Origin of the sequence: Pseudomonas sp. 21, from assembly GCF_000955805.1 — a bacterium.
GTDB lineage: Bacteria > Pseudomonadota > Gammaproteobacteria > Pseudomonadales > Pseudomonadaceae > Pseudomonas.
The window spans coordinates 1-47,569 of sequence record NZ_JYOA01000001.1 but is presented as its reverse complement, the minus strand read 5'-3'; the positions used below and the strand labels follow the sequence as shown (position 1 = coordinate 47,569).

Sequence of the window (47,569 nt, the reverse complement as noted above, 5' to 3'; positions counted from 1 at the left end):
TCGCTCCTACAGGTAAAGCTGGATCAGGCGCGCGCCTCGGCCTTTTCGAACAGCGCCAGCAGGTCGCGCAGCGTGCTCCCCAGGTACTCGCCCGCGCGGTAGGCCGGCTTCGCCGCATCACCGCCAGGGCCAATTTCCCTCGGTGCATCCCGCGGCTCCACGCTGTTCTTGTAGGAGCGAGCNTGCTCGCGAACCGCCTGAAAACGGCGTAGTCCATGACTCTGTTCGCGAGCAAGCTCGCTCCTACAGGCAAAGCTGGATCAGCTGCGCGCCTCGGCCTTTTCGAACAGCGCCAGCAGGTCGCGCAGCGTGCTCTCCAGGTACTCGCCCGCGCGGTACGCCGGCTTCAGTGCGTCGCCACCCGATACCACGTCCTGTGGCCGCTCGATGAAACGCCCCACCGGCTGGAAATCGCTATCCAGCACCAGGACGACAGGAATCAGGATCCGGTCCAGCGCCATGCGTTCGCGCAGATCGTCCTCGGCGCGCCCCTTGGTGATCACGGCCAGCTCCACGCGCGGTTGCAGGTGCTGCAGATGGTCCATCACGGTGACGTTGATCTGGCAGTCCGGGCACCACATCTCGCCGGCGATCAGCAGGCGGTAGCGGCCTTCGATGGCCTGGATGCGGCGCAGGGTGTCGGCGCTTAGGGTGCCGGGCTCGGCCAGCAACTGCTGGACCTTGCGCACGCCGGCGATTTCGCCGGGCAGGCCGTGGGCGACGAAGGCGTCGAAGCCCTCGCCGATGGAGAAGAGTTCCTCGTAGGAGGCCATGGGGATTTCCTTGAAGCGGGTGATGGCTCATCCCAGCAGAAATCCCCCTGGCGGGCAATCAGCTCTTGGCAGTCTGCGCCTTGGCTGCGGCCAGGTAGGGCGCCAGGCGGCGACCCATTTCCTCGCCCAGGGCCTGCAGGCCGCTGAGCGGACGGACCATCACCTCGAACTCGACGATCTTGCCGTCTTCGTCGAAGCGGATCATGTCGATGCCCTTGAGGTCCTTGCCGTTGACCGTGGCACTGAACTCCAGGACCACGTTCAGGCCGTCGCCGGTGGCCAGTTCGCGGTGGTAGGTGAAGTTCTCGAACACCTGCAGCACGGTGTTGAGGATGGTCGAGACGACTGGCGCGCCGGGGTAGGGCGAGTGCGCCATGGGCGAGCGGAACACCGCGTTGGGCGCCAGCAGTTGCGGCAGGTTGGACAGGTTCTTGGCAGCCACCATCTGGTGCCAGCTGGCCAGCGAAGCGGCGGCCTGGGGATGCAGGTTCAGTGCAGTCACGGGAGTTCCTCCTGAGCGTTCTTGTTGTTCACTCAGGACGATACGGCCGGTCCGGCAGCTGGCTCAATGATCGGAAATGACAGAAGACTGATCCTGGCGTACAGCGCTCTCAGTGCGTCGCTGGGCTGATCAGGTAACTCACCAGCTGCGGATCGTCCCCCGGCTCGATGCTTTGCACCGGGCGCGGCAGGTCGGCGAACACGGCTTTCCAGAAGGCCGCCGCCACCTCGTCCTGGGCGTAGAAACGCACCAGCCAAGGACCGGGATTGCCCAGCAGCACCTGGTTGGCCAGCGCGCGGCCGATGCCCATGCGGCGGTACTTCTTCAGCACGAACAGGTCCGACAGCTCCAGCGCGTCGATGCCCGGCAGCTCGCTGCCTTCCACCAGCAGGAAGCCGGCGATGAAGCCGTCGGCGAGGATCAGGTTGGCGCTCCACTCCGGCTCGCTCCAGTAGCGCGCCAGGTGCTCCTCGTGGATGTAGAAGCGGCCGTCGACCTCCACGTCCTCGTCTTCCCAGTCCGACGACTCGTAGGCGTAGTACTGGTAGAGGTTGCGGATCAGGTCCTGGTGTTCAGGGCCGGTCTGCACCAGCTGGATGGAAAGATCGTTCATGGTCAGGGCTCGCGGAAGGCGGAAGAGGGCGCGTGACCGCCATTGTCGCCCATTCCCATGGCAATTCCAGTGGCGCACGGGTTTGAACCACGCAGTGGCGGGGTGCGATGATGCTGTCGCATTTCCCTTCGAGATTCCCCAGTGAGAACCGACAGCCGCCTCTCGCGCATGCTCCACGTGCTGCTGCACATGGCCCGCGACGACCAGCCCGTGACCTCCGAGCGCATCGCCCGGATGCTCGGCACCAACCCGGCCGTGGTGCGGCGGACCATGGGCGGCCTGCGCGAGGCCGGCTACGTGCGTTCGGAGAAGGGCCACGGCGGCGGCTGGACGCTGGACTGCGACCTCGGGCAGGTGACGCTGCTGGACGTCTACCGCGCAGTGGGCAGCGAGCGCCTGTTCGCCATGGGCTTCGACAACGTGCACCCGGACTGCCTGGTGGAAAAGGTGGTCAACGACGCGCTGCAGGACGCCATGGAGCAGGCCACGGCCATCCTCCTGGAGCGCCTGGGCGCCGTGTCCCTGGCCGATCTGGCCGAACGCTTCACCGCGCTCTACCCGAAAGGCCGCTGAGAGTGGCCGGCTGAAATAGCGGTTGATGACTGACGTTGACCCTGTGCGCTCACTCAAGTTACTTTAAAAGTAACGAAAGATTCGAAGCCTTGTTCATCATCCCCAGGACCGCTCCCATGCTCGATCTCTTGAACTCGCCGCTAGCCGGCGCGCTGTGGACCTGCCTTGCCCTGGCCATCGCCTCCGCGGCCCTGTCCATGACCGTTACCCAGACCGAACTTTTCGCACCCCTGCGCGCGCTGGCCTGGAAAGTCCACCCGCAGGCCGGCCACCTGTTCCAGTGCTTCTACTGCTTCAGCCACTGGGTGGTGATCGCCGGCACCCTGGTCTACCGTCCGGTAGTGATCGCCAGCGGCTGGGCGCCGATCGACTGGCTGGTGGCGACCTTCTTCACCATCGCCCTCACGGCGATGTTCTGCGGGCTGCTGTTCAAGGTATTCCTCACCGCCATGGCCAAGGCCGTGAGCGAGCGGGAGCTGAAGAAGCTGTTCGCCAGCGAGTGAAACGCAAGGGAATCTGCATGAACCACTCCGAACTGATGGCACCATTCCACGACCCCGAGGCCGCCGCGCGCTACGCGGAAAATCCGCCGCGCTTCGTCCCCGGCCTGTTCGACCTGCACCGCATGGCGGCCATCCTGCTGGCAGAGCAGGCACCGCACGACAGCCACGTGCTGGTGCTTGGCGCGGGCGGCGGCATGGAGCTGCGGGCCTTTGCCGAGGCCCAGCCAGCCTGGCGCTTCACCGGCGTCGACCCCTCCGCCGAGATGCTCGCGGTGGCGGCGCAGATGCTGGGGCCGAATGCTCCACGCGCGGACCTGCTGCAGGGCTACATCGAAGACGCACCGCCGGGTCCGTTCGACGGCGGGGCCTGTCTGCTGACCCTGCACTTCCTGCCCGAGGCAGAACGCCTGCGCGTGCTGCGCGAGATCCACACCCGCCTGAGGCCCGGCGCGGTCTTCGTCATGGCGCACCTCTGCGTGCCGCAGGGGGCCGGTGAACGGGCGCGCTGGCTGTCGCGCTATGCCGAGTTCGCCGTCAGCGCGGGCATGCAGGCGGCCAGCGCGCAGCAGGCTCGCAGCGCCGTGGACGCGCACCTGAACATCCTCACTCCCGAGCAGGACGAAGCGCTGCTCTGGGAAGCCGGTTTCAGCCGCATCGAAGCCTTCTACGTCGGCTTCGCCTTCCGCGGCTGGGTCGCGCTCGCCTGAAGGCCCCTGCATGGGCGATCTCCAGGGGGCAGTCTGCTAGGCTGGCGTCCCGTTTTGCGCTGGACGCCAGTCGATGCAGATTCCTGCCACCCACATCATCCACCAGACCGAGCACTGGCTGCTCAACCACCATCTGGCGTCCGCCCTGCCGGGTTACCTGATGCTCGGCTCGAAGCAGCCGGTGGCATCCCTGGCCGACCTGCCGGAAGCCGCGCTGGCGGAAATGGGCGTGTTGATGGCGAAAGTCCAGCGCATCCTCGAACAGACGCTGCAACCCAAATGGCTGTACATCGGCCGCTTCGGCCATTCGCCGGGCCTCCCGATCCACTTCCATTTCATCCCGGTGTACGCCTGGGTGGAGGAAGCGTTCTGGGCCGATGCGCGTTACCGTTCGCTCACCCAGTTCGCCCATGTCGAGGACGCCGCCACCCAGACCGACGGCGCCGAGTTGACCCTGTTCGTCTGGCGCGAGTTCGGCGAAGCGCCCGTACCACCCGTGGTGAAGGGGCCTTCGATCGAGCAGGTGATCGCGCGATTGCGGGAGGTCTTGTACTAGCAGCATCGCGGTCGGGTTGGAGCTTTCCCCGTGGCTAACTACGCTCTTCCGAGGGGCCGGCAGCGGTCATCGACAGGTCGCAAATCGCGGGGAGAACGACATGCGTGCTGGGCTCATATCGCTGGCCCTGATACTTCTGCTGGGCTGTACGCATACGCCTGAGTCTCAGGGGCTGTACGTCTCCAGGGACACGGGACTGGCGGAACCGAAACTGCAGTATCTGGGGGTGGGCGGCTGGCTGATGCATTGGCGTGGCGAGGGCTTCGTGATCGGACCTTCGTTCAGCAATCCCGCCACGCTGGGCCTGCTCGGCCTGCCGCCGATCACTGTGCGGCCGAATGAGCCCAGGATCGATCGCTACATGCCTCTGGCTCCGGACGTGACCATGTTGCTGGTGGGGCATGCGCATTACGACCATCTGCTTGACGTGCCCCGCGTCATGCAGATCCAGACGCCCAATGCCAAGGTCTATGGCTCCGAGACGGTCGGGCACATTCTGCGAGCCTCGCGCAGTGATCGGGATCCCCGCCCGCTGGTGGATCCCAGACGTATTGTCGTACCGGCCGACGACCAGATAGCGCCGGTCGGAGTGCCGGATTACCGTGGCACCTGGTTCTATTCGTCCGGCGAACGGTTACAGGACGGCGATGATCCGGCGAGGCTGCCCAACGGACGTCCGAAAGGCACCATTCGCGCCATGCCCGTCGCGAGCATGCACGCGGGGCACATACTGCGGCACAACTTTCTGCCGGGCGCCTATGACAATGACCTGGAAGAGGCGCCGACCTATATCCGGGGCTGGAAACTCGGGCACCACACGCTGGCATGGATCATTGACCTGCTGGGGCCGGACGGCCTGCCGGTCTACCGGATCCACTTCCAGGACAGCGCCGCGCGGCCGCCGTTCGGCTTTCCGCCGGTACTCGCCGATCGCAAGGGCTTTGACCTGGAAATTCTCTGTGCTGCCAGCTGGAACCAGGTGGACTACTACCCTGGAGGCCTGTTGCGTGTTACACGGCCGCGTCTGGTAGTGCTTGGGCACTGGGAAAACTTTTTCGGCAACGATCCCGGCCAGCACGCGCGGACCATACCCTTGCTGCGGTACGACGGGCTCATCGAGAACATCAGGCGCGCTGGTTATGGAAGTCGCTACAAGGTGCTCGAACCGTTGACGGAAATTGCCCTGCCGGGTGTCGAGTGAGCGGCCGGTGACTCGGCAGGCGCGCTACCGAGTCACCGGGTTCGTCAGAACTTCAGTTGGATTTTCTTCTTGTTCAGCCGACTGCCTCTGCGATCGTAGTAATTGACTTCGACTTCGGTTGGCGAGACGGAGATCCGCGCGTAGTTGTCGTCGGAGTAGATGTCATCCGAGAGCAGCCTGGGGATGTACTGTTGCCCTGGCGTACCTTCGAGATCCACGTCGAAGGCGAAGTCATGATCCTGCATGCGGAAGAGCGGCCAGAAGAACGACGAGGACACGATGTAGTGCACGCCGAATGCCTTCTGTCCCCGCAGCTCCAGCTTGCCGGCGAATGAGCAGTGCACATCGCCGGAAACGAAGACCACCTTGTTGATGGCATTGGTGCGGATGTGCTCCAGGATGATGTGGCGCTGCTGCTGAAATGCGCCCCACTTGTCGTCGTTGTCTGAGCGCAGATCGGGAAAGATCGGTACCGAGGTCACCACCATCTTGACCTGGGGCGTAGGTGCGGACAGCCAGTCGAGCAGTGCCTGGAGCTGGCGCTCGCTGATAATGCGGGGAGGGCCGCTCCTGGGGGCGATGACCCTCTCGGTGCGGGTGTCCATGACGAACCAGGCGGCACAGCCGTCGCTGAAGGTATACCAGTAGCGATCGGGTATCCCGTCTATGCGACCATCCGGCGTCGCTCGCAACAGCGGGCCGTGGCTGCACTGGTAGATCTGGTAGGCGTACATGGCGTGGGTGAACAAGGTGGTGGCGGAGCCTTTCCCTGCATGCTTCGGCCAGTTGTCCTCGATCTCGTGGTCATCGAGGATCATGTAGGTGGGTAGATTGGCCATCAGCTGGCGGAGGTACGGCTGGCTGAAGACGGAGCGATACCGCAGCAGAAATTCATCGATGGTGGTGTCGGGAGCGATCAGATTCAGATCGTCCGCATAGATTTGATCACCGATCATCACCAGGCCATCGAGCGGCTGTTTGGCTCGTTGATCCAGGATGCTTTTGAACAGCTTGTCGCCGCGTTCCTCGCCGAACTGCTTTTCGAACAAGCGCAACAGGTAGCGACACGAACCGACCGCATAGTGGCGCTGGGTGACCTGGTCACTGGGCCCGGTGGTGAAGCTGTCGTACGGTCCGTCGGTCGATGTCGGCCATTCGAAAATGTTGGGGTCGAACAGGGCGAGCCGGTCGAGTCCGGTGTCGGCGAAGAACCAGCAGGCCTGGTACTCATAGGTGGTGTTGGGTACAAGGCCCTGGAGGGCTATGACGCCGGTGAAGTCGAAGTTGAACGTCAGTTTGTTGAATAGCGGGGCGCTCCAGGTCGGGCTGCCGGCAATTCGGCAACGGACTATGGCGAAGCAGCGGCGAAAGCCGTCGCCATCGCGCTGATCAAGTCCACGCAGAAATATTCTGGCCTGGTTGTCTGTGGTGAAGCCCACGATCGGGCCCACTGTAGGCAAATTGAGTTTCATGAAGGATTCTCCGCTCCGTCGGTGGGAGTCCTGAATTTCCTGCTCCAGGAAAGCGTCATGCCTCGACAGGCACCGCTCGCAAAGCTCCGATATCGCGCACGACCTGGAGGCCGCTGGTGCGCGCGAAAAGGGCGCGCAACAGATGGCATAGCCGGTTTTTTCCTAATTTTCCTGGCAATTCGCCATTAGGCAGGAAAGTTTGCTTCAGCGGCGGGCCGCTGCTCCCCGGCAAGCGTGACCGACTCCAGCAACCAGTCATGGAACAGCTGCGCCGCGGGTGACAGCTGGCGGTGGCGCAGGGACACCAGGTACTCGCCGCGCTCGGTGACCATGGCCAGGTCCGTCACCCGCTGCATCTCGCCGTTGGCCACCGCTTCGTCGGCCATGAAGCCCCAGGCCAGGCCAATGCCCATGCCCTGCTGCACGGCGCGGTAGGCGAGGGTGAGCTGGTTGAACACCGGGTCGCTCTCCGCCGGCTGGTAATCCTTGCCGAAGTGGCCGAACCAGTCGTGCCAGTCCAGGCAGCTCCAGGCCGAGGTGTCCAGTTGCACCAGTGGCGCGGTGGCGAGCTGGTCGAGGCTGGTGATGCGCGAGGCGTCGAAGTCCGGGCGGGCGACCGGGTAGACCACTTCGGGCAGCACGAAGCGGCTGTTCAGCGTGGTCCAGTCGCCGGCGCCCTAGAGGATGCCCAGGTCGAAATCCACCAGGCTGGCTTCGTCGATCTCGTTGATCGCATGGACATGCACGGCGATGCCGGGGTGCGCCTTGTTGAACTCGATCAGCTTGGGGAACAGCCAGAACTGCGCCAGCGCGTGGGTCGCCAGCACCGACACGGCGTTGCTCTGGTGCACATTGCGGATGCGCCGCACGCTGTGTTGCAGGCGTTCGAGCAGCATATCCACGGTGGTCAGCAACTCCGCGCCGGCGGCGGTGAGGGTGACGCCGCGCGGTTTGCGCTCGAACAGCGGCACCTTGAGGCTGTCTTCCAGTGCGCGCATCTGCTTGCTCACCGCGCTCTGGGTGAGGAACAGCTCGGTGGCAGCCTGGGTGAAGCTGCCATAGCGGCCCACGGCCTCGAAGGTGATGAGGGTTTCCAGGGGCGGCAGGGTGCGCAGGTAACGGCTGATGGCGGCTCTCCGGTGAAAGGCTTCAGGCATTCCTGGCGGGAATGTCTCGGTGCGGATTTATCCTTGGTCAGAACCTACCACAACCGCTACCGTGGCGGCTCTTTTGGCGCTGTATCGAGGGTGTGGGAAATGAAACGCGGGGTGGTCTACGCCGGCATGGCAGGCGCAATCTGGGGCGGAGTGATCCTCGCGCCGTCGCTGGTGCCGGAATTCAACCCGCTGCTGATCAGTTCCGTGCGTTTCGCGCTGTATGGCGCCATCTCGCTGCTGATCGCCTTGCCGGTGGCCCTCGGCCTGCTGCGCCGGGTCAGCCGCGAGGACCTGTCGATGCTGATTCGCCTGTCCCTGGCCGGCAACCTGCTGTACTTCGCGCTGCTCTCGGCGGCGGTGCAGTTCGCCGGAGTGGCGGCGGCCTCGCTGATCAACGGCATCATGCCGCTGGCGATCAGCTATCGCAGCCGTTCGGAGCGGGACTCGCTGCCGCTGTCGCGGATGAAAATGCCGCTGGCGCTGGTCGCCCTCGGCATCCTCTGCATCAACTTCGATCCGTCGGCGCTGATGGCCGCCGGCAGCACGCCAGGTGAGCGCATCCTCGGCATCGTCTGCGGTTTCTCGGCGGTGGTCTGCTGGTCCTGGTACGCCACCGCCAACGCGCGCTACCTGAAGGCCAGCCATTTCAACAGCCACGAGTGGTCGACCTTGATTGGCGTGGTCACCGGCGTCATGGCCGTGGTGCTCGCCGGCGTGGGCGTGCTGATCGCGCCGCAGGCGGTGCCGAGCGGCATTTCCGCGGAGCGCTGGATGGTGTTCCTCTGGGTCTCGCTGTTCCTCGCCATCTTCGGCTCCTGGGTCGCCAATGGCCTGTGGAACGCCGCAACGCGCCGCCTGCCAATGAGCCTCGGCGGCCAGTTGATCGTCTTTGAAACACTGTTCGCCTGCGCCTATGCCTACCTCAACGAGCAGCGGTTGCCCGGCCCGGTGGAGGCGCTGGCGATTGTCCTGCTGACCGTCGGCGTACTCTGGGCCATCGGCCTGCACCGGGCGCCGGCAGAGGTTCCGGCGCGAGCCGTGGAGTCCTGAGTCAGGCCTTCGGCGTGCCTTCCAGGCGCGGCGCCCAGTCTTCAACCGCGCCGTTTTCCAGGCGCCGCGACAGGGTGCGGCGCCAGTTCGGCGGCAACGGCAGTTGCAGGCATTCGCGCAGCACATCGGCGTTCACACGCTTGTCGAACAGCACGGCAGAGAGCCGTTCCAGCGACCATTCGGCATAGGGCCGCTCGACCAGTTCGAGTGTCGCTCCGGCGGCCACCGAGCCTTCCTCCAGCACCCGGTAATACCAGCCGGTGCGCCCCGATTCCTGGACCCGTAGGGCCATCTGCGCCACGTCGAAGCGGTCGTTGAGCTTCCAGCAGGGCATGCGCCCCTGCGACACCTCCAGCAGTGCCGTGCCGGCGCGGATGCGGTCGCCCAGGCAGAGGTCCGCTTCGGTCCAGCCGGTGGTGCTGAAGTTCTCGCCGAAGGCGCCGGGCTGGCCCAGCAGCGGGTGTTCACCCAGTTCGGCGGACCAGTCCGCATAGTGCTCGCGAGGGTAGTGGTGGATGGCTTTTTCGATGCCGCCGTGGACGCGCAGGTCGCCTTGCTCGTCGCTCTCCAGTCCCAGCACGCTAACCCTCAGATTGTCCTTGCGCGGTTGCTTGGCGATGGCGCTGCGCGAACCGGGGCGGGTGAAGGGCACGGCGCGGCCGGTGAGGAGGGCGTCGAGGGAAACGGCGGGCAGGCTCATGACGGGATTCTCGGGTTCGGAAATGGTATCGACCAAAAACTACCTGGACAAAATCCGCCAGGACGGTAGGCTCTGTCAAGGTTTCGATTCGATACCAAATCAATCCCCGTTCGATTTTCGCGAGAGTTCGCCATGCCGAAGTACCGCCTGATCATCCAGCGCCACGGCCAGTTGCTCGGCCATTTCGATTCCGACCTGCCCTGGGCGAAGGAGGCCGTGAGCAGCATTGCCTGTTGTCTGGGCGAGCTGGGTTATGGCCTGGAACTGCTGGTGACCGAGAGCGAGCGTCGCCTGTTGGAGAGTTCTCCCGAAGGCATCAAGGTGCTGAGTAGCGAGCCGCTGTATCGCCCCCTTGCGCTGGACAAACTGTAGGAGCGAGCTTGCTCGCGAACAGTTTTCCCGACGACTCGGGCGTCAAGTGGTTCGCGAGCAAGCTCGCTCCTACAAGAGCGGAAGGCCCCGTCAGCCGAGCTTCTGCCCCAGTTCGCCAATGAACTGCCGCAGCCACTCGTGGTGCGGCTTGTTGTGGCGGGCGATGTCCCAGACCATGAAGCAGCGGAAGGATGGCACCGGGAACGGCACCGGGCTGACGCTCAGGTCGGTCATCGCCGCGTAGCTCTCGGCGGCGAAGGTCGGGATGGTGGCGATCACTTCGCTGCTCATCAGCGTCGTCAGCGCGCCGCTGAAGTGGGTGAAGGAGGCGGTGACGCGCCGCGCGTAGCCGGCGGCCTCGAACATGTCGTCGATGAAGCCGCGCCGGCCGTCGTAGGACACCCGCACATGGTTCGCGGCGAAATACTCCTCCAGCGCGATGGGCTGGTTCGCCGCACGGCCGCGCGGGCGGAACAGGCAGGAGTAGGACGAGGAGAACAGCACTTGGGACGAGTAACTGGTGCCGAAGTCCTTGGGCTCGCTGCAGATCACCAGGTCCATGTCCGGGTCCTGCAGGGACTGTTTCCACAGCGAGCTGTTGCTCTGGTGGAAGGCGAAGCTCACGCCCAGTCCTTCGGCCGCAGCGGTGTTGACGATGCGTGGCGCGAGGTACGCCTCGATGTCGTCGGAGAGGCCGATGTTGAACACGTAGCTGGAGTCGTGGGCGGAGAATTGCGGCTCGCTGCCCAGTACGCCGGAGATCGATGTGAGCGCCTCGGCGATCTTCGGCGCCAGCTCCATGGCCTTGCGCGTGGGCTGCATGCCCGAAGCGGTACGGATGAACAGTTCGTCAGCGAATTGTTCGCGCAACCTGCGCAGCGCCGCGCTCACCGCGCCCTGGGTCACGTGCAGCACCGCTGAGGCGCGGGTGGCACTGCGCTCGGTCATCAGGCAGTGGAAGGTGAGCAGCAGGTTCAGGTCGATCCGCGAGATATTACGTACGTTAATCCGGCTCATATTTCCTAATCGTTTGCCCTGCGGTCGTGGGGCTTCCTAGTCTGGCGTCCACACAACCATAACAAGGGATGGAGAATCCTGTGGACGCGATTTCGCAAAGCTTGGGTGCTAGCAGTATCCATACCAGGGGTGGGCAGTCGGACATCCGCAAGCGGGCCATGGCGGTCGGCATCGGCAACTTCATGGAGTGGTTCGACTTCGCCATCTACGGTTACTTCGCCGCGGTGATCGGCATGCTGTTCTTCCCCTCCAGCGCGCCGGGCGTGTCGCTGCTGTCGTCGCTGGCGGTGTTCGCCGTCGGCTTCCTCTCGCGGCCTTTCGGCGCACTGATCCTCGGTCCGGTCGGCGACCGTTTCGGCCGCCGCGCAGTGCTGATCATCACGGTGTTCGGCATGGGCGTGTGCACCACCATCATCGGCCTGTTGCCCTCCTATGAGGCAATCGGCATCGCCGCGCCGATCCTGCTGATCGCCATGCGCTTCATCCAGGGCATGATGGTCGGCGGCGAGTGGTCCAGCGCCGGCATCTACATCGTCGAGAGCGCGCCGTCGAACCGCCGCGCCACCGCCGCCAGCGTGATCACCGGCACCGCCGGGCTGGCCTTCCTGTTCGGCACCTTCACCGCCGCGAGCATTTCCTCGGCGCTGGACGATGCGCAACTGGCCGCCTGGGGTTGGCGCCTGCCGTTCGTGGCGTCCATCGTGATGACCGGCATCGCCGTGTTCATCCGCCGCAAGCTGGGCGATACGCCGGTCTACGAAGAGATGGTGCGCCAGCGTGATTCGCATCAGGTCCATGCACCGAGCAAGGCCGTGCGCCGCCGCGCCTTCGTCACTACCTTCGCCTTCTCCGCGCTGTTCGGCGTCTCGCTGTACTACTTCATCACCTACGCCAACAACCACCTGGTCAGCACCGTCGGCCTGCCGCGCAGCAGTGCGCTGTGGCTGTGCAGCATCGCGCTGGTGGTCTACGTGATCGTCAACCCGCTGATCGGCCGCCTCAGCGACAGCATCGGCCGACGCAAGCTGCTGCTCGGCGCGGCTGCCGCGCTGACGGTTCTCGCCTATCCGATCTTCCTGCTGCTCAACACCGGCAACCCGCTGGCGATCCTCGTCGGCCTGACGGTGATGGGCGTGCTGGTGGCGATCACCGCGGTGATGGACGTGGTGCTGCTGGTGGAAGTCTTCCCGGCTTCGATCCGCTCCACCGGCGCGGCGCTCGGCCACAACCTGGCGCTGGCCATCCTCGCCGGCCCCGGCCCCTTCATCGCCGCCGCGCTGATCCGCCAGACCGGCGACGCGAACCTGCCGGCGGCCTATCTCGCGGTGGTTTCCCTGGTGTGCCTGGTGGTGCTGTGGAAGACCCTGCCGGAAACCCGCGACAACGACATCAGCCGCTTCTAGTCCCTTTTCACCAGCAGTCAGGAGTTCCCATGACCCGTGTAGCAATCATCCAGGCCGCCGCCGTTCCCTACGAGCCGATGGCCAGCGTCGAGAAGGCCGGCGGCATCCTGCGCCGCGTGGCGGAGCAGGGCGCCAGGCTGGCGGTCTTCCCCGAGGCGTACATCGGCGGCTATCCCAAAGGCGCCAGCTTCGGCAGCGTGATCGGCAACCGCAGCGGCGCCGGGCGCGAGTTGTACCAGCGCTACGTGGAAGGCGCCGTGGCGCTGGACGGTCCCGAGCTGGCGGCGCTGGCCGAGTTCGTCGAACAGACCGGCGTGATCACCGTGGTCGGCATCATCGAACGCTTCGGCCGCACCCTGTATTGCACCGCTGTCACCCTGGTGCCGGGGCGCGGGATCGCCGGCTACCACCGCAAGCTCATGCCCACGGGCCAGGAACGGCTGGTGTGGGGCTTCGGCGACGGTTCGACGATCGAGCCGGTGAACAGCGAGATCGGTGTACTGGGCAGCGTCATCTGCTGGGAGAACTACATGCCGGCGCTGCGCCAGGCCATGTACGCCCAGGGCGTGGAACTGTATTGCGCACCGACCGCCGATGATCGGCCGTCCTGGGCCAGCTCCATGCAGCACATTGCGCTGGAGGGGCGAGTGTTCGTGCTCTCCGCGTGCCAGGCCATTCGCCTGGGCGAGTATCCGCAGCAGCACCGCGAGGCGTTCGGCCTGGACTTCAAGGACGACGACTACGTGATGCGCGGCGGCAGCATGATCGTCAGCCCGCTGGGCGAGGTGCTGGCCGGGCCGGTATTCGACTGCGAGACCGAGCTCTATGCCGACCTCGACATGGGCCAGCTCAACCAGGGCAACCTCGATTTCGACGTGTGCGGCCACTACGCCCGACCGGACGTGTTCGAGCTGAAGGTGAATACCGCGCCGTTGCGCCCGGTCACTTTCCAGGGTTGACCGCCAATGCCCGGTGCCACCCGGCACCGGGCTTTCCTTGCCTCAGCGACCGACCCGTTGCTGCAGGTGCGCCGGATAGCGCTCGCCGACGATCTCGATCTCGCGCAGCGCCGCCTCAATGGCGGCGAGGTCGCTCGAGTCCAGTACCAGCACTGCCGCGCCGAGGTTTTCCGCCAGGCGATGCCGCTTGGTGGTGCCGGGGATCGGCACGATCCACGGCTGCTGCGCGAGCAGCCAGGCGATAGCGATCTGCGCACGGGTTGCGCCCTTGCTCTCGGCGAGGCGGCCGAGCACTTCGATCAGCCCGGCATTGGCCTTGCGGTTCTCTTCGGAGAAACGCGGCACGACGTTGCGGAAGTCGTTGGCCGAGAACTGCGTGCGCTCGTCGATGGCGCCGGTGAGGAAGCCCTTGCCCAGCGGGCTGAAAGGCACGAAGCCGATGCCCAGTTCGGCCAGCAGCGGGAGGACTTCCTTCTCCGGCTCGCGCCACCACAGCGAATACTCGCTCTGCAGCGCCGCCACCGGCTGCACCGCGTGGGCGCGGCGGATGGATTGCGGGCCGGCTTCGGAGAGGCCGAAGTGCTTGACCTTGCCCTCGCGGATCAGCTCGCCGACGGTGCCGGCCACGTCTTCCATGGGCACGCTCGGGTCGACGCGGTGCTGGTAGAACAGGTCGATACGGTCGGTCTTCAGGCGCTTGAGCGACGCCTCCGCCACGGCGCGGATGTTCTCCGGGCGGCTGTCCAGGCCCAGGCCGACGTCACCGCTGCTGAAACCGAACTTGGTGGCGATCACCACGTCGTCGCGCACCGGCGCCAGGGCTTCGCCCAGCAGTTCCTCGTTGGCGAAGGGGCCGTAGGCCTCGGCGGTGTCGAAGAAGGTCACGCCGCTGTCGAAGGCGGTGCGTAACAAACGGATGCCATCGTAGCGATCGACCGCGGGCCCGTAGCCGTAGCTCAGGCCCATGCAGCCCAGGCCCAGTGCCGATACTTGCAGGCCGGTGCGGCCCAGTGTGCGCTTGTCCATCGGAGTCTCTCCAATTGAAAGTCAGTCCTGAAGCGGGAAGGGCAGAATTGCCCGGCGAAACGTCTGGAATGGACTTTACTCAAGGACTTTCAGCGTGATTAGACGGCTGGAAGCGCATTCGCCTATGAGTGTGGCTCATGGATCATGCTGGGCGATTCATGAGAGTCCTTCATAGGTCCAAACGCGTTTCCCCTCTTAATCGATAGCGCGCGGCGACCTAGCATGGTCCGCCTATCGAACAGCGAAGTGGAGAACCCCATGAGCGAACCAGCTTCCACCGCCCACAAGGCTTTCGGCGACATCGCCCCGGCGCTGGCCGACTACACCGACCAGGTACTGTTCGGCGATGTCTGGCAACGCCCCGGCCTCTCGCCGCGCGACCGCAGCCTGGTCACCGTTTCCAGCCTGGTGGCGCGCTACCAGGCCAACGAGCTTCACTTCCACCTCGGCAAGGCGCTGGACAACGGCCTGACCCGCGAGGAACTGATCGAGGCCATCACCCACCTGGCTTTCTATTCCGGCTGGCCCACGGCCTCCACCGCACTGGGCGTCGCCCGCCGCGTGTTCGCCGAGCGCGATGCCGCCTGAGGAGCATTTCATGGAATACCGTTACCTGGGCCGCAGCGCCCTGAAAGTGTCGCCCCTGTGCCTGGGCGCGATGATGTTCGGCGGCGAGACCGACGAGCCGACCTCGCGCCGCATCATCGACAAGGCTTTCGAACAGGGCGTCAACTTCATCGACACCGCCGACGTCTACCACAAGGGCCGCTCCGAAGAGGTGGTCGGCCGTGCGGTGGCCGCCCGCCGGGACGACTGGGTAATCGCCAGCAAGTTCGGCAATGCCCTGGGCGATGGCCCGAACAATCGCGGTCAGTCGCGCAAGTGGATCTATCAGTCGGTGGAGGACAGCCTGCGCCGGCTGGGCACCGACTACCTGGACATCCTCTACTTCCACCGCACCGACGTCGATGCGCCGCTGGAAGAGGGCCTGCGCGCGGTGGGCGAGCTGATCCGCCAGGGCAAGGTGCGCTACTACGGCCTGTCCAACTTCCGTGGCTGGCGCATCGCCGAGGTGGTGCGCCTGGCCGACCAGCTGGGCATGGACCGGCCCGTCTGCAGCGAGCCGCTGTACAACCTGGTGGACCGCACCGCCGAGGTCGAGCAACTGCCCGTCGCCGGCCACTACGGCATCGGCGTGGTGCCCTACAGCCCGCTGGCCCGCGGCGTGCTCACCGGCAAGTACCGGCCCGGCGCCGAGCCGCCGGCGGACTCCCGCGTCGGTCGTGGCGACAAGCGCATCCAGCAGACCGAATGGCGCCCCGAATCCCTGCAGATTGCCCAGCGCATTGCTGAGCATGCCGCCGCCCGTGGCACCACGCCGGCCGCCTTCGCCCTGGCCTGGGTGCTGAACAATCCGCTGGTCAGCTCGCTGATTGCCGGTCCGCGTACCGAAGAGCACTGGGACGGCTACCTGCCGGCGCTGGACCTCAAGCTGACCGCCGAGGACGAAGCCCTGGTGGACAGCCTGGTGCCGCCCGGCCATGCCTCCACCCCCGGCTACAGCGATCCCGCCTATCCCGTCGAAGGCCGCCCGGCCCGCCGCTGACACCTCAAGGAGCACTATCGATGAAGACCCTTGGATACGCCGCGCAGAACCCGCAGGACCCGCTCGGCCCCTTCACTTTCGAGCGCCGCTCGCTGCGCGACAACGATGTGGCGATGGACGTCCTCTACTGCGGCGTCTGCCACTCAGACCTGCACCAGGCCCGCAATGACTGGGGCTTCAGCCGTTACCCGATGGTGCCGGGCCACGAAATCGTCGGCCGGGTCACCGCCGTCGGACCGAAGGTGACGCGCTACAAGGTCGGCGACGCCGTGGCGGTGGGCTGCATGGTGGACTCCTGCCAGGAGTGCGACCAGTGCCGCAAGGGCGAGGAGCAACTGTGCCGGCAGGGCAATACCCAGACCTACAACGGTGCTGATCGCCTGACTCGCGAAGCGACCCAGGGCGGGTACTCGAAGCAACTGGTGGTGCGCGAGGAGTTCGTCCTGCGCGTGCCGGACGGCCTGGACCTGAGCAAGGCCGCGCCGCTGCTGTGCGCGGGCATCACCACCTACTCGCCGCTGCGCACCTGGAATGTCGGGCCGGGCAGCCGCGTGGGTGTGGTCGGTCTCGGCGGGCTGGGGCACATGGCGGTGAAGCTGGCCGTCGGCCTGGGCGCTACCGTCACCGTGCTCAGCCGCACGGCAGACAAGCGTGCGGATGCCATGGAACTGGGCGCCGATGCGCTGTTGGTGTCGTCCGATGCGCAAGCGATGAAGGCGGCGGCCAACAGCTTCGACCTGATCATCGATACCGTGCCGGTGAGGCACGACCTGAAGCCCTACATGCCGCTGCTGGATATCGACGGCACCCTGGTGATGGTCGGTCAGGTCGGCCCCATCGACGACATCAGCAGCATTCCGCTGCTGCTGGGGCGCAGGCGTATCGCCGGCTCGCCCATCGGCGGTATCGCCGAGACCCAGGAGATGCTGGATTTCTGTGGCAAGAAGAACATCCTGCCGGAGTGCGAGATGATCCGCATGGACGAGATCAACCATGCCTTCGAGCGCATGGAACGTTCCGACGTGCGCTACCGCTTCGTCATCGACCTGGCCACCTTGTCGTGACCCGGTCCTGACGGGGCACGCCGGTCGCCCGGCGTTCATTCCTGGTGGCGCAGTGCGTCCACCAGCACCGAGAAGGCGCGGGATTTCTGCCGCCGGCTCGGGTAGTAGAGGTGGTAGCCGGGGAAGGTCGGGCACCAGTCTTCGAGCACCTTCTCCAGGCGTCCGGCGGCGACGTGCTCGGTCACCATGTCCTCGGGCAGGTAGGCGAGGCCGAAGCCATCCAGCGCGGCGCGCAGGATGTGCGGGCTGCTGTTGAAGGTCAGTTGGCCTTCGACCCGTGCCTTCACTTCGTGGCCGTCCCTGGCGAACTCCCAGGCCATCAGTCCGCCGTAGGTCGGCAGGCGCAGGTTCAGGCAGTCGTGGCCTGCCAGCGCCGGCACGTCCAGCGGAAGGCCCTTGCGTGCGAGGTAGGCGGGGCTGGCTACCACCGCCATGCGCAGGTCCGGGGCGATGCGCACGGCGATCATGTCCTTGGCCACCTGGTCGCCCAGGCGCACGCCGGCGTCGAAACGTTCGGCGGCGATGTCGGTCAGGCCATAGTCGATGCTCACTTCGACCTTGATGTCCGGGTAATCGGGCAGCACCTTCGCCAGCTTTGGCCAGAGCACGGTGCTGGCCGCGTGTTCGGCGGCGGTGATGCGCAGGGTGCCGACCGGTTTGTCGCGGAAATCGCTGAGGGCCGCCAGCTCGGCTTCGATCTCCTCGAAGCGCGGGGCCAGGGTATTGAGCAGACGCTCGCCCGCCTCGGTGGGGGAAACGCTGCGGGTGGTGCGGCTGAGCAGGCGCAGGCCCAGGCGGGTTTCCAACGCGCGGATAGTGTGGCTCAGCGCCGACTGGGAGACACCCAGTTGCGCCGCCGCCTTGGTGAAGCTGCCCTCGCGCGCCACGGTGACGAAGGCGATCAGGTCGTTGAAGTTTTCCCTTGGCATCTGGGCTCCGCTGCGTCCGGCACGGCAGGGAGCCGCGCCGGGGCAGTGTATCCGATGACTACAGGGTGACCACGACTTTGCCGAATTGCTGGTTGGATTCCAGATAGCGGTAGGCCTCGGCTATCGCGTCAAACGCGAAGGTGCGGGCGATCACCGGGCGCAGCGAGCCGTCCGCGAGACCGGCGTAGATGAACTCTGCGGCTTCATGCAGGCGCTGCGGATCTTCCAGCACTTCGTAGACGCGATAGCCCCGCAGGACCAGTGAACGGCTCAGTACCTCGAACAGTGGGAAGGGCGTGGGCTCGGGACTCAGGCCGCCGTACTCGATGAGGACGCCACCCTCGGCCATGGCGGCGGTCAGCGCCTCGAAGATCGGGCCGCCTACCGGGTCGAACACCACCCGCGCGCCAGCCTTGCCGGTGATCTCGAGCAGGCGCGAGCGCAGGTTTTCCTCCTCGCTGGCGATGACTTCGGCGGCGCCGGCCTGCACCAGGGCTTCGCGTTTGGCGGAGGTGCGGGTCACCGCGACCGGCACCGCGCCCACGCGGCGGGCGATCTGGATGGCGGCCAGGCCGACGCTGCTCGACGCGGCGGTGATGACGACGAAGTCGCCCTCGCGCAGTGCGGCTACCTGAACCAGCGCGCCATAGGCGGTCAGGTACTGCATCCAGGTGGCGGCGGCGTCGTTCCAGGCCTGCCCCGGCGGATTCTTCACCAGGCGGGCTTGCGGGACCACCAGACGCTCCGCGTGAGTCGGGTCTTCCTGCATCGAGGTCGGCGGCAGGACGCTCACGGCATCCCCCGGAGCGAACCCGCGTACCGCGCTGCCCACGGCCTCGACCACCCCCGTGGCCTCCAGTCCCAGTCCGGACGGGAACCGCGGGCTCTCGATGTAGCGGTCCGTGCGCAGCAGCGATTCGGCGCGGTTCAGCCCCAGGGCCTTGACCCGGATGCTCACTTCATCCGCGCCGGGCTGGCGAACTTCCACTGGCTCGATGCGCAGGACTTCCGGGCCGCCGAACTGGTGGAAACGCACGGCGCGGGTTTTGATGCTCTCCATGTGATGCTCCCATACGTAATTGATTTGACGTAAAGCGACTATCCGTCATGGGATTCGATCGTTAAATGGCGTATAGAAGCAGTTAGTCGAAATCAGGAGTTTCGAATGGACCGTCTGACCAGCATGGAAGTCTTCGTCCGCGCGGTGGACCTCGGGTCTTTCGCGGCGGCGGCGGATGCGATGGAAATGTCCGCACCCATGGTGGGCAAGCATGTGCGCTTTCTCGAAGAGCGCCTGGGCGCCCAGTTGCTGATGCGCAGCACGCGCCGGCAAAGCCTGACCGAGGCGGGGCGGATCTACTACGAGCGCTGTCGCGCGCTGCTGGCCGATGCCGAGGCGGCGGACATCCTCGCCGCTGGCGAGGTGGCCGAGCCGCGCGGGCGGCTGCGGGTGGCGATGCCGGTGCATTTTGGTCGGCGCTGCGTGGCGCCGGTCCTGCTGGAACTGGCGCAGCGCTATCCGCAACTGGAGCTGGATCTGCGCTTCAGCGACCGCCTGACGGACCTGGCGGATGAGCAGATCGACCTGGCGATCCGCACCGGCGAACCGCAACCCAGGGACGGCATCATCGCGCGGCGTATCGGCCGGCAGCGCATGGTGGTGTGCGCGGCGCCAGCTTACCTGGCGGAGTACGGGCAGCCCGAAAGCATCGAGGCGCTGGCCGCGCACCAGGTACTGGTCTATCACCGTTCCGGGCGGATCAATCCCTGGCTGTTCCCCCGCGAAGGGCAGGAACCCGCAGCGTTTGCGCCGAACTCCCGGCTGCGTTTCGACGACCTGGCCGCCATTGCCGATGCGGCGGTGCGCGGCATGGGACTGGCGTGGCTGCCTTACTGGCTGGTACGCGAAGTCATCGAGGCAGGTGCGCTGCAGGAGCTGCTGCCGTGGCAGCCGGGCTTCCTCTACGACGTTCATGCGACCTGGTTGCAGACCGCCCAGCTGCCGCGCAAGGTGCGGTTGGCGATCGATGCGCTGGTCGAGGTGATACCGGGCCTGGTGATGCCGGCACAGGAGTAGGGCGGCCCAGGCGGCCGCCCGGGGTCATCACTTGGCGGGAGTCAGCTGCAGCACGCGGTCGCGACCACCTTCGGCAAGCAGGTAACCGCCCTTGCCGTCGGGCACGATGGACTGCGGTGCCTTGAGGAACGACAGGATGGTGCGCGGAACGCCCTTGCCATCCCACAGCAGCAGGCGGGCGCGGTGGGTGGAGTCTTCGCTGATCCACAGGCCGCGCTGGTCGCACATCAGGAAGGTGGGCTGGTTGAGGCCGGAGAGCAGCACCGGGTCCTTGCCGTCGTCGCTGAACTGGTGCACCACGCCTTTCTTCTTCTCGGTGTAGAGCAGCTTGCCGTCGGTGCAGCGGGTGACGGATTCGGTTTCCTGCAGGTGGTCGCGCAGCACGGTCAGCTCGCCGTCGCTCCAGCGGTAGCGCAGCAGACGGCCATTCTCGCCGCGGTCCTCGATGGCGTAGAGGTTGTCGCCGTCATCCCACAGGCCCTGTACGGACTGGCCCATGAACAGGTCGGTGACCTTGCCGTCCCTGAGCAACTGCACCGGCCTGCCGTCGGATTCCTGGCTGAACACCCAGCCGCCCTGGGCCGCGATCATGCCGTCAGGCTTGGACAGCCCGTCGACCATGACCCGGCGCTCGCCGTCGGCGGCGATACGCAGGATGTTGCCCTGGTCATTTTTCAACTCCTGGCTGACCAGCAGGCCGCCATCGGGCAGCGGTACCAGCGATGCAGCTTTCTGCACGTTCTTGTGCAGCACCTGGACGGACCAGCCATCGGTGGCCTGCACCGGATAGAAGCCCTGCCAGGCGAAGAAGCCAAGGGCGGCCACGACGATGGAGCCAGTGCCGGTCAGGGCAAGGCGAATCAGCGAACGACGGGGCGAACGCAAGGGAGTCTGGGGCATGTATCGGCTGCCAAAACTGAAGGTGGGCAACACTGGGGCGATCCTTTTGGATTTATGCCTTCCTGGCATCCAGCGTGCAGCCGGGCATGGTAACCAGACAGTTCATCCGCGGGCTAGGGCGAAACCGCGTGACAGACATCATGCAAGGCAATACGGAGAAGCCGGGCGAATCGTCGTACAGCCGGCACTATTGGTACGAATGTGCAGCGAATTGGCAGGCATTGCCTTGGGAGTTTGCGGTGTTTTGCCGCGTATGTGCTGATTTGCCGGCCACGCGGGAGAACTGGGAAGACGGCCTGATGGCCAATGGCCTACAATTCCTGCGTCCTTTGCTGAGGACAATCCAGACGGCTGTTGCGGACAGGAAGTCCGCAACAGCCGTTTTCTTTTCTGCGTTTCACTACGCCGGGCGTATCGCCTGAACCGCTTCCAGTTTCTGCAGGCGAAGCGGCGCACCGCGCAGGAAGGTGCTGATCTGGCTGGCATCCATCGGCTTGCCGAACAGATAGCCCTGCGCACAATCGCATTCCAGCTGCTGCAACTGGCGAAGCTGCGCAGCGTTCTCCACCCCCTCGGCAATCACCTTGAGGCCCAGATCGCGGCCGAGCGCCAGGGCGTTGCGCAGCACGATGAGGCGGCGGGGGTCGCCGTTGTTCACGTCGGCCACCAGGTGGCGATCGAGCTTCATCTCGGTGAAGGGCAGTTCCATCAGGCGCTGCAGGGTGGAGTGGCCACAGCCGAAGTCGTCGATGGCCAGGCCGCAGCCCAGCAGGCGCAGGCGCAGCACGTTCTCCAGGCTTAACGGCGGCGCATGCAGTGGCGAGGCCTCGGTCAGTTCGAAGGTGATGCGTCTGGGCTCGATGTCCAGCAGGCGCAGATTGCGTTCCACCGCGGCGGAAAAGTCGGTCTGGGCGATCTGCTCGGCTTCCAGATTGAAAGACAGCTTCAGCTCATTATTGCCCTGGGTCCGCAGGGCCTCGACGGCCTGGGTCATCAGTTCGAAGAGCATGCCGTCGAGCTTGCCGGCACGCCGCAGCCCCGGCAGGAACTCACCGGGAAGCAGGACGTGTCCGTCCTCCAGTTGCCAGCGCGCCAGCACCTCGAAGCCATAAACCTGCGCGGTCGCCACGGCTACCTTGGGTTGCAGGTGGGCGCGCAGACGCCCCTGCGAGGGCAGGTTGGCGGCCTCGCTGTCCTCGTCGGCAACGGTGTCGTTCAGGGACAGGCCAAGCTGCGCTTCCCTGGGCTGAAAGTCGCTGAGCAGGGCACGCAGGCGCTCCAGGGTCGCGGCCTCGTTGCCCAGCCAGAACACCTTCAGGCCCTGCAACTGTAGCAGGTGGGAGAGGGCGCTCCAGGTGCCGGGCGCCATCTCCCCGCTGACCACCACGCCATGGGCCAGGCGTTCGCGGGCGACGGTCTGGAGGAGTTCCAGGCGCGACACCGGATCAATGCGCACATCGCAGATCAACAGGTGGACGCCGCCCTGGCTGCGCAGGCGATCCAGCGCGAATGCATTGCTGGAAACCTCGGACAGGAAGCTGTAGCCCAGGTGATGCAGCGCAGTGACAGCGGTGGAACGGTGCAGGCCGGAAGCCTGGAGCACCAGCGCAGAAAGCGGAAGCATGGGGTTCTCTCATGAAGGATTGGCCTGACGCATTCTCGGAAATGCCCTTCCCACTGTGAGGCGGAGGATTCCAGTTGTTCTGTCAGGAAAATCCTATCCATGACTTATATGACACTTCGCACGAGTTCCTCGCAGCCCCCGCCCGCTCTGGCCTGAGCCTTCCCGGCCAGGCGCCGGGATGAAACCAGCGGTCGACCCTCGTGGCCCCACATGTTAGGGTCCTTGGGCTCCCTTTCACGTCCGCAACGGCTACCCACGGCCGCGCGGCACGCCCTGAACATGGAGAAATGGCTCATGTCACGTCCCGTACCAAGGGGACCTGTCGACACGGCCATGGTCCCGCATAGCGAGGCCTCAGCCACTGCGCTGCTGAACCTCTGGCTCAGCCGACCTCAGCAGACTGCACTGTTCCTGGATGTCGACGGAACCCTCCTGGACATCGCCGAATCACCCGGATCGGTCGTCGTACCGCCCGGGCTGCTCGATGCCCTCACACACCTGCACCGCCGACTCGACGGTGCCCTGGCCCTGATCAGCGGCCGCCCGGTCGAAGAACTCGACCGGCTCTTGCAACCCTTGCGCCTGGCGGCCAGCGGTGGCCACGGCGCCCACTGGCGCGAAAGCGGCGACTGCCCCTTGCACCGCACCACCCAGGACCTGCCCGCCTGCGTGCGAGTGCAATTGAACGCCCTGGCGAACCGGCATGTCGGAATCCATGCCGAAGACAAGGGCAGCAGCTACGCGCTGCACTACCGCTCGGCACCTTCGCTCGCCGCAGAACTGCGTATGGAGTTGCAGGCTTTGCTGCGTGCGCCGGAGGGCGCAGGGCTGCGGTTGCTCAACGGCAAGCAGGTCTACGAAGTCGTCCCCGAAGGTGTCGACAAGGCCCAGGCCATCCAGCGACTGCTGGGCACGCCTGGCTTTGCCGGGCGCCTGCCGTTGTACATCGGCGACGACGTCACCGACGAACCCGCTATCGCGCTGATGCCCGCGCTGGGTGGCCTCGGCCTCTCGGTCGGGCGCGCCTTACCCGGTGCCTGCGCGGTGTTCAGCGACGCGGAGCAAGTCCGTGGAGCACTCATGCAAGCAGCAGGAGGACATCCCCGATGACGAACCCACTGGAAGGTGCCCTGGAACTGGGCCTGATCGGCAATTGCCGGGTGGCCGCACTGGTCAACCCGCAGGCTCGGCTGATCTGGTGGTGCTACCCGAATTTCGACAGCGATCCGGTCTTTTCGCGGCTGCTGGCCGGCGACGAGGAGAAGGGTTTCGCCGACGTGGTGCTGGAGAACCAGGTCAGCAGCACATCCGACTACCAGCGCAACACCGCGATCATCACCACCGTGCTGCGCGATGACAGTGGTGGGGCGGTGCGCATCACCGACTTCGCTCCGCGCTTCCTGCAGCATGGCGGCATCTACCGGCCGGCGCAGCTGTGCCGGCTGATCGAGCCCATCGAGGGCATGCCAAAGGTCACGTTGCGGGTGCGCCCGACCCACGGCTACGGCCAGCCCAGCCAGGGCGCCAGCAGTTCCAGCCATATCCGCTACCTGGAGGGCGACGAGCCGCTGCGCCTGACCACCGATGCGCCGCTGGCCTATATCCAGCACGAAACGCCATTCGCCCTGCGCCATCCGGTGAGCCTGGTGATCGGCCTCGACGAACCGCTGGGCAACGCCCCTGGCGAAGTGGTCCGCGACTACCTCAAGCGCACCCAGAACCACTGGCACGACTGGGTGCGCGGGCTTGCGATCTGCTTCGAGTGGCAGCAGGTGGTGATCCGCTCGGCGATCACCCTGAAACTGTGCAACTTCGAGGACACCGGCGCGATCATCGCCGCCGCCACCACTTCGGTGCCGGAGGCGCCGGACTCGCAGCGCAATTGGGACTACCGCTACTGCTGGCTGCGCGACGCCTACTTCGTGATCCTCGCCCTCAACCGCCTGGGTGCTACGCGGACCATGGAGGGCTACATCGACTTCATCACCACCGTGGCCAGCGGTGATGCCGAGCTCAAGCCGCTGTACGGGATAATCCCCAGCCAGGACCTCACCGAGCGCATCGAGCCGGAGCTCGCCGGCTTCCTCAACCACGCTCCGGTGCGCGTCGGCAACCAGGCGGTGGAGCAGAACCAGCACGATGTGTTCGGTTCGGTGGCGCTGGCGGTGTTGCAGAGCTTCGTCGACGAGCGACTGCCCAATCCGAGCAGCGAAGGGATGTTGCAGTTGCTCGAGAGCCTGGCCACCAGGGCCGAAAGCGCGGCCTTCGTGGCGGATGCCGGCATCTGGGAATACCGTGGCCGCCAGCGCATCCACACCCATTCTGCGTTGCTCTGCTGGGTCGCCTGCGACCGGGTCGGGCACATCGCCGCGCGCCTGGGTCGCAAGGAGCAGGCGAAGGGCTGGATGGACAAGGCCGCCAGGCTGCGCGACCGCATCCTGGCCGAAGCCTGGAGCGAGAAGAAACAGTGCTTCACCGGCGCCTTCGGCCATGACGACCTCGACGCCAGCGTGCTGCTGATGAACGAGCTGGGGATCATCGCGGCAGACGATCCGCGTTTCATCGCGACGGTCGATTGCATAGGCCGTGAGCTGAACGTCAACGGGCAGATGCTGCGCTACGCCGCGGCGGATGATTTCGGCGTACCGGAAACGGCGTTCCTGGTGGTGAAGTTCTGGTACCTGGACGCGCTGGCCGCCATCGGTCGCATGGACGAGGCCCGCCAGCTGTTCGAGCAGTTGATCGCCGCGCGTAACAACTACGGGCTGCTCTCGGAGGATCTGCACCCGCATACCGGGGAGCTCTGGGGGAACATCCCGCAGACCTACTCCATGGCCGGGTTGATCAACTCCGCCATGCGTCTGTCCATTGGCTGGGAGGAGGGACTATGTCGCGTCTCGTGGTGATCTCCAACCGGGTGGGCATTCCCGGCGAGAACGGGCCCGCTCCGGGCGGGCTGGCGGTGGCGGTGGACGCGGCGATGCGCGACCGCGAGGGCATCTGGTTCGGCTGGAGCGGCAGGAAGGCCGAGGAGCCGGGCCCGCCGACCACGGTGCAGCGCGACAACCTGCAGTACGTTCTGACCGACCTGCACCCGCAGGACTTCGACGAGTACTACAACGGCTTCGCCAACCGTGTGCTCTGGCCAATCCTGCATTACCGGGTCGACCTGGCCGAGATCAACGAGGCCGAGTTCGGCGGCTACCAGCGGGTCAACGAGTTCTTCGCCGAGCGCCTGAGTCCGCTGCTGGAGGACGATGACGTCCTCTGGGTCCACGACTACCACCTGATCCCCCTGGCCCTGGCGCTGAGGCAACGCGGGCACGGCAATCGCATCGGCTTCTTCCTGCACATCCCGATGCCGCCGGCCGACCTCATTACCGCGTTGCCGCACCACGACGAACTGATCCGCGCGCTCACCGAGTACAACCTGATCGGCTTCCAGACCGAGAACGACGCCAGCAACTTCGCCCGCTACCTCACCCGCGTTGTGGGCGCGGCAACGCCCGATGGCCGGCGTTATCACCTGGAGGACCAGCACTTCCGCGTGGGCGTATTCCCGGTGGGTGTAGATACCGAAGGCTTTCGCCGCCTGGCCGAAGAGGCTTCGCAGAGCCAGGCCGCCCAGGACCTGCGCGAAAGCCTGGGCGGCCGCGCGCTGATGGTGGGGGTGGATCGTCTCGATTACTCCAAGGGCATCGTCAACCGGCTGGACGGCTACGAGCGCTTCCTCGAGCGCAACCCGGACTGGCACAACCGCGTCACCTGCCTGCAGATATCACCGGGCAGCCGCCAGGACATCCCCGAATACGCCGATATCGATGCCGCCGTGAGCGCACGGGTAGGGCACATCAACGGGCGCTTCGGCGCCGTGTCCTGGGTGCCGCTGCGCTACGTGGCGCGCAATCACCAGCGCGCGGACATCGCGATGGTCATGCGCCACGCGCGCATCGGCCTGGTGACGCCGCTGCGCGATGGCATGAACCTGGTCGCCAAGGAGTTCGTAGCCGCCCAGGACCCGGACGATCCCGGCGTGCTGATCCTCTCCCAGTTCGCCGGCGCGGCCGCCGAGCTGGGCGGCGCGCTGATCATCAACCCTCACGACCGCGACGCCCTGGCCGACGCCATGCAGCAGGCCTTGCGCATGCCGCTCAAGGAGCGCCAGGCGCGTCACCGCGACATGTATGCGGTTCTGCAGGCCAACGACATCCGCTTCTGGGGCCCGAGCTTCATCGATGCGCTGACGCGGCCGGGCAGGGCGCTGAACTGGCTGTCGAACCATTTCCTCAGCCACTGAAACGCAAAACCCCGCCATGGCGGGGTTTTCTTCATGCATTCAGACGCTTAGGGCGCCGGTTTCTTCCCATCGGACTTCGCCCACTGCGACTTCCGCTCGACCTTCACTGCCAGCTGGCCAACGGGGATTTCCTGGATTTCGCCACCCTGGGAGAGGAAAGCGGCAATCTTTTCATCAAGCTCCGAACGTTCGCGAATCAGCTGTGAGTCAGTCATGAAGTCACCTTTGCGTTGGGCGCCAAACCGGCCCGGCCAGCCTACACGTCTTTTGCGAATTTGGCCGAGATAGCTCGACCATTTGTCAAAATCACCACTGGTCGTGAAAAAAAGCTATGAATTAGCGCCAAACCTTGTATTCTGCATGGGCTGCCTGCCCAGTAACGAGTTCCGCGACTTGATGTTCTTCTACAAGATGCTCCATCTCCTCGGCACCTCTTCACTACGCATTCAGCTCATCGCCGGTCGGCTTTCGGCCGGCCTTTAGCATTCTTTTAGGAGACAACATCATGTCCGATCGTCAAAACGGCATCGTCAAGTGGTTCAACGCTGAGAAGGGCTTCGGCTTCATCACCCCGGAAAGCGGCCCGGACGTATTCGTTCACTTCCGTCAGATCGAAGGCAACGGCTACAAGTCCCTCGACGAAGGCCAGAAGGTCAGCTTCGTTGTGACTGCCGGCCAGAAAGGCCCGCAAGCTGAACAAGTTCGCGCTGTCTAATCGACATCGCTGACGAAGAAAGCCCCGCTTAGGCGGGGCTTTTTTTGCCTGCGATTTGCCTCGATGTCCTTCGAGCGCACAAACAAAAACGCCCGGTGCACTGCACCGGGCGTTTTGCGTGGCTGGGCGCTGAGCGCTCAGGTCATTCCTGCTGCGGGTCGAACTGCTTGTCGCGGATCAGCAGGGCGGGGATCACGCCGCAGATGAAGTACGCCGCGCCCATCACCAGGAAGCCGACGCCAATGGACATCTGCGTGGCGAGGAAGCCGATCACCGCCGGAGCGATGGCCGCGCCAATGCGGCCGATGTTGTAGGCGCCGCCCACTGCCGTGCCGCGGAAGGCGGCGGCGAAGCTTTCGGTCATGTAGGTCGCGTTCACGCCGTAGGGAATGCCGTAGAGGAAGCCGAACACCACCAGCATCCAGAGAATGTTCTCCGGGCTGTGGAACAGCACGATCACCGGCAGGAACACGGCGGTGCCCAGGGCGCCGAAGGAGAACACGGTGCGGCGGCCGAACCAGTCGGCGGCGACGCCAGCCAGTACCTTGCCGAGGATCATCGCCGCGTAGGTGCCCACCAGGTACGAGGTCATGGCCTTGAAGTTCATGCCCATCTCGGTTTCCAGGTACGACGGCATCCAGTTGTTCACGCCGTAGTAGCCGAACTGCAGGAAGCCGGCGGTCAGCGCCCAGAACAGGAACATGCGGCTGGCCTTCGGGTCGCTGAAGATCTGGCGGAAGGCGTTCTGGCGCGGAGCGGCGGCGACGCCGCTCGACTGGCCGGCAGTCTTGCGCTGCTGGCGTTCGGCCTGCGCCTGGACCCAGGCAGCGGGTTCGGGGATCAGCTTGCGCATGGCCACGGCCAGCACCACCGGGATGATGGCGATGTAGAACAGGTAGCGCCAACCGTGGTCCGGCAGGATCCAGCCGGCCAGCAGGGTGGCGACGATGTAGCCCACCGACCAGCCCGCCTGCAGAGTGCCCAGCACCGTGGTGCGGTACTTGGTCGGCACGTACTCGGCCATCAGCGTGTTACAGGCCACGTAAAGGGCGCCCAGGCCGAGGGAGGCGACGAAGCGTGCCGCGGCGAACTGCCAGTAGTTGTGGGTCAGCCCGAGGATGGCGGTGCCGACGGAGAACAGCACGATGGTCCAGACCACCGTCCTGACCCGGCCGAAGCGGTCGCAGGCCCAGCCGCCGTAGATGCCGCCGAAGGCCATGCCGGCCAGGGTGACACTGCCCAGGCTGCCGGCCTGGAGGTTGCTCAGGCCGAACTCGGCCTTGAGGCTGGTGAGGCTGTAGGAGAGGAGCATCAGGTCGGCGCCATCGATCAGCAGGCCGATGAAGCAGAAGGCGAAGACCAGGACCCAGGTCTTGCTCTGGGTGGCGGCGCTCGCAGCCGGTGCGGAAGCAGTGTTTTCCATGAACGAATTACCTGTTGTAGTTGTTGGCGGGGCGGTTGGCCGACCCTCGGTAAGCGTGCGTGCGAATCCTGCCGGCGGGCGCGTGGTGCGTGGCCACGTGCCGCCGTGTCGGGTGCCTCAGAACTTGTGTGTCAGGCCTGGGCTTCGCGGATCATGTTGCGGGCGATGATCACCTGCTGGATCTGGGTGGTGCCCTCGTAGAGTCGGAACAGGCGGACGTCGCGGTAGAAGCGCTCGATGGCGTATTCGCTGACGTAGCCGGCGCCGCCGTGGATCTGCACGCAGCGGTCAGCGACGCGGCCGCACATCTCGGTGGCGAACATCTTGGCGCAGGAGGCTTCGGTGCTGACGTTGCGGCCTTCGTCGCGCTTGCGCGCGGCGTCCAGCACCATGCAGCGGGCGGCGTAGATCTCGGCCTTGCTGTCGGCGAGCATCGCCTGGATCAGCTGGAACTCGGCGATCGGCTGGCCGAACTGCTTGCGCTCCAGGGCGTACTGCAACGCGTCGGCGAGCATGCGCTCGGCGGCGCCGACGCTCAGGGCGGCGATGTGCAGGCGGCCCTTGTCGAGCACTTTCATGGCGGTCTTGAAGCCCACGCCCTCGACGCCGCCAATCAGCTGGCTGGCGGGGATGCGCACGTTGTCGAAGATCACGTCGCTGGTGTGGGCGCCTTTCTGGCCCATCTTGTGGTCCGGCTTGCCGAGGGAAATGCCCGGCGTGCCGCGTTCGACGATGAACGCGCTGATGCCGCCGGAACCCTTGATCGCCGGGTTGGTGCGGGCCATCACGGTATAGATGCCGGCGTGCGGGGCGTTGGTGATGAAGCGCTTGGTGCCGTTGAGCACGTAGAAGTCGCCATCGCGCACGGCGGTGGTCTTCAGCGAGGCGGCGTCGGAGCCTGAGTCCGGCTCGGTCAGGCAGAAGGCGCTGAGCAGTTCACCGCTGGCGAGCTTGGGCAAGTAGTGGGCTTTCTGTTCCGGCGTGCCGTCGATCAGGATGCCGATGGAGCCGATGCCGTTGTTTGTACCGATGTAGGAGCGGAAGGCGGGGGAGGTGCGGCCCAGTTCGAAGGTGATGTTCACCTCTTCTTCCATGGTCACGCCCAGGCCGCCGAACTCTTCGGGGATGGTCAGGCCGAACAGGCCCATCTCGCGCATCTGCTGGACGATGTCCTGCGGGATCGCGTCGGTTTCGGCAACCTCGTTCTCCCGCGGGATCAGCACTTCGCCGACGAACTGGTGGATGGAGTCCAGAAGTATCTGCAGCGTTTCTGGGTCTCGGATCATGTGCACTCCTCACAAGGCCCGCGAGCGGGCCGGTCTGGCGAGGCACCGTCACCCGAGATTCAGCGAGCGGCGGCACCTATGTTGTTGACCATGTTGATCAGGCGGGGCCCGATGTCGTCCTCGAGCTTCTCGCGTGTCAGCTGAAAGCTCGGACCGCCGCAGTTGAAGGCCAGCAGGCCGTACTGCGGGTGTACCAAGGGCACGGCGACGGAGTTGACGTCGCGGTGCCATTCACCGATCGACAGACAGTAGCCGTAGTCGGTGTAGTCCCTGAAGGCGCGGTCCAGACCCTTGCGGATGGCCGGCCAGGTGTCCGGTTCGCGTTCGCGAATGTGTTCGAGCAGGAACTCCCGCTCGTTTTCCGGCATCGCCGCGAGGCACGCGCGGCCCACCGAGCTCGCCGCCAGCGGCAGGTAACTGCCGATCTGCCGGCGCATCGTCATGTTTCCCTGTCCCTGGACCACGTCCAGGTACACCATCTGCAGACGGTCGCGGGCGGCCATGGCCACCGCCGCCTGGGCGTGGTTGGCCAGTTCCTCCATCAGCGGATGGGCCACCGCGCGGATCGACAGGTTCGACAGCATCGCGTAGCCGAAGCCCAGCACGCCGACGTCCAGCTGGTACTTGCCCGAGTGCACCTCGCGCTTGAGGCAGCCCAGGCGCATCAGGGTGTTGGTCAGGCGCGTCACGGTCGGCTTGGGCAGGTCGGTCTTGCGGGCCAGGTCCTGGTTGCTCAGCACGTTTTCCCGTGGCGTGAAGCAGCGCAGGATCTCCAGGCCGCGAGCCAGGGCCGTGACGAACTGGCCGCTGTTTTCCTCTTCGCTCAGTGCCGTGGCCGGGTCGTACAGACCGCGTTCCAGCAGGCCGATTTCACCTTCGTTTTTCGTCGGCGCAGCCGAGTCCATCTCCGTCTTGTTGCGGCGCATGGTAGAACCCCTATTCTCGGAAAATCAATAAAATAAAATGCAGTTTCGTCAGGCGAAATTGTAATGGGTCTGAACGGGTTAGTACAGACGTGCCGCTAAAAATATCTGTGGCCCAGGTTTTAAAGGGCTTTCAAGGCTATTTGGATCGTCACCGTTTACAGCGTCGATTAAGGATCACTATGATGAAATCGAAATACGGAATGTAGTTTCGTCAGACGAAACAAATGTGAGGTCAACGCTTTCATGAGTACCAGTGTGGTTCATCTCGATATCCAGGCCGACGGTGTGGCGGTTGTACGCATCGACCGCCCGGAAGCCAAAAACGCCCTCAATGCTGCGGTGCGCCAGCAACTGGCCGAGCACTTCCGCGCCCTCAGCGATAACCCCGAGGTTCGCGCGGTGGTGCTGACCGGGGGAGAGGAGTGCTTCGTCGCCGGTGCTGACATCCGCGAGTTCGCCCAGGCCAGCCCCATCGAGATGTACCGTCGCCACACCGAGCTGCTGTGGGAAGCGATTTCCCGCTGCCCCAAGCCGGTGATCGCTGCGGTGAACGGTTTCGCCCTGGGTGGCGGCTGCGAGCTGGCGATGCACTGCGACATCATCGTCGCCGGCGAGTCGGCACGCTTTGGCCAGCCGGAAGTGAAACTCGGCCTGATGCCCGGCGCCGGTGGCACCCAGCGGCTGATCCGCGCCGTGGGCAAGTTCCAGGCAATGCGCATCGCCCTGACCGGCTGCCTGATCAAGGCGCCCGAAGCCCTGGCCATCGGCATGCTCAGTGAAGTGGTGGAAGACTCGCGCACGCTGCCTCGCGCGCTGGAGCTGGCTGCCGAGATCGCCGCACTGCCGCCGCTGGCCGTGGCGCAGATCAAGGAAGTGATGCTCGCCGGTGCCGACCTGCCGCTGGACAGCGCGTTGACGCTCGAGCGCAAGGCCTTCCAGTTGCTGTTCGACTCGAAAGACCAGAAGGAGGGCGCCGCCGCCTTCCTGGAAAAACGCCAAGCCAGTTTCCTGGGGGAATGAGCATGATCCGAACAGTTGAACGCATGGCCATCGTTGGCACGGGGGTCATGGGCAGCGGCATCGCCCAGATTGCCGCCCAGGCCGGCATCCAGGTGAAACTCTTCGATGCCCGTGACGGTGCGGCGCAAACCGCGCGGGAAAACCTCGGTCGCACCCTCGCCAAGCTGGCGGAGAAGGGCAAGATCACTGCCGCCGAGGCCGACGCCACCCTGGCGCGTCTGCTGGTTGCCGGTTCCCTGGGCGAGCTGGCGGATTCCGATCTGGTGGTCGAAGCGATCATCGAGCGTCTGGACGCCAAGCAGGCGCTGCTGGCTGATCTGGAAGCGGTGGTCAGCGCCGACTGCATCCTCGCCACCAACACCTCGTCGCTGTCAGTCACCAGCATTGCCCGTGGTTGCCAGCATCCGGAGCGGGTGGCGGGCTTCCACTTCTTCAACCCGGTGCCGCTGATGAAGGTGGTCGAGGTGATCGACGGCCTGGCCAGCGACCCGCTGGTCGGCGACAGCCTGGTGGCGCTGGCCGCGCGCATGGGCCATCGAGGCATCCGCGCCAAGGACACCCCCGGCTTCATCATCAACCACGCCGGCCGTGCCTACAGCACCGAAGCCCTGCAGATGCTCAAGGAAGCCATCGCCGAACCGGCCGATATCGATCGCGTCCTGCGCGAGGGCCTGGGCTTCCGCATGGGGCCGCTGGAGCTGTTCGACCTCACCGCGCTAGACGTTTCCCACCCGGTGATCGAGTCCATCTACAACCAGTTCTACCAGGAACCGCGCTATCGCCCGGCGGCACTGACACGGCAGATGCTCGAGGCCGGCTTCGTCGGCCGCAAGGTCGGCCGCGGCTTCTATCGCTATGCGGACGGCAAGATGATCGATCCGCCGGCGCCGCAACCGGTACCGAACGTGGCCGCGCTGCCGCCGGTGTGGATCGGTGCGGAGAACGACCAGGACCGCGAGTTGCTCGGCGAGTTGCTGAAGAAGCTCGGTGCGACCCTGGAGCAGGGCGTCCAACCCAGCAGCGAGGCGCTGTGCCTGCTCGCACCCTATGGTGTGGATGCAACCACGGCCTGCCAGAACTTCGGTACCGCCCCGGCGCGGACCCTGTGCATCGACCTGTTGCTGGACCTGCAGCGCCACCGCTGCCTGATGCAGAACCCGGCGACTGCCCCGGCCATGCGCGATGCCGCCCATGCACTGCTGGCGGCCGACGGCGTAGGCGTCACGGTAATCAATGACAGCGTCGGCTTCGTCGCCCAGCGCGTGCTGGCGCTGATCGTCAACCTGGCCGGTGACATCGTCCAGCAGCGCATCGCCAGCGTCGACGACCTCGACGAAGGCGTGCGCCGTGGCCTGGGCTACCCGCAAGGCCCGCTGGCCTGGGGCGACAGCGTCGGCCCGGCGCGCCTGCTGACTATTCTCGAACGCATGACCGACCTGACCGGCGATGCCCGTTACCGCCCCGGCCCGTGGCTGCGCCGCCGCGCCGCGCTGGGACTGTCGCTGCGCCACGCCGAGCCCGCGCTGGGCTGAAGCCTGGCGCCTACCGATTCAAGGAGATACCGATGCTCAATGCTTATATCTATGCCGGCCTGCGCACCCCCTTCGGTCGCCATGGCGGCGCCCTGGCGCCGGTGCGCCCGGATGATCTGGTCGCCCAGGTGATCCGCGAATTGCTGGCCCGCAATAACGTACCGGGTGAAGCCATCGAGGACGTGATCCTCGGCAACACCAACCAGGCCGGGGAAGACAGCCGCAATATCGCCCGCCATGCCGCGCTGCTGGCCGGCCTGCCGGTGACCGTGCCGGGCCAGACAGTGAACCGCCTGTGCGCCAGCGGCCTGGCTGCCGTGATCGATGCGGCGCGTGCCGTGACCTGCGGCGAAGGCGAGCTGTTCGTCGCTGGCGGGGTGGAAAGCATGTCCCGCGCGCCCTTCGTCATGGCCAAGGCCGAGGCGGCTTACAGCCGTGACCTGACCGTATTCGACAGCACCATCGGTGCGCGCTTCCCCAACCCGAAGATCGTTGCCGGGTTCGGCAACGACAGCATGCCGGAGACCGGCGACAACGTCGCCCGCGAGTTCGGCATCAGCCGCGAGCAGGCCGACCGTTTCGCCGCCCGTTCCCAGGCGCGCTTCGAAGCCGCGCGCCAGGATGGTTTCTTCGCCGGGGAAATCCTCCCGGTCAGCGTGCCCACCGGGCGCAAGACGCCGCCGAATGTGGTGGAGCAGGATGAGCATCCGCGTCCGTCTTCCGATGAAGCCGCACTGGCGCGCCTCAAGCCGCTGTCCGAAGGCGGCGTGGTCACCGCGGGCAACGCTTCCGGCGTCAACGACGGCGCCGCCGCATTGCTGATCGGTTCGGCAGAGGCGGGCGAGCGCCACGGCCTCAAGCCGCTGGCGCGGATTCTTTCGGCGGCGGCCGTCGGCGTCGAGCCGCGCATCATGGGGGTCGGCCCGGTCGAGGCGATCAACAAGGCGCTGGCCCGCGCCAACCTGACCCTGGCCGACATGGACATCATCGAGATCAACGAGGCTTTCGCTTCCCAGGTGCTCGGTTGCCTGCACGGTCTGGGTGTCGATTTCGACGATGCGCGGGTCAACCCCAATGGCGGCGCCATCGCCGTCGGCCATCCGCTGGGCGCCTCCGGCGCGCGGCTGGCGCTGAGCGTGGCGCGCCAACTGCAGCGCAGCGGTCAACGCTATGCGGTGATCAGTCTTTGCATCGGCGTGGGCCAGGGGCTCGCCATGGTTATCGAGCGCGCCTGAGCGCCAGTGAGGAGTTGAAGATGGGTGCTTTGAGCGGATACCGCGTACTCGACCTCAGCCGTGTGCTGGCCGGCCCCTGGTGCGGCCAGGTGCTGGCCGACCTGGGCGCGGAAGTGATCAAGATCGAACGGCCCGGCGTGGGTGACGACACCCGTGGCTGGGGCCCGCCCTACATGAAAGCCGCCGATGGTTCGGACAGCTCCGAGGCGGCGTACTACCAGTCCACCAACCGCAACAAGCTGTCGGTGGCGCTGAACCTGGCCTCCGAAGAAGGGCAGGCGTTGGTGCGCGCCCTGGCCTGCGAATGCGATGTGCTGATCGAGAACTACAAGGCCGGCTCGCTGGCCAAGTACGGGCTGGACTACGACAGCCTGTCGAAGGTGAATCCGCGCCTGGTCTACTGCTCCATCACCGGCTTCGGCCAGACCGGCCCGCGCGCCGAGGAGCCCGGCTACGACTTCATCATCCAGGGCATGGGCGGATTGATGAGCATCACCGGCGAGAAGGACGGCGTGCCCGGCGCCGGCCCGCAGAAAGTCGGTGTCGCCGTGTCGGACGTGATGACCGGCCTGTACTCGGTGGTTGCCATCCAGGCCGCGCTGCTGGCCCGTGAGAAGACCGGCCGCGGCCAGCACTGCGACATGGCGCTGCTCGACGTGCAGGTCGCCATGCTCGGCAACCAGAGCCAGAACTACCTCGCCACCGGCCGCTCGCCGGGCCGCCAGGGCAACGCCCACGTCAACATCGTGCCGTACCAGGTGTTCAGCGCGCAGGACATGGACTTCATCATCGCCTGCGGCAACGACAGCCAGTTCGTCTCGCTGTGCGATGCCATCGGCCTGCCCGAATTGCCGAAGGATCCGCGCTTCACCCGCAACGCCGACCGCGTGCGCAACCGCGACATCATCGTCGGCAAGCTGGCCGAGCACTTCCAGGGCGACACCGCCGACAACTGGGTGAAGCGCATCCATGCGATGAAGGTGCCGGTCGGGGTGATCAACGATATCGGCCGCGCACTGGATGAGCCGCAGGTGGTCGCCCGCGACATGCTGGTGGAGATTCCCCACGCGCAGAACCCGGCGTTCCGCATGGTCGGCAGCCCGCTGAAATTGTCCGAGACGCCGGTGGAATACCAGCGCCCGGCGCCCATGCTCGGCGAGCACACCGACGAGGTGCTCAAGCGCCGTCTGGGGATCGATGACGCGCGCCTGGCGCAGTTGAAGGCCGAGGGTGTGATCGAGCAACTCGGTAAGGCATGAGTCCGTTCGCGAGCAAGCTCGCCCCTACAAAAAAGCTCACCGGCGCAAGCCTGGACCTGTAGGAGCGAGCTTGCTCGCGAACCCAAACCAACCGCAGCGCCGATGCAAACCGGCGTCAGCCAAGGAAACAACTGATGAAAGTACTGGTCGCGGTAAAACGCGTGGTCGATTACAACGTCAAGGTCCGCGTCAAGGCGGACAACTCCGGCGTCGATCTCGCCAACGTCAAGATGTCCATGAACCCCTTCTGCGAAATCGCCGTGGAAGAGGCCGTTCGCCTGAAAGAGAAAGGCGTTGCCAGCGAGATCGTGGTGGTCTCGGTCGGCCCCAGTGGCGCGCAGGAGCAACTGCGTACGGCTTTGGCGCTCGGCGCCGACCGCGCGGTGCTGGTCGAAAGCAATGACGAGCTGAACTCCCTCGCTGTGGCGAAAGCGCTGAAAGCCATTGTCGACAAGGAGCAGCCGCAGCTGGTCATCCTCGGCAAGCAGGCCATCGACAGCGACAACAACCAGACCGGCCAGATGCTGGCGGCGCTGACCGGCTACGCCCAGGGCACCTTCGCCTCCAGGGTGGAAGTCGCTGGCGACAAGGTCAACGTCACCCGTGAAATCGACGGCGGCCTGCAGACCGTTGCCCTGAACCTGCCGGCAATCGTCACCACCGACCTGCGCCTGAACGAGCCGCGCTACGCGTCGCTGCCGAACATCATGAAGGCGAAGAAGAAGCCGCTGGAATTCCTCCCCCCTGACGCGCTGGGTGTCTCCACGGCCTCGACCGTGAAGACCCTCAAGGTCGAAGCGCCTGCCGCGCGCAGCGCCGGCATCAAGGTGAAATCGGTGGCCGAACTGGTCGAGAAACTGAAGAACGAAGCGAAGGTGATCTGATGACTGTGCTGGTTGTTGCAGAACATTCGAATGGCGCGCTGGGTGCTGCGACGCTGAATACCGTTGCCGCCGCGCAGAAAATTGGCGGCGACATCGTCGTGCTGGTCGCTGGCCAGAATGTCGCTGGCGTAGCCGAAGCCGCTGCCAGGATCGCCGGTGTTTCCAAGGTGCTGGTCGCCGACAACGCCGCTTACGCTCATCAGCTGCCGGAGAACGTTGCTCCGCTGATCGCTGCTCTTGTGAACGGAGAGGGGGGCAAGGGCTACAGCCACGTGCTGGCCGCCGCCACCACCAACGGCAAGAACTTCCTGCCGCGCGTTGCCGCCCTGCTGGACGTCGACCAGATCTCCGAGATCATCGAAGTGGTCAGCGCCGACACCTTCAAGCGTCCGATCTACGCCGGTAACGCCATCGCTACCGTGCAGTCCTCGGCTGCCGTCAAGGTCATCACCGTACGTGGCACCGGTTTCGACGCCGTTGCAGCCGAAGGTGGTTCCGCCGCTGTTGAAGCTGTTTCCGGCCCGGCTGACGCTGGCAAGTCCGCCTTCGTTGGCGAAGAGCTGGCCAAGTCCGACCGTCCGGAACTGACCGCTGCCAAGATCGTCGTTTCCGGCGGCCGTGGCATGGGCAATGGCGACAACTTCAGCATCCTCTACTCCCTGGCTGACAAGCTGGGCGCTGCCGTCGGCGCTTCCCGCGCTGCCGTTGACGCCGGCTTCGTGCCGAACGACATGCAAGTCGGCCAGACCGGCAAGATCGTTGCTCCGCAGCTGTACGTGGCCGTCGGCATCTCCGGCGCCATCCAGCACCTGGCGGGCATGAAGGATTCGAAAGTGATCGTTGCGATCAACAAGGACGAAGAGGCGCCGATCTTCCAGGTCGCCGACTACGGCCTGGTTGCCGACCTGTTCGAAGCCGTACCGGAGCTGGAAAAGACCCTCTGATCCTGCTCATTCCCCCGGCCGGGCCAGCTGTCATCGGCCCGGCGTTTTGCCAACACCCCAGTAGAAAGAAACAAGAACAATGAAAAATCGTCGTACCCCTGTGCTGGTCTCCGGACTGGCGCTGCTGCCCTCGTTCGCCCATGCGGATTTCCTCGCCGACAGCAAGGCCAGCATCGAAGCACGCAACTTCTACTTCAACCGCGACTACCGCCAGAGCGGTGCCGCGCAGTCCAAATCCGAAGAGTGGGCCCAGGGCTTCCTGCTGCGCTACGAGTCGGGCTACACCGAGGGCACCGTTGGCGTGGGCGTCGATGCCCTGGGCCTGCTGGGCCTGAAGCTGGATTCCAGCCCGGACCGCTCCGGCTCCGGCCTGCTGCCGTACTCGGCCAGCGACAAGCGCGCGGCCGACGACTACAGCGACCTCGGTCTCACCGCCAAGCTGCGCGCTTCCAAAAGCACGCTGAAGGTCGGCACCTTGCTGCCCAAGCTGCCGGTGGTGCAGTACAACGACACCCGCCTGCTGCCGCAGACCTTCCAGGGCGCGCTGGTGGAGTCCAAGGAGCTCGACGACCTCGACCTGCAGCTCGGCCAGCTGCGCGAGGTGAAGCAGCGCGATTCGTCCAACAACGAAGACCTGTCGATGACCCGCGGCAACAAGCGCAACATCGTCACCGGCAGCCACCTCACCAGCGACCGCTTCAACATCGCCGGTGGCACTTACCGCTGGAACAGCCAGCTGAGCACCAGCTACCACTACGCCAACCTCGAAGACCTCTATCGCCAGCACTACGTGAGCCTGGTGCACACGCTGCCGATTGCCGAGGGCCAGTCGCTGAAGTCCGACATCCGCTGGGCGCGCTCCACCGACGATGGCGGCAGCAACGTCGACAACCGCGCGCTCAACGCCATGTTCACCTACAAGCTGGGCAACCAGGCGTTCGGCCTGGGCCTGCAGAGCATGTCCGGCGACACCGGCTTCGCCTACCTGTCCGGCACCGACCCGTACCTGGTCAACTACGTGCAGATCGGCGACTTCGCCAACAAGGACGAACGCTCCTGGCAACTGCGCTACGACTTCAACTTCGCCTCCTACGGGCTGCCCGGCCTGAGCCTGATGACCCGCTACCTGCGCGGCGACAATATCGACCTGCTGAACGGCCAGGGCGACGGCAAGGAATGGGAGCGCGACACCGACGTCGGCTACCTGGTACAGAGCGGCCCGCTGAAGAATGTCGGCTTCAAGCTGCGCAACAGCACCTTCCGCAGCAGCTTCGGCAATGACATGGACGAGACCCGCTTCATCGTCAGCTACACCTTGCCGATCTGGTAAGTGAGGCCCGAAGCCTCCCGGTCCATGGCGATGGGCAGGCTTCGCTCCACGAGTGTCCGGGCGCTGCGCAGGCAGGCCCGGAATACCTCGGCGATACTCCGGGACGAACGGCGTGAAAGCCCGTGCTTGAGAGAGTGAGGGGCTATTTCCTGCGTGCTGGCTGTCTCACCGGGCGAGGAAAAGTCTGGTCAGGGCCTGTGCCCTCGGCTTATAAAACCCCTTCGCCGCTGTAGACCCGCAGGGATGGCGGCCCCACGAGATCAAGGAACGATGATGCGACGAGTCACGACGATTCTGCTCGCTGCCGCCCTGTTGCAGGGCTGTGCGCACCAGAAGACCGGCAACCAGTGCGAAGACAACTTCAACACCGAAGGCGGCTTCATCGCCGGCAAGACCTTCACGTCCAACGTCCAGCTGGACATGCCTGTGTCCAAGGTATTCGACCGGGCGCAGAAGACGCTGGTGAAGGAAGGCTTCACCATCCAGAACGCCGACGAGAAGAGCGGCACCATCTCCGCCTACCAGGGCGTGATCCTGAGCAGCCGAAACGCACCGCTGAACGTCGTGGTGGAAAAGGCCGGCTCGGGTTCGAAGGTCAGCTATGTCTTCGTTACCCTGGGGGGGATGTACACCACCGAAGGCGCGGTGCGTGACGGCTTCTGCCGGTTCACCGACGGGATTCGCGAGTAAGGCGCTACACCCCGATACACCTCTGCTGGCGGGCGGCGGACGGAGTCCGCTCCTGCCCGGGTATCAGGTTTCGCGGGAGCGGACTCCGTCCGCGATTGGTTGGTCCACGCGCCTGGCTCATTCACGGAGGGACCGACAGCACATCGCGGGCGGAGCCCGCTCCTACGCGCGAACCAGCTTCTCCACGAGGCGGCGGGTCAGTGGGGCGATGACCAGCACCAGCGGGAAGGCGATGCTCCAGCTGGCGAGCCACGCGCCCAGCCAGAGCCGGGCGAAGTCGGGTGCCAGGCCGATGGCCCGCCCGGTGGAAAGGCCGGAGACCAGCAGGGTCATCACGCCGGACAGGATCAGCGCGAACAGCAGCGGGGCGTAACGGCGCGGGATCATGCGCGGACCTCCCGCGCGGGCTCGAACTGCGGCTGCTGAAGACGGCCGAGGGTGTCGGCGAAATGCTGGCCGAACATGAGCGCGGTCTTCAGGTCGCCGGGGCAGAAGTCCGCGGCGGTCTTGTCGGCCTGGGCCATCAGCCCGGACCAGGAGCCGAGGCGGTTGGCAGCTTCCGCGACGGGCACGCCCTGGTGCTGTTCGGGGAGGATCGGGTTGCCCGCCCAGAGCATCCCGTGCTGCATGCAGAACGTGAACAGCGAGATCAGCGTCGATTGCTTGTCGCCGGCCGGCAGCGCCGAGACGGTGAAGCCGGCGGCAAGGCGGCCGTGCAGCTTCTGCTGGCGCCACAAGGGGCCGGTGGCATCCATCAGGGCTTTGAGCGGTGCCGAGACGCCGCCCAGGTAAGTCGGCGAGCCGAGGATCAGGCCGTGGTAGGCGAGCAGCGCTTGCGGCCGTTCGATCAACTCCTGGGCCTGGAGCAGGTGCACTTCGCAGCCGGGCACCCGCCGAGCGCCGCTGGCGATGGTCTGGGCAATGCGCTCGGTACGGCCGCTGGCGCTGTGGTAGACGATGGCGATGCTTTTCATGGGGTTCTCCTGTTTCTCACGCAAGGTCAAAGGCCGCTTCCGGGTTGACCGGCAAGGGCTTTGGCGTGAACCTACAAGTTCAAGCGAACTTGAGGTCAAGAGGTGTTCCATGGATATCGCTGACGTGGCCAGGCGTTCTGGCGTGCCGGCATCGACCCTGCGTTTCTACGAGGAGAAGGGACTGATCGTATCGCTCGCCAAGCCCGGCGCGCGCCGTCAGTTCGCGCCGCAGATTCTCGATCAGCTGGCGTTGATCACACTCGGGCAATCGGCGGGGTTCAGCCTGGAGGATATCCGCTCGATGTTCGCCGGCGACGGCGGGGCGAATATCGACCGGCAGATGCTGGCGGCCAAGGCGGATGAGCTGGATGCCACGATCAGGCGCCTGCGGGCAATGAGTCGCGGACTGCGCCATGCGGCAGCATGCCCGGCGCCCAGCCACGCGGAGTGCCCGACTTTCCAGCGGCTGGTGAAGGCGGCGGCTGCCAGTGCGCTGGAGGGCAAGAAGGAGCGGGGGCGGTTGAAAAAGGGGAAGGCCTGATTGGTGGCGTTTTCGTAGGGCGAATAACCCGGAACGGGTTATCCGCCGGTTTGGCGTATGGCACTGTTGCCGCCGTACTGCGGTGAAAGTCCTGCGCGGGGCTTGCCCTCACCCTAGCCCTCTCCCAGAGGGAGAGGGGACTGTACGGTGCAGGGTGCAAGCTAGGCGTCAGCCGGCCTGGACTACTCCCTCAGGGAGGCGGGCCTTTTGTAGGAGCGAGCTTGCTCGCGAACAATGTTGGCCGGTTACATCAACCTTGGGCGGTTCGCGAGCANNCTCGCTCCTACAGGGAGACGCCGAGCGCGGCGGATACCATTCGCAGAACCCCCACCGCCTGCGCATTCCGCTCGCTCTGCTAACGTTGGCCGGTTACATCTAGGCTGGGCGGTTCGCGAGCAANCTCGCTCCTACAGGGAGACGCCCAGCGCGGCGGACAACCATTCGCAGAAGCCCACCGCCTGCGCATTCCGCTCGCTCTGCTGATGCACCAGCAGCGACCAGTTCGGGCCGCGAACGGTCTGTTCGCTGAGTGGTGCCAGCAAGCCGTTCTGCCGAGCATCACCCGCCAGCAACTGACTCACCAGCGCGATACCCAACCCCTGGCTGGCTGCGTCGAGCAGCAATCCTGGGTCGGAGAAGTTCAGCCCCTCGCTGCGTTGCCCGACGTCCGCGCCACCCTGCACCTGCCAGTGCGCCCAGTCCATTTCCCGTTCGCCGTGCAGGGTGGTGCGCGAAGGCTCAGCCTGCGCGAGCAGGGAAGGGTGGCAAGCCGGGTAGAGACGATCCTCCAGCAGCACGCGGAAGCGGCATTCGGCCTGGGCGGCGAGGTCGTCGCGCACGGCGATGTCGATGGTCTGGCTGGCCATGTCCGGGGTTTCGTCGGTGGTCAGCAGCCAGAGGTCGATCTGCGGGTGGCGTGCGTGGAAGTCGCCCAGGCGCGGCACCAGCCAGTGGCGGGCGAAGGCCGGGGTAGTGTTGACCACCAGCTGGTTGGGCTTGCGGTACTGGTCCAGGCGGCGGATGCCCACGGCCAGTTGCTGCAGCATGGATTGCGTGGTGCTGAGCAGGTCGGCGCCGGCGTCGGTGAGCGCCACCTTGCGCCCGGAGCGATAGAACAGCGGCTGCTCGACGAAGCTCTCCAGGCTGCGGATCTGCTGGCTGATGGCCGACTGGGTGAGGTGCAGTTCCTCGGCGGCCTTGTGGAAGCTGCCCAAGCGCGCGGCGGCTTCGAAGCCACGCAGGGCATTCAGGGGTGGCCAGTGTTTGAGCATGATCGATAAGTTCGCCTAATCAGATTTACGCAAAATCTATCGTTTGTTGTGACGTTTTTACAGGCCTAGCATTGTCATCAGGCGCCGCTTAACCCTTTCCCTCCGATAAAAATTCCTTACCTAAGGTTCGAATATGCATCGCAATGACGATAGGCAGAACGGCTGGCGCATGCCTGCCGAATGGGTCAACCACGCGGCGACCTGGATGGCTTTCCCGCACAATCGTCCGCTCTGGGAGGGCGGCTGGCGCGTCACCCTGGAGCAGGTGCAGGAAGACTTCGCCCGTGTCGCCAACGCCATCGCCCGCTTCGAGCCGGTGAAGCTGGTGGTGGACCCGTCCGCCGTGGCCCGTGCCGCCGAACTCTGCGGGCCGAATGTCGAGCTGGTGCCGCTGCCTATCGACGACAGCTGGTGCCGCGATTCCGGGCCGACCTTCGTCTGTCATCCGCAGCACGGCGTGGCCGGCGTAAGCTGGCGCTTCAATGCCTGGGGCGGCAAGTCCGAGCACACCCTGGACGAAGGCCTGGGCCGGCGCATCCTCAACCACCTCGGGCTCGACTGCTTCGGCACGCCGCTGTCCAACGAGGGCGGGGCGATCCATGTGGATGGCGAGGGCACGCTGATCACCACCGAGTCGGTGCTGCTCAACCCCAACCGCAACCCGGGCGTGAGCAAGCGCGAGATGGAGGAAATCTTCAGCCGCCTGCTGGGCGTGACCAAGACCATCTGGCTGCCGGGCGACCCGCAGTACGTCACCGGCGACATGACCGACGGCCACGTCGATGGCGTGTGTGCCTTCGCCCGTCCCGGCGTGCTGCTGGTGGATGCGACCCACGACAGTTCCAGCCTGTATGCCCAGGTCGCGAAGGAAAACCGCCGCGCGCTGGAACTGGCCACCGATGCCCAGGGGCGCTCCTTCGAGCTGATCGAACTGTTCGAAGCCAGCGCGGCGGTGGACCCGGAGGCGGAAGTGTTCTGCGCGTCCTACACCAACTTCTACCTGGCCAACGGCGCGGTGATCATGCCGGCCTACGGCATCGACGCTGACGACGAAGCCGCCGCGGTGCTGGCCCGGGCCTTCCCCGGCCGCGAAGTGGTGCCGGTGCGCATCAACAACCTGGCCCACGGCGGTGGCGGCGTGCACTGCATTACCCAGCAGCAGCCGGCCTGGCCGGTCGGAGGCCTGTGATGAGCAAGCTGACCGTCGCGGTGCTGCAGTTCTCCTGCAGCTGGGACCTGCCGCGCAACCTAGCCGAAGCCGAGCGCCACGTGCGTGCGGCGGCGGCTGCGGGCGCCAGGCTGATCCTCCTGCCCGAGCTGTTCGCCACGCCGTACTTCTGCATCGAGCAGGACCACGCCCACCTGGAACTGGCCCAACCCTATGAGGACAGCCCCATCCTGCAACGTTTCGCCAAGCTGGCGGCGGAGCTGGAGGTGGTGCTGCCGATCAGCTGGTTCGAGCGCGCCGGCAATGCCTACTTCAACTCGCTGACCGTGGCCGACGCCGACGGCAGTCTGCTCGGGGTGTACCGCAAGACACACATCCCCAATGCCATCGGCTACCAGGAGAAGGAGTACTTCAGCCCTGGCGACACGGGTTTCCGCGTCTGGGACACCGCCGCCGGCCGCATCGGCGTCGGCATCTGCTGGGACCAGTGGTTCCCCGAGACCGCCCGCTGCCTGGCGCTGCAGGGCGCGGAGATGCTGCTGTTCCCCACCGCCATCGGCTCCGAGCCGGGCGCGGAACAATTGGACTCCCGCGACCACTGGCAGACCGCCCAGCGTGGCCACGCCGCCGCCAACCTGCTGCCGGTGCTGGCGGCCAACCGCATCGGCGAGGAAGTAGCGCCCAGCGATGACAAGCTGCGCATGCGCTTCTACGGCTCGTCCTTCATCACCGACCACAAGGGCGCGCTGCTGGCCGAAGCCGGGCGCAACGAGGCCGCGGTGCTGGTCCGCGAGCTGGACCTCGACCTGGCCCGCGAGGAGCGCCTGACCTGGGGCGTCTACCGCGACCGCCGGCCGGAAATGTACGGCCCGCTGCTCGGCCTCGACGGCCGCCACCTGCACCCGCGCTGGCAAGGAGTCTGACCATGAACAAGCACCTGCTGATCGGCGCGCTGGGGTTGTCCCTGGCGTGCACCCTGCAACCGGCCTCGGCCGAAGAGAAAGTCCTGCGCCTGTTCAACTGGGCGGATTACTTCGCCCCCGACACCCTGGCGAATTTCACCAAGGAAACCGGCATTCGCGTCATCTACGACGTGATGGACAGCAGCGAGACGCTGGAAGCCAAGATGATGGCCGGGCACAGCGGCTACGACCTGATCTTCCCCGGCGACACTGTCGCCGAGCGCCTGATGCGCGCCGGCGCTTTGCAGAAGCTCGACGACAGCAAGCTGGAGCACCTGGGCGACATCGAGTCGGGCCTGCGTGACCTGCAGACCAAGTATCCGTACTCGCGGCATGCCGTGGTGCCCTACACCTGGGGCAGCATCGGCCTGACCTTCAACCAGGCGAAGATCGAGCAGCGCATGCCCGGCGCGCCGGTGAACAGTCTTGACCTGATGTTCAAGCCGGAGATGGCCAGCCACTTCGCCGACTGCGGCATCTCGATGATCGACTCGCCGGACGAGGTGCTCGCCGTGGTGCTCAACTACCTCGGCCGCGATCCACGCAGCGGCAAGCCGCAGGACCTGGCGGACGCGCTGGCGGTGCTCAACGGTATCCGCCCGTATATCCGCAAGTTCCAGTCGCAGCCAGTCACTCAGCTGGTCAACGGCGACCTGTGTCTGTCGCTGGGCTACAGCGGTGACGTGATCCAGTCCCAGCGCGCCGCCGACGAGGCGAAGAAGCCCGAGCGCTTCGAGTACCGCGTGCCGCGCGAAGGCACCTCGGTGTGGATGGACACCATGGCCATTCCTGCCGACGCGCCACACCCCGAGTACGCCTATGCGCTGATCAACTACCTGATGCGCCCGGACGTGATGGCTGCCATCAGCAACGCCACCGGCTACCCGACGTCCAACGCCAAGGCGCGGCCGATGGTCGAGGCGAGCATGCGCGACAACCCGGACATCTATCTTGATGAGAAGGCTTACGCGCGACTGTTCCCCGGCAAGGACATCCCGCAGCGCGACATGCGTTCGCGGATGCGTACCTGGACCAGTTTCAAGACCGGTACCGGCGGTTGAGGAGGCGAGGATGATGACACGCAGGAACCTGCTCGGCGCCGGCATGACGCTGGCGACGGGCCTCGGGCTCGGCCTGGGCCGCGTCGCCCTGGCGGCGAAGCCCTGGTACATGCCCGACGAGCACCGCAAGCAGGAGCGGGTGTTCGTTGCCTATGCGGCGAGCGCCGACATCTGGGAAGACCTCGCCCCGGACGTGAATGCCACGGTGGCGCGGCTGGCCCGCGCGATCGCCGAGTTCCAGCCGGTGACGGTGCTCTGCCGGCCGCAGCAGCAGGCGGAAGCCAAGCGCGCGTGCGGCGGCCAGAACGTCGACTTCCTGCCGGTGCCGGTGGATGACATCTGGGTGCGCGACTACGGCGGCTGCTTCCTGGTCAACGATGCGCCAGGCGGCCTGGCGCTGGCGGACTTCAACTTCAACGGCTGGGGCGGCAAGCAGCATGCCGAGCGCGACCGCGAAGTGTCGGCGGCGCTGGCCGAGGACCTGGAGGCCAAGGCCCTCGTCAGTGAGCTGTGCGGCGAGGGCGGCGGCATCGAGGTGGACGGCCACGGCACGGCGATCTTCACCGAAAGTTGTTGGCTCAACGACAACCGCAACCCGGGCTGGACGCGCCCGCGCATCGAGGCCGAGCTCAAGCACATGCTGGGGCTGCGCAAGGTGATCTGGCTGCCGGGCATCCGCGGCAAGGACATCACCGATGCGCACGTGGACTTCTATGCGCGCTTCGTCGAGCCAGGCGTGGTGGTGGTCAACCTGGACAACGATCCGCAGTCCTATGACCACGCTGTCACCCGCCGCCACCTGGAGATACTCAAGAGCGCCACGGATGCCGATGGCCGCGCGCTGAAGCTGCACACGCTGCCGCCGCCGATGAAGCCCAAGCCCAGCGCCTACAACCGCGACAACCCGGATTTCGCGGCCGGTTACATCAACTACCTGCCGGTGAATGGCGGGGTGATTGCGCCGAAGTTCGGCGATGCAGCCGCGGATGAGCACTGCCATGCCTTGCTCAGCGAGCTGTACCCGGACCGGGAGATCGTGCAGCTGAACATCGACCCGATTGCCGCCGGTGGCGGCGGCATCCATTGCGTGACGTTGCAGATGCCGGCGGTGTGAGCCGGACGCCGGCCTTGCCGGCGGATCGCGGGCATGGCCCGCTCCTACAGGGTAAGCGCGGAATCAACCTGTAGGAGCTGGCCGTGCCTGCGACAGCCCAGGCGCCGAAAGGCTGCGGGCGAATCCCGTCAGCACGTCATTCCACGTTCAGCA

Annotated in this window: 50 protein-coding genes and 1 pseudogene; 31 read left to right on the top strand and 20 right to left on the bottom strand. The window is 65.7% G+C overall.

Annotation, left to right across the window (positions count from 1 at the left end):
* Positions 1–23 precede the first annotated feature (23 nt).
* The 4 genes from UB43_RS29905 to UB43_RS00230 form a co-directional block, all read right to left on the bottom strand.
* Positions 24–161, bottom strand: coding sequence for a hypothetical protein (locus UB43_RS29905; RefSeq protein WP_156160309.1), 138 nt, complete (start codon positions 159–161; stop codon positions 24–26).
* A 99-nt stretch (positions 162–260) separates the two neighbouring features.
* Positions 261–773, bottom strand: coding sequence for a thioredoxin family protein (locus UB43_RS00240; RefSeq protein ID WP_045207258.1), 513 nt, complete (start codon positions 771–773; stop codon positions 261–263).
* 58 nt (positions 774–831) lie between these two features.
* Complete coding sequence (locus tag UB43_RS00235; RefSeq protein WP_045207256.1) at positions 832–1,275, bottom strand: nuclear transport factor 2 family protein; 444 nt, start codon at positions 1,273–1,275, stop codon at positions 832–834.
* Positions 1,276–1,384: 109 nt separating this feature from the next.
* Complete coding sequence (locus tag UB43_RS00230; RefSeq protein WP_045207254.1) at positions 1,385–1,888, bottom strand: GNAT family N-acetyltransferase; 504 nt, start codon at positions 1,886–1,888, stop codon at positions 1,385–1,387.
* Positions 1,889–2,029: 141 nt separating this feature from the next.
* Between UB43_RS00230 and UB43_RS00225 the strand changes: the two genes are divergently transcribed.
* The 5 genes from UB43_RS00225 to UB43_RS00205 all read left to right on the top strand — a co-directional run bounded on the left by UB43_RS00225 (position 2,030) and on the right by UB43_RS00205 (position 5,428).
* Positions 2,030–2,461 carry an Rrf2 family transcriptional regulator gene (locus UB43_RS00225; protein WP_045207251.1) on the top strand — a complete coding sequence of 144 codons (432 nt, stop codon included), beginning with the start codon at positions 2,030–2,032 and terminating at the stop codon, positions 2,459–2,461.
* 116 nt (positions 2,462–2,577) lie between these two features.
* A complete protein-coding gene (locus tag UB43_RS00220) occupies positions 2,578–2,964 on the top strand; it encodes a hypothetical protein (protein ID WP_045207248.1) in 387 nt (128 codons plus the stop codon).
* A 17-nt stretch (positions 2,965–2,981) separates the two neighbouring features.
* Positions 2,982–3,671, top strand: a complete 690-nt coding sequence (locus tag UB43_RS00215) for a class I SAM-dependent methyltransferase (RefSeq protein ID WP_082085729.1) — start codon at positions 2,982–2,984, stop codon at positions 3,669–3,671.
* A gap of 73 nt (positions 3,672–3,744) precedes the next feature.
* A complete protein-coding gene (locus tag UB43_RS00210; RefSeq protein WP_045207246.1) occupies positions 3,745–4,227 on the top strand; it encodes an HIT family protein in 483 nt (160 codons plus the stop codon).
* 100 nt (positions 4,228–4,327) lie between these two features.
* Complete coding sequence (locus UB43_RS00205) at positions 4,328–5,428, top strand: MBL fold metallo-hydrolase (RefSeq protein WP_045207245.1); 1,101 nt, start codon at positions 4,328–4,330, stop codon at positions 5,426–5,428.
* A 44-nt stretch (positions 5,429–5,472) separates the two neighbouring features.
* Here UB43_RS00205 and UB43_RS00200 read toward each other — a convergent pair whose 3' ends face one another.
* Together UB43_RS00200 and UB43_RS00195 are read right to left on the bottom strand one after the other, a co-directional pair.
* On the bottom strand, positions 5,473–6,900 hold the full coding sequence (locus UB43_RS00200) for an alkaline phosphatase D family protein (RefSeq protein ID WP_045207243.1): 1,428 nt from the start codon (positions 6,898–6,900) through the stop codon (positions 5,473–5,475).
* Positions 6,901–7,085: 185 nt separating this feature from the next.
* Positions 7,086–8,057 (bottom strand): annotated as a pseudogene (locus UB43_RS00195) (LysR substrate-binding domain-containing protein).
* A gap of 99 nt (positions 8,058–8,156) precedes the next feature.
* Between UB43_RS00195 and UB43_RS00190 the strand changes: the two are divergent.
* Positions 8,157–9,107 carry a DMT family transporter gene (locus tag UB43_RS00190; protein ID WP_045207241.1) on the top strand — a complete coding sequence of 317 codons (951 nt, stop codon included), beginning with the start codon at positions 8,157–8,159 and terminating at the stop codon, positions 9,105–9,107.
* A 1-nt stretch (position 9,108) separates the two neighbouring features.
* Here the strand turns inward: UB43_RS00190 and UB43_RS00185 are convergent, their stop codons facing one another.
* Positions 9,109–9,807 (bottom strand): MOSC domain-containing protein, encoded by a 699-nt coding sequence (locus tag UB43_RS00185; protein WP_045207239.1) that lies wholly within the window; start codon positions 9,805–9,807, stop codon positions 9,109–9,111.
* Between the two features lie 132 nt (positions 9,808–9,939).
* Here UB43_RS00185 and UB43_RS00180 point away from each other — a divergent pair, with 132 nt between their 5' ends.
* Positions 9,940–10,179: a hypothetical protein gene (locus UB43_RS00180; RefSeq protein WP_045207237.1), complete on the top strand. Its 240-nt coding sequence runs from the start codon at positions 9,940–9,942 to the stop codon at positions 10,177–10,179.
* Positions 10,180–10,269: 90 nt separating this feature from the next.
* Here UB43_RS00180 and UB43_RS00175 read toward each other — a convergent pair whose 3' ends face one another.
* Positions 10,270–11,196 (bottom strand): LysR substrate-binding domain-containing protein, encoded by a 927-nt coding sequence (locus UB43_RS00175; RefSeq protein WP_045207234.1) that lies wholly within the window; start codon positions 11,194–11,196, stop codon positions 10,270–10,272.
* Positions 11,197–11,354: 158 nt separating this feature from the next.
* Here UB43_RS00175 and UB43_RS00170 point away from each other — a divergent pair, with 158 nt between their 5' ends.
* Positions 11,355–12,599, top strand: coding sequence for an MFS transporter (locus UB43_RS00170; protein WP_256204861.1), 1,245 nt, complete (start codon positions 11,355–11,357; stop codon positions 12,597–12,599).
* A 29-nt stretch (positions 12,600–12,628) separates the two neighbouring features.
* A complete protein-coding gene (locus UB43_RS00165) occupies positions 12,629–13,558 on the top strand; it encodes a carbon-nitrogen hydrolase family protein (RefSeq protein WP_045207230.1) in 930 nt (309 codons plus the stop codon).
* A 42-nt stretch (positions 13,559–13,600) separates the two neighbouring features.
* On the opposite strand, the gene UB43_RS00160 is transcribed toward UB43_RS00165, so the two are convergent.
* On the bottom strand, positions 13,601–14,584 hold the full coding sequence (locus UB43_RS00160; protein ID WP_045207228.1) for an aldo/keto reductase: 984 nt from the start codon (positions 14,582–14,584) through the stop codon (positions 13,601–13,603).
* Positions 14,585–14,842: 258 nt separating this feature from the next.
* On the opposite strand from UB43_RS00160, the gene UB43_RS00155 reads away from it, so the two are divergent.
* Genes UB43_RS00155 through UB43_RS00145 form a run of 3 tightly spaced genes read left to right on the top strand, consistent with a single transcriptional unit; the run spans position 14,843 to position 17,254 of the window.
* Positions 14,843–15,172: a carboxymuconolactone decarboxylase family protein gene (locus tag UB43_RS00155; RefSeq protein ID WP_045207226.1), complete on the top strand. Its 330-nt coding sequence runs from the start codon at positions 14,843–14,845 to the stop codon at positions 15,170–15,172.
* A gap of 10 nt (positions 15,173–15,182) precedes the next feature.
* The gene (locus UB43_RS00150) at positions 15,183–16,190 is read left to right on the top strand and encodes an aldo/keto reductase (protein ID WP_045207224.1); all 1,008 of its coding nucleotides are present in this window, start codon (positions 15,183–15,185) and stop codon (positions 16,188–16,190) included.
* 20 nt (positions 16,191–16,210) lie between these two features.
* Positions 16,211–17,254, top strand: a complete 1,044-nt coding sequence (locus UB43_RS00145; protein WP_045207222.1) for an NAD(P)-dependent alcohol dehydrogenase — start codon at positions 16,211–16,213, stop codon at positions 17,252–17,254.
* A 35-nt stretch (positions 17,255–17,289) separates the two neighbouring features.
* Here the strand turns inward: UB43_RS00145 and UB43_RS00140 are convergent, their stop codons facing one another.
* Together UB43_RS00140 and UB43_RS00135 are read right to left on the bottom strand one after the other, a co-directional pair.
* On the bottom strand, positions 17,290–18,183 hold the full coding sequence (locus tag UB43_RS00140) for a LysR family transcriptional regulator (protein WP_045207221.1): 894 nt from the start codon (positions 18,181–18,183) through the stop codon (positions 17,290–17,292).
* A 58-nt stretch (positions 18,184–18,241) separates the two neighbouring features.
* Positions 18,242–19,243 carry a zinc-dependent alcohol dehydrogenase family protein gene (locus UB43_RS00135; protein ID WP_045207219.1) on the bottom strand — a complete coding sequence of 334 codons (1,002 nt, stop codon included), beginning with the start codon at positions 19,241–19,243 and terminating at the stop codon, positions 18,242–18,244.
* 105 nt (positions 19,244–19,348) lie between these two features.
* Between UB43_RS00135 and UB43_RS00130 the strand changes: the two genes are divergently transcribed.
* Positions 19,349–20,260, top strand: a complete 912-nt coding sequence (locus tag UB43_RS00130) for a LysR family transcriptional regulator (RefSeq protein WP_045207216.1) — start codon at positions 19,349–19,351, stop codon at positions 20,258–20,260.
* A 27-nt stretch (positions 20,261–20,287) separates the two neighbouring features.
* Here UB43_RS00130 and UB43_RS00125 read toward each other — a convergent pair whose 3' ends face one another.
* On the bottom strand, positions 20,288–21,160 hold the full coding sequence (locus UB43_RS00125; protein WP_045208795.1) for a hypothetical protein: 873 nt from the start codon (positions 21,158–21,160) through the stop codon (positions 20,288–20,290).
* Between the two features lie 128 nt (positions 21,161–21,288).
* Between UB43_RS00125 and UB43_RS29445 the strand changes: the two genes are divergently transcribed.
* Positions 21,289–21,582, top strand: a complete 294-nt coding sequence (locus UB43_RS29445; protein WP_156160308.1) for a hypothetical protein — start codon at positions 21,289–21,291, stop codon at positions 21,580–21,582.
* On the opposite strand, the gene UB43_RS00120 is transcribed toward UB43_RS29445, so the two are convergent.
* Positions 21,561–22,784, bottom strand: coding sequence for an EAL domain-containing protein (locus UB43_RS00120; protein ID WP_045207214.1), 1,224 nt, complete (start codon positions 22,782–22,784; stop codon positions 21,561–21,563). The two genes, UB43_RS29445 and UB43_RS00120, sit on opposite strands and share 22 nt — an antisense overlap.
* A gap of 294 nt (positions 22,785–23,078) precedes the next feature.
* Between UB43_RS00120 and otsB the strand changes: the two genes are divergently transcribed.
* From otsB to otsA, 3 genes are read left to right on the top strand one after another with little or no spacing between them, the layout of a single operon-like run.
* Positions 23,079–23,894 (top strand): trehalose-phosphatase, encoded by an 816-nt coding sequence (otsB, locus tag UB43_RS00115; protein WP_256204860.1) that lies wholly within the window; start codon positions 23,079–23,081, stop codon positions 23,892–23,894.
* Entirely contained in the window at positions 23,891–25,690 is a 1,800-nt protein-coding gene (locus tag UB43_RS00110; RefSeq protein WP_045207213.1) for a glycoside hydrolase family 15 protein, read from the top strand. Before otsB ends, UB43_RS00110 begins: the two co-directional genes overlap by 4 nt.
* Complete coding sequence (otsA, locus tag UB43_RS00105) at positions 25,672–27,081, top strand: alpha,alpha-trehalose-phosphate synthase (UDP-forming) (RefSeq protein WP_045207211.1); 1,410 nt, start codon at positions 25,672–25,674, stop codon at positions 27,079–27,081. The genes UB43_RS00110 and otsA overlap by 19 nt, the downstream gene beginning before the upstream one ends.
* Positions 27,082–27,128: 47 nt before the next feature.
* Here otsA and UB43_RS29750 read toward each other — a convergent pair whose 3' ends face one another.
* Positions 27,129–27,296, bottom strand: a complete 168-nt coding sequence (locus UB43_RS29750; protein WP_167523180.1) for a hypothetical protein — start codon at positions 27,294–27,296, stop codon at positions 27,129–27,131.
* Between the two features lie 290 nt (positions 27,297–27,586).
* Between UB43_RS29750 and UB43_RS00100 the strand changes: the two genes are divergently transcribed.
* On the top strand, positions 27,587–27,796 hold the full coding sequence (locus tag UB43_RS00100; RefSeq protein ID WP_017518411.1) for a cold-shock protein: 210 nt from the start codon (positions 27,587–27,589) through the stop codon (positions 27,794–27,796).
* Between the two features lie 142 nt (positions 27,797–27,938).
* Here the strand turns inward: UB43_RS00100 and UB43_RS00095 are convergent, their stop codons facing one another.
* The 3 genes from UB43_RS00095 to UB43_RS00085 form a co-directional block, all read right to left on the bottom strand.
* On the bottom strand, positions 27,939–29,219 hold the full coding sequence (locus UB43_RS00095; protein WP_045207209.1) for an MFS transporter: 1,281 nt from the start codon (positions 29,217–29,219) through the stop codon (positions 27,939–27,941).
* Positions 29,220–29,350: 131 nt separating this feature from the next.
* On the bottom strand, positions 29,351–30,505 hold the full coding sequence (locus UB43_RS00090) for an acyl-CoA dehydrogenase family protein (protein ID WP_045207208.1): 1,155 nt from the start codon (positions 30,503–30,505) through the stop codon (positions 29,351–29,353).
* Between the two features lie 59 nt (positions 30,506–30,564).
* Entirely contained in the window at positions 30,565–31,431 is an 867-nt protein-coding gene (locus tag UB43_RS00085; RefSeq protein ID WP_045207207.1) for an IclR family transcriptional regulator, read from the bottom strand.
* 243 nt (positions 31,432–31,674) lie between these two features.
* On the opposite strand from UB43_RS00085, the gene UB43_RS00080 reads away from it, so the two are divergent.
* From UB43_RS00080 to UB43_RS00045, 8 genes are all read left to right on the top strand, one after another.
* Positions 31,675–32,451 carry an enoyl-CoA hydratase gene (locus UB43_RS00080; RefSeq protein ID WP_045207206.1) on the top strand — a complete coding sequence of 259 codons (777 nt, stop codon included), beginning with the start codon at positions 31,675–31,677 and terminating at the stop codon, positions 32,449–32,451.
* Between the two features lie 2 nt (positions 32,452–32,453).
* On the top strand, positions 32,454–33,983 hold the full coding sequence (locus tag UB43_RS00075; RefSeq protein ID WP_045208790.1) for a 3-hydroxyacyl-CoA dehydrogenase: 1,530 nt from the start codon (positions 32,454–32,456) through the stop codon (positions 33,981–33,983).
* Positions 33,984–34,015: 32 nt separating this feature from the next.
* Complete coding sequence (locus UB43_RS00070) at positions 34,016–35,218, top strand: 3-oxoadipyl-CoA thiolase (RefSeq protein ID WP_045207204.1); 1,203 nt, start codon at positions 34,016–34,018, stop codon at positions 35,216–35,218.
* 20 nt (positions 35,219–35,238) lie between these two features.
* Positions 35,239–36,477 carry a CaiB/BaiF CoA-transferase family protein gene (locus UB43_RS00065; RefSeq protein ID WP_045207202.1) on the top strand — a complete coding sequence of 413 codons (1,239 nt, stop codon included), beginning with the start codon at positions 35,239–35,241 and terminating at the stop codon, positions 36,475–36,477.
* A 134-nt stretch (positions 36,478–36,611) separates the two neighbouring features.
* Complete coding sequence (locus tag UB43_RS00060) at positions 36,612–37,361, top strand: electron transfer flavoprotein subunit beta/FixA family protein (RefSeq protein WP_045207200.1); 750 nt, start codon at positions 36,612–36,614, stop codon at positions 37,359–37,361.
* Complete coding sequence (locus tag UB43_RS00055; protein WP_045207198.1) at positions 37,361–38,305, top strand: electron transfer flavoprotein subunit alpha/FixB family protein; 945 nt, start codon at positions 37,361–37,363, stop codon at positions 38,303–38,305. Before UB43_RS00060 ends, UB43_RS00055 begins: the two co-directional genes overlap by 1 nt.
* A gap of 79 nt (positions 38,306–38,384) precedes the next feature.
* A complete protein-coding gene (locus UB43_RS00050; protein WP_045207196.1) occupies positions 38,385–39,635 on the top strand; it encodes an OprD family porin in 1,251 nt (416 codons plus the stop codon).
* A 273-nt stretch (positions 39,636–39,908) separates the two neighbouring features.
* Positions 39,909–40,325 (top strand): hypothetical protein, encoded by a 417-nt coding sequence (locus UB43_RS00045; RefSeq protein WP_045207194.1) that lies wholly within the window; start codon positions 39,909–39,911, stop codon positions 40,323–40,325.
* Between the two features lie 162 nt (positions 40,326–40,487).
* On the opposite strand, the gene UB43_RS00040 is transcribed toward UB43_RS00045, so the two are convergent.
* Together UB43_RS00040 and UB43_RS00035 are read right to left on the bottom strand one after the other, a co-directional pair.
* Entirely contained in the window at positions 40,488–40,712 is a 225-nt protein-coding gene (locus UB43_RS00040) for a DUF2798 domain-containing protein (protein WP_045207192.1), read from the bottom strand.
* Positions 40,709–41,299, bottom strand: coding sequence for a flavodoxin family protein (locus tag UB43_RS00035; protein ID WP_045207191.1), 591 nt, complete (start codon positions 41,297–41,299; stop codon positions 40,709–40,711). Before UB43_RS00035 ends, UB43_RS00040 begins: the two co-directional genes overlap by 4 nt.
* 109 nt (positions 41,300–41,408) lie before the next feature.
* Here UB43_RS00035 and UB43_RS00030 point away from each other — a divergent pair, with 109 nt between their 5' ends.
* Positions 41,409–41,840: a helix-turn-helix domain-containing protein gene (locus UB43_RS00030; protein WP_045207189.1), complete on the top strand. Its 432-nt coding sequence runs from the start codon at positions 41,409–41,411 to the stop codon at positions 41,838–41,840.
* A gap of 407 nt (positions 41,841–42,247) precedes the next feature.
* Here UB43_RS00030 and UB43_RS00025 read toward each other — a convergent pair whose 3' ends face one another.
* Positions 42,248–43,111 (bottom strand): LysR substrate-binding domain-containing protein, encoded by an 864-nt coding sequence (locus UB43_RS00025; protein ID WP_045207187.1) that lies wholly within the window; start codon positions 43,109–43,111, stop codon positions 42,248–42,250.
* Between the two features lie 133 nt (positions 43,112–43,244).
* On the opposite strand from UB43_RS00025, the gene UB43_RS00020 reads away from it, so the two are divergent.
* Genes UB43_RS00020 through UB43_RS00005 form a run of 4 tightly spaced genes read left to right on the top strand, consistent with a single transcriptional unit; the run spans position 43,245 to position 47,416 of the window.
* Positions 43,245–44,300 carry an agmatine/peptidylarginine deiminase gene (locus tag UB43_RS00020; protein ID WP_045207184.1) on the top strand — a complete coding sequence of 352 codons (1,056 nt, stop codon included), beginning with the start codon at positions 43,245–43,247 and terminating at the stop codon, positions 44,298–44,300.
* Positions 44,300–45,202 carry an N-carbamoylputrescine amidase gene (aguB, locus tag UB43_RS00015; protein WP_045207181.1) on the top strand — a complete coding sequence of 301 codons (903 nt, stop codon included), beginning with the start codon at positions 44,300–44,302 and terminating at the stop codon, positions 45,200–45,202. Before UB43_RS00020 ends, aguB begins: the two co-directional genes overlap by 1 nt.
* 2 nt (positions 45,203–45,204) lie before the next feature.
* A complete protein-coding gene (locus UB43_RS00010) occupies positions 45,205–46,302 on the top strand; it encodes an extracellular solute-binding protein (protein ID WP_082085728.1) in 1,098 nt (365 codons plus the stop codon).
* A 10-nt stretch (positions 46,303–46,312) separates the two neighbouring features.
* The gene (locus tag UB43_RS00005) at positions 46,313–47,416 is read left to right on the top strand and encodes an agmatine/peptidylarginine deiminase (RefSeq protein ID WP_045207176.1); all 1,104 of its coding nucleotides are present in this window, start codon (positions 46,313–46,315) and stop codon (positions 47,414–47,416) included.
* Positions 47,417–47,569 lie beyond the last annotated feature (153 nt).

Coding starts and splice junctions, on each gene's coding strand:
- UB43_RS00240 (WP_045207258.1), bottom strand. CDS start 773: ATGGCCTCCTACGAGGAACTCTTCTCCATCGGCGAGGGCTTCGACGCC.
- UB43_RS00230 (WP_045207254.1), bottom strand. CDS start 1,888: ATGAACGATCTTTCCATCCAGCTGGTGCAGACCGGCCCTGAACACCAG.
- UB43_RS00220 (WP_045207248.1), top strand. CDS start 2,578: ATGCTCGATCTCTTGAACTCGCCGCTAGCCGGCGCGCTGTGGACCTGC.
- UB43_RS00215 (WP_082085729.1), top strand. CDS start 2,982: ATGAACCACTCCGAACTGATGGCACCATTCCACGACCCCGAGGCCGCC.
- UB43_RS00210 (WP_045207246.1), top strand. CDS start 3,745: ATGCAGATTCCTGCCACCCACATCATCCACCAGACCGAGCACTGGCTG.
- UB43_RS00205 (WP_045207245.1), top strand. CDS start 4,328: ATGCGTGCTGGGCTCATATCGCTGGCCCTGATACTTCTGCTGGGCTGT.
- UB43_RS00200 (WP_045207243.1), bottom strand. CDS start 6,900: ATGAAACTCAATTTGCCTACAGTGGGCCCGATCGTGGGCTTCACCACA.
- UB43_RS00190 (WP_045207241.1), top strand. CDS start 8,157: ATGAAACGCGGGGTGGTCTACGCCGGCATGGCAGGCGCAATCTGGGGC.
- UB43_RS00185 (WP_045207239.1), bottom strand. CDS start 9,807: ATGAGCCTGCCCGCCGTTTCCCTCGACGCCCTCCTCACCGGCCGCGCC.
- UB43_RS00180 (WP_045207237.1), top strand. CDS start 9,940: ATGCCGAAGTACCGCCTGATCATCCAGCGCCACGGCCAGTTGCTCGGC.
- UB43_RS00175 (WP_045207234.1), bottom strand. CDS start 11,196: ATGAGCCGGATTAACGTACGTAATATCTCGCGGATCGACCTGAACCTG.
- UB43_RS00170 (WP_256204861.1), top strand. CDS start 11,355: ATGGCGGTCGGCATCGGCAACTTCATGGAGTGGTTCGACTTCGCCATC.
- UB43_RS00165 (WP_045207230.1), top strand. CDS start 12,629: ATGACCCGTGTAGCAATCATCCAGGCCGCCGCCGTTCCCTACGAGCCG.
- UB43_RS00160 (WP_045207228.1), bottom strand. CDS start 14,584: ATGGACAAGCGCACACTGGGCCGCACCGGCCTGCAAGTATCGGCACTG.
- UB43_RS00155 (WP_045207226.1), top strand. CDS start 14,843: ATGAGCGAACCAGCTTCCACCGCCCACAAGGCTTTCGGCGACATCGCC.
- UB43_RS00150 (WP_045207224.1), top strand. CDS start 15,183: ATGGAATACCGTTACCTGGGCCGCAGCGCCCTGAAAGTGTCGCCCCTG.
- UB43_RS00145 (WP_045207222.1), top strand. CDS start 16,211: ATGAAGACCCTTGGATACGCCGCGCAGAACCCGCAGGACCCGCTCGGC.
- UB43_RS00140 (WP_045207221.1), bottom strand. CDS start 18,183: ATGCCAAGGGAAAACTTCAACGACCTGATCGCCTTCGTCACCGTGGCG.
- UB43_RS00135 (WP_045207219.1), bottom strand. CDS start 19,243: ATGGAGAGCATCAAAACCCGCGCCGTGCGTTTCCACCAGTTCGGCGGC.
- UB43_RS00130 (WP_045207216.1), top strand. CDS start 19,349: ATGGACCGTCTGACCAGCATGGAAGTCTTCGTCCGCGCGGTGGACCTC.
- UB43_RS00125 (WP_045208795.1), bottom strand. CDS start 21,160: ATGCCCCAGACTCCCTTGCGTTCGCCCCGTCGTTCGCTGATTCGCCTT.
- UB43_RS00120 (WP_045207214.1), bottom strand. CDS start 22,784: ATGCTTCCGCTTTCTGCGCTGGTGCTCCAGGCTTCCGGCCTGCACCGT.
- otsB (WP_256204860.1), top strand. CDS start 23,079: ATGTCACGTCCCGTACCAAGGGGACCTGTCGACACGGCCATGGTCCCG.
- UB43_RS00110 (WP_045207213.1), top strand. CDS start 23,891: ATGACGAACCCACTGGAAGGTGCCCTGGAACTGGGCCTGATCGGCAAT.
- otsA (WP_045207211.1), top strand. CDS start 25,672: ATGTCGCGTCTCGTGGTGATCTCCAACCGGGTGGGCATTCCCGGCGAG.
- UB43_RS29750 (WP_167523180.1), bottom strand. CDS start 27,296: ATGACTGACTCACAGCTGATTCGCGAACGTTCGGAGCTTGATGAAAAG.
- UB43_RS00100 (WP_017518411.1), top strand. CDS start 27,587: ATGTCCGATCGTCAAAACGGCATCGTCAAGTGGTTCAACGCTGAGAAG.
- UB43_RS00095 (WP_045207209.1), bottom strand. CDS start 29,219: ATGGAAAACACTGCTTCCGCACCGGCTGCGAGCGCCGCCACCCAGAGC.
- UB43_RS00090 (WP_045207208.1), bottom strand. CDS start 30,505: ATGATCCGAGACCCAGAAACGCTGCAGATACTTCTGGACTCCATCCAC.
- UB43_RS00085 (WP_045207207.1), bottom strand. CDS start 31,431: ATGCGCCGCAACAAGACGGAGATGGACTCGGCTGCGCCGACGAAAAAC.
- UB43_RS00080 (WP_045207206.1), top strand. CDS start 31,675: ATGAGTACCAGTGTGGTTCATCTCGATATCCAGGCCGACGGTGTGGCG.
- UB43_RS00075 (WP_045208790.1), top strand. CDS start 32,454: ATGATCCGAACAGTTGAACGCATGGCCATCGTTGGCACGGGGGTCATG.
- UB43_RS00070 (WP_045207204.1), top strand. CDS start 34,016: ATGCTCAATGCTTATATCTATGCCGGCCTGCGCACCCCCTTCGGTCGC.
- UB43_RS00065 (WP_045207202.1), top strand. CDS start 35,239: ATGGGTGCTTTGAGCGGATACCGCGTACTCGACCTCAGCCGTGTGCTG.
- UB43_RS00060 (WP_045207200.1), top strand. CDS start 36,612: ATGAAAGTACTGGTCGCGGTAAAACGCGTGGTCGATTACAACGTCAAG.
- UB43_RS00055 (WP_045207198.1), top strand. CDS start 37,361: ATGACTGTGCTGGTTGTTGCAGAACATTCGAATGGCGCGCTGGGTGCT.
- UB43_RS00050 (WP_045207196.1), top strand. CDS start 38,385: ATGAAAAATCGTCGTACCCCTGTGCTGGTCTCCGGACTGGCGCTGCTG.
- UB43_RS00045 (WP_045207194.1), top strand. CDS start 39,909: ATGCGACGAGTCACGACGATTCTGCTCGCTGCCGCCCTGTTGCAGGGC.
- UB43_RS00040 (WP_045207192.1), bottom strand. CDS start 40,712: ATGATCCCGCGCCGTTACGCCCCGCTGCTGTTCGCGCTGATCCTGTCC.
- UB43_RS00035 (WP_045207191.1), bottom strand. CDS start 41,299: ATGAAAAGCATCGCCATCGTCTACCACAGCGCCAGCGGCCGTACCGAG.
- UB43_RS00030 (WP_045207189.1), top strand. CDS start 41,409: ATGGATATCGCTGACGTGGCCAGGCGTTCTGGCGTGCCGGCATCGACC.
- UB43_RS00025 (WP_045207187.1), bottom strand. CDS start 43,111: ATGCTCAAACACTGGCCACCCCTGAATGCCCTGCGTGGCTTCGAAGCC.
- UB43_RS00020 (WP_045207184.1), top strand. CDS start 43,245: ATGCATCGCAATGACGATAGGCAGAACGGCTGGCGCATGCCTGCCGAA.
- aguB (WP_045207181.1), top strand. CDS start 44,300: ATGAGCAAGCTGACCGTCGCGGTGCTGCAGTTCTCCTGCAGCTGGGAC.
- UB43_RS00010 (WP_082085728.1), top strand. CDS start 45,205: ATGAACAAGCACCTGCTGATCGGCGCGCTGGGGTTGTCCCTGGCGTGC.
- UB43_RS00005 (WP_045207176.1), top strand. CDS start 46,313: ATGATGACACGCAGGAACCTGCTCGGCGCCGGCATGACGCTGGCGACG.